At 58.8% G+C, this 57,671-nt stretch carries 53 protein-coding genes and 1 pseudogene (1 of these 54 running past the window's edge); 21 read left to right on the top strand and 33 right to left on the bottom strand.

Features of this window, described 5'->3' with window-relative positions; translation table 11 throughout:
• Positions 1-746 carry the 3' portion of a LacI family DNA-binding transcriptional regulator gene (locus AB4Z52_RS16905; protein WP_442219087.1) on the top strand. It extends 283 nt beyond the left edge of the window, so only the last 746 of its 1,029 coding nucleotides appear in the window; its start codon lies off the left edge, out of view; the stop codon is at positions 744-746.
• A 170-nt stretch (positions 747-916) separates the two neighbouring features.
• Complete coding sequence (locus tag AB4Z52_RS16900) at positions 917-1,729, top strand: TIM barrel protein (protein WP_442219086.1); 813 nt, start codon at positions 917-919, stop codon at positions 1,727-1,729.
• Between the two features lie 21 nt (positions 1,730-1,750).
• Here the strand turns inward: AB4Z52_RS16900 and AB4Z52_RS16895 are convergent, their stop codons facing one another.
• Positions 1,751-4,015, bottom strand: coding sequence for a heavy metal translocating P-type ATPase (locus AB4Z52_RS16895; protein WP_442219085.1), 2,265 nt, complete (start codon positions 4,013-4,015; stop codon positions 1,751-1,753).
• Positions 4,016-4,086: 71 nt separating this feature from the next.
• Between AB4Z52_RS16895 and AB4Z52_RS16890 the strand changes: the two genes are divergently transcribed.
• The gene (locus tag AB4Z52_RS16890; RefSeq protein ID WP_442219148.1) at positions 4,087-4,509 is read left to right on the top strand and encodes a MerR family transcriptional regulator; all 423 of its coding nucleotides are present in this window, start codon (positions 4,087-4,089) and stop codon (positions 4,507-4,509) included.
• Positions 4,510-4,678: 169 nt separating this feature from the next.
• Here the strand turns inward: AB4Z52_RS16890 and AB4Z52_RS16885 are convergent, their stop codons facing one another.
• The 6 genes from AB4Z52_RS16885 to AB4Z52_RS16860 form a co-directional block, all read right to left on the bottom strand.
• Entirely contained in the window at positions 4,679-5,524 is an 846-nt protein-coding gene (locus AB4Z52_RS16885; RefSeq protein WP_442219084.1) for a carbohydrate ABC transporter permease, read from the bottom strand.
• A gap of 6 nt (positions 5,525-5,530) precedes the next feature.
• Positions 5,531-6,469: a carbohydrate ABC transporter permease gene (locus AB4Z52_RS16880; protein WP_442219083.1), complete on the bottom strand. Its 939-nt coding sequence runs from the start codon at positions 6,467-6,469 to the stop codon at positions 5,531-5,533.
• Positions 6,470-6,568: 99 nt separating this feature from the next.
• Positions 6,569-7,822 carry an ABC transporter substrate-binding protein gene (locus AB4Z52_RS16875; protein WP_442219082.1) on the bottom strand — a complete coding sequence of 418 codons (1,254 nt, stop codon included), beginning with the start codon at positions 7,820-7,822 and terminating at the stop codon, positions 6,569-6,571.
• A 494-nt stretch (positions 7,823-8,316) separates the two neighbouring features.
• Positions 8,317-9,477: an ABC transporter ATP-binding protein gene (locus AB4Z52_RS16870; protein WP_442219081.1), complete on the bottom strand. Its 1,161-nt coding sequence runs from the start codon at positions 9,475-9,477 to the stop codon at positions 8,317-8,319.
• Positions 9,478-9,563: 86 nt separating this feature from the next.
• Entirely contained in the window at positions 9,564-10,502 is a 939-nt protein-coding gene (locus tag AB4Z52_RS16865; protein WP_442219080.1) for a PfkB family carbohydrate kinase, read from the bottom strand.
• A gap of 3 nt (positions 10,503-10,505) precedes the next feature.
• Complete coding sequence (locus AB4Z52_RS16860; RefSeq protein ID WP_442219079.1) at positions 10,506-11,306, bottom strand: aldolase; 801 nt, start codon at positions 11,304-11,306, stop codon at positions 10,506-10,508.
• Between the two features lie 237 nt (positions 11,307-11,543).
• Between AB4Z52_RS16860 and AB4Z52_RS16855 the strand changes: the two genes are divergently transcribed.
• Positions 11,544-12,305, top strand: coding sequence for a DeoR/GlpR family DNA-binding transcription regulator (locus tag AB4Z52_RS16855; RefSeq protein ID WP_442219078.1), 762 nt, complete (start codon positions 11,544-11,546; stop codon positions 12,303-12,305).
• 178 nt (positions 12,306-12,483) lie between these two features.
• Positions 12,484-13,518, top strand: a complete 1,035-nt coding sequence (locus AB4Z52_RS16850) for a LacI family DNA-binding transcriptional regulator (protein ID WP_442219077.1) — start codon at positions 12,484-12,486, stop codon at positions 13,516-13,518.
• Here the strand turns inward: AB4Z52_RS16850 and AB4Z52_RS16845 are convergent.
• Together AB4Z52_RS16845 and AB4Z52_RS16840 are read right to left on the bottom strand one after the other, a co-directional pair.
• Entirely contained in the window at positions 13,506-14,459 is a 954-nt protein-coding gene (locus tag AB4Z52_RS16845; RefSeq protein ID WP_442219076.1) for an alpha/beta hydrolase, read from the bottom strand. The two genes, AB4Z52_RS16850 and AB4Z52_RS16845, sit on opposite strands and share 13 nt — an antisense overlap.
• 9 nt (positions 14,460-14,468) lie before the next feature.
• Positions 14,469-15,605 (bottom strand): Gfo/Idh/MocA family protein, encoded by a 1,137-nt coding sequence (locus AB4Z52_RS16840; RefSeq protein WP_442219075.1) that lies wholly within the window; start codon positions 15,603-15,605, stop codon positions 14,469-14,471.
• Positions 15,606-15,843: 238 nt separating this feature from the next.
• Between AB4Z52_RS16840 and AB4Z52_RS16835 the strand changes: the two genes are divergently transcribed.
• The gene (locus tag AB4Z52_RS16835; protein ID WP_442219074.1) at positions 15,844-16,665 is read left to right on the top strand and encodes a sugar phosphate isomerase/epimerase family protein; all 822 of its coding nucleotides are present in this window, start codon (positions 15,844-15,846) and stop codon (positions 16,663-16,665) included.
• 497 nt (positions 16,666-17,162) lie between these two features.
• Here AB4Z52_RS16835 and AB4Z52_RS16830 read toward each other — a convergent pair whose 3' ends face one another.
• Complete coding sequence (locus AB4Z52_RS16830; protein WP_442219073.1) at positions 17,163-17,600, bottom strand: hypothetical protein; 438 nt, start codon at positions 17,598-17,600, stop codon at positions 17,163-17,165.
• A 112-nt stretch (positions 17,601-17,712) separates the two neighbouring features.
• Here AB4Z52_RS16830 and AB4Z52_RS16825 point away from each other — a divergent pair, with 112 nt between their 5' ends.
• From AB4Z52_RS16825 to AB4Z52_RS16815, 3 genes are all read left to right on the top strand, one after another.
• Positions 17,713-17,940, top strand: a complete 228-nt coding sequence (locus AB4Z52_RS16825) for a hypothetical protein (RefSeq protein WP_442219072.1) — start codon at positions 17,713-17,715, stop codon at positions 17,938-17,940.
• Positions 17,937-18,149, top strand: a complete 213-nt coding sequence (locus tag AB4Z52_RS16820) for a type II toxin-antitoxin system RelE/ParE family toxin (protein WP_442219071.1) — start codon at positions 17,937-17,939, stop codon at positions 18,147-18,149. Before AB4Z52_RS16825 ends, AB4Z52_RS16820 begins: the two co-directional genes overlap by 4 nt.
• Before the next feature lie 442 nt (positions 18,150-18,591).
• A complete protein-coding gene (locus tag AB4Z52_RS16815) occupies positions 18,592-18,912 on the top strand; it encodes a transposase (protein WP_442219070.1) in 321 nt (106 codons plus the stop codon).
• A gap of 37 nt (positions 18,913-18,949) precedes the next feature.
• Here AB4Z52_RS16815 and AB4Z52_RS16810 read toward each other — a convergent pair whose 3' ends face one another.
• The 4 genes from AB4Z52_RS16810 to AB4Z52_RS16795 form a co-directional block, all read right to left on the bottom strand.
• Positions 18,950-19,543: a hypothetical protein gene (locus tag AB4Z52_RS16810; RefSeq protein ID WP_442219069.1), complete on the bottom strand. Its 594-nt coding sequence runs from the start codon at positions 19,541-19,543 to the stop codon at positions 18,950-18,952.
• Positions 19,544-19,747: 204 nt separating this feature from the next.
• Positions 19,748-20,212 carry a hypothetical protein gene (locus AB4Z52_RS16805; RefSeq protein WP_442219068.1) on the bottom strand — a complete coding sequence of 155 codons (465 nt, stop codon included), beginning with the start codon at positions 20,210-20,212 and terminating at the stop codon, positions 19,748-19,750.
• A 19-nt stretch (positions 20,213-20,231) separates the two neighbouring features.
• Positions 20,232-21,959, bottom strand: coding sequence for a ShlB/FhaC/HecB family hemolysin secretion/activation protein (locus tag AB4Z52_RS16800; protein WP_442219067.1), 1,728 nt, complete (start codon positions 21,957-21,959; stop codon positions 20,232-20,234).
• 16 nt (positions 21,960-21,975) lie between these two features.
• Complete coding sequence (locus tag AB4Z52_RS16795) at positions 21,976-22,674, bottom strand: invasion associated locus B family protein (RefSeq protein WP_442219066.1); 699 nt, start codon at positions 22,672-22,674, stop codon at positions 21,976-21,978.
• Between the two features lie 795 nt (positions 22,675-23,469).
• Here AB4Z52_RS16795 and AB4Z52_RS16790 point away from each other — a divergent pair.
• From AB4Z52_RS16790 to AB4Z52_RS16755, 8 genes are all read left to right on the top strand, one after another.
• Positions 23,470-25,053, top strand: a complete 1,584-nt coding sequence (locus AB4Z52_RS16790) for a Na+/H+ antiporter (protein ID WP_442219065.1) — start codon at positions 23,470-23,472, stop codon at positions 25,051-25,053.
• A 487-nt stretch (positions 25,054-25,540) separates the two neighbouring features.
• Entirely contained in the window at positions 25,541-26,386 is an 846-nt protein-coding gene (locus tag AB4Z52_RS16785; RefSeq protein ID WP_442219064.1) for a transporter substrate-binding domain-containing protein, read from the top strand.
• Between the two features lie 63 nt (positions 26,387-26,449).
• Entirely contained in the window at positions 26,450-27,112 is a 663-nt protein-coding gene (locus AB4Z52_RS16780; RefSeq protein WP_442219063.1) for an amino acid ABC transporter permease, read from the top strand.
• 5 nt (positions 27,113-27,117) lie between these two features.
• Positions 27,118-27,780, top strand: a complete 663-nt coding sequence (locus tag AB4Z52_RS16775; RefSeq protein ID WP_442219062.1) for an amino acid ABC transporter permease — start codon at positions 27,118-27,120, stop codon at positions 27,778-27,780.
• Positions 27,781-27,791: 11 nt separating this feature from the next.
• Entirely contained in the window at positions 27,792-28,562 is a 771-nt protein-coding gene (locus AB4Z52_RS16770; protein WP_442219061.1) for an amino acid ABC transporter ATP-binding protein, read from the top strand.
• 17 nt (positions 28,563-28,579) lie between these two features.
• Positions 28,580-28,963 (top strand): RidA family protein, encoded by a 384-nt coding sequence (locus AB4Z52_RS16765; protein ID WP_442219060.1) that lies wholly within the window; start codon positions 28,580-28,582, stop codon positions 28,961-28,963.
• 42 nt (positions 28,964-29,005) lie between these two features.
• The gene (locus AB4Z52_RS16760) at positions 29,006-29,827 is read left to right on the top strand and encodes an IclR family transcriptional regulator (RefSeq protein WP_442219059.1); all 822 of its coding nucleotides are present in this window, start codon (positions 29,006-29,008) and stop codon (positions 29,825-29,827) included.
• Positions 29,828-30,311: 484 nt separating this feature from the next.
• Positions 30,312-31,121, top strand: a complete 810-nt coding sequence (locus tag AB4Z52_RS16755) for a sulfite exporter TauE/SafE family protein (RefSeq protein ID WP_442219058.1) — start codon at positions 30,312-30,314, stop codon at positions 31,119-31,121.
• Positions 31,122-31,136: 15 nt separating this feature from the next.
• Here the strand turns inward: AB4Z52_RS16755 and AB4Z52_RS16750 are convergent, their stop codons facing one another.
• From AB4Z52_RS16750 to AB4Z52_RS16740, 3 genes are all read right to left on the bottom strand, one after another.
• The gene (locus tag AB4Z52_RS16750; protein WP_442219057.1) at positions 31,137-31,325 is read right to left on the bottom strand and encodes a helix-turn-helix domain-containing protein; all 189 of its coding nucleotides are present in this window, start codon (positions 31,323-31,325) and stop codon (positions 31,137-31,139) included.
• Positions 31,326-31,465: 140 nt separating this feature from the next.
• Positions 31,466-33,802: a methyl-accepting chemotaxis protein gene (locus tag AB4Z52_RS16745; RefSeq protein WP_442219056.1), complete on the bottom strand. Its 2,337-nt coding sequence runs from the start codon at positions 33,800-33,802 to the stop codon at positions 31,466-31,468.
• Between the two features lie 272 nt (positions 33,803-34,074).
• Positions 34,075-35,796: a BTAD domain-containing putative transcriptional regulator gene (locus AB4Z52_RS16740; protein WP_442219055.1), complete on the bottom strand. Its 1,722-nt coding sequence runs from the start codon at positions 35,794-35,796 to the stop codon at positions 34,075-34,077.
• Positions 35,797-35,932: 136 nt separating this feature from the next.
• On the opposite strand from AB4Z52_RS16740, the gene AB4Z52_RS16735 reads away from it, so the two are divergent.
• Positions 35,933-36,598, top strand: coding sequence for a peroxiredoxin (locus AB4Z52_RS16735; RefSeq protein WP_442219054.1), 666 nt, complete (start codon positions 35,933-35,935; stop codon positions 36,596-36,598).
• Between the two features lie 115 nt (positions 36,599-36,713).
• Positions 36,714-37,763, top strand: a complete 1,050-nt coding sequence (locus tag AB4Z52_RS16730) for an MBL fold metallo-hydrolase (RefSeq protein ID WP_442219053.1) — start codon at positions 36,714-36,716, stop codon at positions 37,761-37,763.
• Here the strand turns inward: AB4Z52_RS16730 and AB4Z52_RS16725 are convergent.
• From AB4Z52_RS16725 to AB4Z52_RS16715, 3 genes are all read right to left on the bottom strand, one after another.
• Complete coding sequence (locus AB4Z52_RS16725) at positions 37,753-38,526, bottom strand: adenylate/guanylate cyclase domain-containing protein (RefSeq protein ID WP_442219052.1); 774 nt, start codon at positions 38,524-38,526, stop codon at positions 37,753-37,755. The two genes, AB4Z52_RS16730 and AB4Z52_RS16725, sit on opposite strands and share 11 nt — an antisense overlap.
• A 434-nt stretch (positions 38,527-38,960) precedes the next feature.
• Positions 38,961-40,742 (bottom strand): adenylate/guanylate cyclase domain-containing protein, encoded by a 1,782-nt coding sequence (locus AB4Z52_RS16720; RefSeq protein WP_442219051.1) that lies wholly within the window; start codon positions 40,740-40,742, stop codon positions 38,961-38,963.
• Between the two features lie 95 nt (positions 40,743-40,837).
• Entirely contained in the window at positions 40,838-41,107 is a 270-nt protein-coding gene (locus AB4Z52_RS16715; RefSeq protein ID WP_442219050.1) for a cyclase, read from the bottom strand.
• A gap of 926 nt (positions 41,108-42,033) precedes the next feature.
• Here AB4Z52_RS16715 and AB4Z52_RS16710 point away from each other — a divergent pair.
• The gene (locus AB4Z52_RS16710; protein WP_442219049.1) at positions 42,034-42,831 is read left to right on the top strand and encodes a metallophosphoesterase; all 798 of its coding nucleotides are present in this window, start codon (positions 42,034-42,036) and stop codon (positions 42,829-42,831) included.
• A 575-nt stretch (positions 42,832-43,406) separates the two neighbouring features.
• Here the strand turns inward: AB4Z52_RS16710 and AB4Z52_RS16705 are convergent.
• From AB4Z52_RS16705 to AB4Z52_RS16650, 12 genes are all read right to left on the bottom strand, one after another.
• Positions 43,407-44,438 carry a Gfo/Idh/MocA family protein gene (locus AB4Z52_RS16705; protein WP_442219048.1) on the bottom strand — a complete coding sequence of 344 codons (1,032 nt, stop codon included), beginning with the start codon at positions 44,436-44,438 and terminating at the stop codon, positions 43,407-43,409.
• 15 nt (positions 44,439-44,453) lie between these two features.
• Entirely contained in the window at positions 44,454-45,611 is a 1,158-nt protein-coding gene (locus AB4Z52_RS16700; RefSeq protein ID WP_442219047.1) for an adenosylhomocysteinase, read from the bottom strand.
• Between the two features lie 74 nt (positions 45,612-45,685).
• Positions 45,686-46,645, bottom strand: coding sequence for a LysR substrate-binding domain-containing protein (locus AB4Z52_RS16695; RefSeq protein WP_442219046.1), 960 nt, complete (start codon positions 46,643-46,645; stop codon positions 45,686-45,688).
• Between the two features lie 321 nt (positions 46,646-46,966).
• Positions 46,967-47,860, bottom strand: a complete 894-nt coding sequence (locus AB4Z52_RS16690) for an intradiol ring-cleavage dioxygenase (RefSeq protein WP_442219045.1) — start codon at positions 47,858-47,860, stop codon at positions 46,967-46,969.
• Positions 47,861-47,867: 7 nt separating this feature from the next.
• The gene (locus tag AB4Z52_RS16685) at positions 47,868-49,622 is read right to left on the bottom strand and encodes an FAD-dependent oxidoreductase (RefSeq protein WP_442219044.1); all 1,755 of its coding nucleotides are present in this window, start codon (positions 49,620-49,622) and stop codon (positions 47,868-47,870) included.
• The gene (locus AB4Z52_RS16680; protein ID WP_442219043.1) at positions 49,615-50,700 is read right to left on the bottom strand and encodes a branched-chain amino acid ABC transporter permease; all 1,086 of its coding nucleotides are present in this window, start codon (positions 50,698-50,700) and stop codon (positions 49,615-49,617) included. Before AB4Z52_RS16680 ends, AB4Z52_RS16685 begins: the two co-directional genes overlap by 8 nt.
• A 9-nt stretch (positions 50,701-50,709) precedes the next feature.
• The gene (locus AB4Z52_RS16675; RefSeq protein WP_442219042.1) at positions 50,710-51,573 is read right to left on the bottom strand and encodes a branched-chain amino acid ABC transporter permease; all 864 of its coding nucleotides are present in this window, start codon (positions 51,571-51,573) and stop codon (positions 50,710-50,712) included.
• The gene (locus tag AB4Z52_RS16670; protein WP_442219041.1) at positions 51,560-52,282 is read right to left on the bottom strand and encodes an ABC transporter ATP-binding protein; all 723 of its coding nucleotides are present in this window, start codon (positions 52,280-52,282) and stop codon (positions 51,560-51,562) included. Before AB4Z52_RS16670 ends, AB4Z52_RS16675 begins: the two co-directional genes overlap by 14 nt.
• The gene (locus AB4Z52_RS16665) at positions 52,279-52,998 is read right to left on the bottom strand and encodes an ABC transporter ATP-binding protein (RefSeq protein WP_442219040.1); all 720 of its coding nucleotides are present in this window, start codon (positions 52,996-52,998) and stop codon (positions 52,279-52,281) included. The genes AB4Z52_RS16670 and AB4Z52_RS16665 overlap by 4 nt, the downstream gene beginning before the upstream one ends.
• A gap of 48 nt (positions 52,999-53,046) precedes the next feature.
• The gene (locus AB4Z52_RS16660; protein ID WP_442219039.1) at positions 53,047-54,327 is read right to left on the bottom strand and encodes an ABC transporter substrate-binding protein; all 1,281 of its coding nucleotides are present in this window, start codon (positions 54,325-54,327) and stop codon (positions 53,047-53,049) included.
• A 40-nt stretch (positions 54,328-54,367) separates the two neighbouring features.
• On the bottom strand, positions 54,368-55,429 hold the full coding sequence (locus AB4Z52_RS16655) for a maleylacetate reductase (RefSeq protein WP_442219038.1): 1,062 nt from the start codon (positions 55,427-55,429) through the stop codon (positions 54,368-54,370).
• Positions 55,426-56,298, bottom strand: coding sequence for a dioxygenase family protein (locus AB4Z52_RS16650; RefSeq protein WP_442219037.1), 873 nt, complete (start codon positions 56,296-56,298; stop codon positions 55,426-55,428). Before AB4Z52_RS16650 ends, AB4Z52_RS16655 begins: the two co-directional genes overlap by 4 nt.
• Before the next feature lie 90 nt (positions 56,299-56,388).
• Between AB4Z52_RS16650 and AB4Z52_RS16645 the strand changes: the two genes are divergently transcribed.
• The gene (locus AB4Z52_RS16645; protein ID WP_442219036.1) at positions 56,389-57,339 is read left to right on the top strand and encodes a LysR family transcriptional regulator; all 951 of its coding nucleotides are present in this window, start codon (positions 56,389-56,391) and stop codon (positions 57,337-57,339) included.
• 82 nt (positions 57,340-57,421) lie between these two features.
• On the opposite strand, the pseudogene AB4Z52_RS16640 reads toward AB4Z52_RS16645, so the two are convergent.
• Positions 57,422-57,671 (bottom strand): annotated as a pseudogene (locus tag AB4Z52_RS16640) (3-oxoadipyl-CoA thiolase); the annotation flags it as partial.

The following is a 57,671-nucleotide window of genomic DNA, read 5'->3' as shown; positions in this document are numbered from 1 at the left end:
CGCGCATCCACATGCAGATCGAATTTTCGGCAGCATCGACACCGGCGGCGATCATCGAAAAACTAAAGGCGGTCTCATCCAGGTGCCGGGCAGTGGCGCTGGTGGGTCCCGACTATCCCGCCGTGAGCACTGTCGTAGAGGAGTTGAAGGAGCGCGGCATACCCGTGTTCTCGCTACTCTCCGATCTGGCGACCGGCGTCCGCAATGCCTATATTGGGCTCAACAACCGCAAGGCCGGGCGCACCGCCGCCTGGATGATTGCCAGATCGGCACGCAAACCGGGGAAAGTCGCCTGTTTTGTCGGGAGCCATCGCTTTCACGGGCATGAGCTGCGTGAGATTGGCTTGCGATCCTACTTCCGTGAGAATGCGCCCGACTTCGAGGTTCTCGACACACAGGTAAATCTCGAAACCGAGGAAATCACCCATGAGGCGACGCTGAACCTGGTGCAGAAGCACCCGGACCTGGTCGGCCTCTATATCTGCGGCGGTGGGATGGAGGGCGCGATCTCGGCAATTCGCGAGGAGGGCCTTGCCGGCAAACTCATTACCGTCGTCAGCGAGCTGACGCCCGATTCAAAGGCTGCACTTGCCGACGATGTCGTGACAATGGCGATCGGGACGCCACTGCCCACACTGTGCAAGGAACTCATGGCGCTGATGGTTGACGCGGTGGAGCGAGGCGATACCGCCGTGCCTGGCCAGTTCTTTCTGCCATTCGACATATTCATATCAGAGAATATCTGAGGGTACGCCCCGGAATATGAGAGAATTCCATCAACGAGACCCAATTTCTATCATCGATGAGGGATGGGACGGAGGTTCGTACATGGATTGCCGCTGATATATTCAGTAGGCATTGATAGAGAGCTACGGTTCCATCGATCGGAGCCGGCTCAAGGAGAGGAACGACAAATATGAATTCCATTCGTTTTGCGCTGAACCATATGTGCGCGCCATCGATGCCGATCGACGATTTCTTTGCTATGGCGAAATTGCTGGATGTGCATTCCGTGGAAATCCGCAACGACCTTGCCGGCAATGCAATTCTTAACGGAACCCCGGCAGCTGTGATCAAGGCTTCGGCTGCCGTCTGCGGGATGACGATCATCTCGATCAATGCCCTGCAACGGTTCAACGAGTGGAATGACACACGCGCAGAAGAAGCTCGGGCTTTGATCGACTATGCCAGCGATTGCGGCGCCAAGGCCCTCGTTCTGGTTCCGATCAACGACGGCAGCGGCAGGCAGGACGGCATCCGCCAGGCCAATCTCCTAACTGCGCTTCAGGCGTTGAAACCGATGCTGGATGCGGCGGGGATCATTGGCCTGGTCGAGCCGCTCGGCTTTGCGATCTGCTCGCTAAGCTCCAAGCGCGAAGCCGCCGCCGCAATCGACCATCTCGGCGCCCAGTCGACATTCAAGCTTGTGCACGACACATTTCATCATCATCTTGCCGGCGAGAATGCGATCTTTCCGGCGATGACCGGATTGGTGCACCTATCCGGGGTCAGCGATCCTGACGTAACGATCGCTGATATGCGCGATCCCCATCGCGTCCTCGTCGATGAGAACGATCGTCTGGACAATGTCGGACAGATAAAGGCCCTGAGGGAAGCCGGGTATATCGGCCCGTTCTCCTTCGAGCCCTTCGCGTCCGATGTCCATGCGCTGGAAAAGCCGGCTGTCGCCCTGAAGGCCAGCATGGAATATCTGGCCTCCGGCGTTTAGCAAGATCGGCACTACGCCCGATCAGTGGATCGGGCGCAACAGGCGCAACGCATTCATCGTGACCAGGACAGTCGCACCGGTGTCGGCAAGAATGGCGGGCCACAACCCGGTGATGCCGGCAATGGTCGTGACCAGGAACACCGCTTTCAATCCGAGCGCAATGGTGATGTTCTGGCGGATGTTGCCCATCGTGCGCTTCGATAGCCCGATCATCTTTGCGATGTCGCCGATCCTGCTGTGAAGGATGGCGGCATCGGCCGTTTCCAGGGCGACGTCCGTTCCACCGCCCATCGCTATGCCGACATCGGCGGCGGCAAGCGCCGGCGCGTCGTTAATGCCGTCCCCGACCTTGGCGACGACCAGGCCCTGGGCCTTCAGCTCGCCGACGATCCGCTGCTTGTCCTGCGGCATCAGCTCGGCGCGAACCTCGATGGCCAGCTGCTTGCCGATCGCCTGTGCGGTCCTGTCGTTGTCGCCGGTCAGCATGATGATCCTGACGCCGCTGTCTGCAAGAGCGTTCAACCCCGCTTCTGCATCAGGACGAGCCTCATCGCGCATGGCGATGGCGCCAGCAAGAATTCCGCCAACGACGAGGACGGAAACCGTCTTGCCGTCGTCGTTGAGCGCGCTCACCCGTTGCTTCTGTTCGATCGAAACAGGCGCGTAGTCTTCAACCGCCTGCGGCGAGCCGAAGAAGACGGCGACCCCGTCAACCGTCGCTGTTAGGCCCTTTCCGCCAATAGCCTTGGCGTCAGCTGCAGCTGGGATCTTCAGCTCGTCGGCGACAGCCTTGGCAACCACGGCTGCGGCAAGCGGATGACTGGACCCCCTCTCCAGCGCCGCCGCATATCTAAGAATATCGGCCTCGTCAGAACCGAACGAGATGACATCGGTCACCCTTGGTTTGCCCTCGGTCAGCGTTCCTGTCTTGTCGAATGCCACGACATTGATCTTGCCGAGAGCTTCGAGGACGGCCCCGCCTTTCAGCAGCAGACCGCGCCGCGCACCAGCCGAAAGAGAGGCGGCAATTGCCGCGGGCGTCGAGATGACCAGGGCGCAGGGGCAGCCGATCAGCAGAATTGCTAGACCCTTATAGATCCATTCGCTCCAGAGCCCGCCGAAGAGCATTGGCGGCACGATCGCGACTAGAGCGGCAACGGCAACGACGCCTGGCGTATAATAGCGCGAGAAGCGATCGATGAAGCGCTCCATCGGAGCCCTGGATTCCTGGGCTTCTTCAACCAGTCGCACGACGCGTGCGATCGTGTTGTCAAAAGCCGCTGCGGTTACAAGAACACGCAGCGCGGCCTCGCCGTTGACCGTGCCGGCAAAGACCTTTGCGTCGATACCTTTGCGAACGGGCGTGCTTTCGCCCGTGACTGGCGCCTCGTCGAGGCTGCTTTCGCCCGAGAGTATAACGCCGTCGGCCGGAACCCGATCGCCGGGGCGAACCAGGATGACGTTTCCAACTTCGAGGCCTTCTGCTGGGACCTCGTCTATCTCGCCGTGTTCCTCAAGAAATGCCGTCTTTGGCACGAGTGTCGTCAGGGATTGAATGCTTGCGCGCGCCTTCCCGGCAGCGACCCCCTCCAGCAGCTCGCCGACGAGAAACAGGAACACGACGGTTGCTGCCTCCTCGCCGGCATTGATAATGACCGCGCCGACGGCCGCGATCGTCATCAGCATCTCGATGGAGAACGGTGTACCGGCAAATGCCGCCATAAATGCGCGGCGGGCGATCGGCAGCAGACCGATCAGCATTGCGGCAATGAAGATATAGGGTTCTATCGCCGGAGCGAAGCGACTGCCGACGTAGGCGACAACGAGCGCCACGCCCGAGGCAATTGCCATGCGCGCCTTATTGCTCTGCCACCAGGGTCCGGTTGGTGGTGCATTGTCGTGAGCGTGAAGGACTTCGACTTTGGCTGCGGCTCGACCGTGTTTGCCGTGCGCTGAATGGTCATGGCCCGCGTGATCGTGGCCGGCATGATCGTGATCGGCCTGTCCACAACCGGGATGATCATCGATGTCGTATTCATGGGCATGCGTGGGCTTGGCACCCTTTGCGGCCAGGGGATGGACGGTGTAGCCAAGGCCGGTCACTTTTTTCTCGAGTGCATTGAGATCGCTGCCATTGCCATGGCGAACCGTCATCGTCCCAGCTGTCACCGAAATCGAGACATCCTCGACGCCTGGAATCCGCCGCACCGCCGTGTCGATCTTGGTGGCGCAGGAGGCGCAATCCATGCCACCCACTCTGTACCGCGTCTGCGTTGCCTCAGTCATGATCCGCTTCCTTGTCAAACAGAAGCAACCTTCCTACATCCTCTAGTCACTAGAGGTGCAAGAGCAAAATGATAAAAAAAATCACAATAGGCGAAGCGGCCCGCCAAAGCGGCGTGAAAGTGTCGACCATCCGCTACTATGAAGGTATCGACCTGCTTGTGCGTCCAGACCGGACAGAAGGCAATCAACGCTGCTTTGAGAGATCGGATATCCGCCGCCTCATTTTCATTCGTCACGCGCGCGAACTTGGTTTCGATATCGACGCCATTCGCACCCTTTTGACACTTCAGGACGACCCCCATCAATCCTGCGCATCGGCTGACGGTATTGCCAAGGCGCGGCTCATCGAGGTCGAACAACGAATTCGCAGCCTCGCCGCGCTGAAGGCGGAGCTCGAATTGATGATCGATGGATGCGGACATGGTCGCGTCGATCAATGCAGGGTTATCGAAGTCCTCGCCGACCATAGCCAATGCGCCCATGTTCATCACTGACAGACGTTGCCCCTGCCTAAGATCGACGGTATCGAAATGCCGGGGCTGCTTGGAAAGCCCGGATTTGCTGCTATAGCCTGCCACCTGGATGGCCGCCTTGACGGCGCCGAACCGGCGATCCCAGATGCTTGGCAAGGGCCCGCGATGTCGCCGCTTGCCTCGGATTGGTTCAGCTCTTTACCGACCCGGCCGCCATGCCAGCGAGGAAGTAGCGTTGGGCAATCAGATACAGGAGCAAAAGCGGGAGCGATCCCAGCACGCTCATCGCCATCATCTCGTTCCATTCGAACGCATGTTGGCCCATCAGCAACTCGATACCAATGGGAACTGTCCGCATGTCCATCGACTTCGTCAAAGTCAGGGCAAAGAGGAATTCGTTCCATGCCAACAGGAACGTATAGACGGCGGTTGCGACGATGCCAGGCACCGACAGCGGAATGATCACACGCCACAGCGCCGTCCAACTTGACCCGCCATCAACGAGCACTGCCTCATCAAGCTCCCTTGGCAGGGTGTTGAGATAGCCGGTCATCAGAAGGATCGCATAGGGCAGGGTGAAGACCATGTAAGTCAAAATCAGCGCAAAATAGGTGTTGAAAATGCCAAAGGCGACGACCATGCCAAAATAGGGGATCAAAAGCGTGATGGGCGGCACGGTCTGCGTGCTGATGATGAACACGTTCAGCGTATTCTTGAGCCGGAATGAATACCGACTAAAGCCATAGGCCGTCAGGATGGCGATCAGCAACGTTAGAAACGTTACTACTCCCGCGACGAGATAGCTGTTGAGAAAGAAGCGAACCTTCGTTGGGTCGTTGAAGATCGAAAGATAGGCCACGTTGGTGAAATGGTCGGGCAGCAGCCTTGGCGGCAGGGCAAAGATTTCGGTGTTTGACTTCAAGGATGTGAAAAACATCCACAGGATCGGAAAGCCCGCAAAGACCAGACCAACCGCAAGCCCGAGATATGTCAGGATGGTCGGCAGTACGGTGCGACTGAGAGAACGCTTTGCCATTGCTCGTCACCTGGCCTTTTGATGTTTGATGTAGAAATATGTGGCGCCCATCGAGATGATCAGAATGAAGATTGCGCTGGCCGAAGCGCGGGAAAATTCGTAGCTCGAAAAGGCAAGTTTGTAGGTGTAGGTGCTCAGCACCTCGGTCGAGTAGATCGGACCACCCCCCGTCGTCATCCACACCAGGGGGAAGACCTGCATGGTCCAGATGAAGTCCAGCAAGGCAATGCTGATGATGATCGGCATCAACTGCGGGATCGTGATGTAGCGGAATTTCTGGAACTCATTGGCGCCGTCAATGCCGGCAGCCTCGTAGAGATCCTTGGGGATGCCCTGAAGGCCAGCGAGAAGGCTGACCATATAGAGCGGGTACCCCGCCCAGATGTTCGCAAATGTCAAAGCATGCAGCGCGGTTTTCGTTGAAGAGAACCACTCGACTTTGAAGTTTACAATATGGAGCGTCATCAAGATGCTGTTGATCACGCCGTTCGGATCGAGAAGCAGCCGCCAGATGATGGCGATGATCACCGCTGTAAACAGCCACGGGAGAATATAGAGAACCCGCAGGATACTCCTGATCAGCGGATCTATCCGCTGGGAGTTCAACAAAAGGGCAAAGGCCAACCCAATCAGAAAGTGGAAAATGACACTCATCACCGTGAAGTAGAGTGTCTGTGCGACCGACTGCCAGAAGATCGGATCTTGGAAGATCGTCACATAGTTCAGCAATCCTATGAAATGCGCATCCTTTTTCATGATCGCGCCATCCATCAGCGAATAGCGCAGAACGGTTATCATCGGAAACAGCATCAGCAGACAAAACAGAAACGTGGCCGGGGCAACGTAGAAGTAGGGAACAAGCCTCTTTCTTGTCCTGTAGGAAAGCATGCCAGGCTTGCGCCTTTTCGCTTGCGTCCGGATCAGAGTTTCTGTGGCAAGGCTCATGAGATGTGATTCCGCTTGATCGTGAAACGTAGCCGTCCGTCCCGATGCAGCGGCAGCGCGATAGATCCAGTCGCGCTGCCTTAAATCTTTAAAGGTTGCCTACTTGGCGAATTCGGCCAACCACTGCTTTTGCGTATTGGCAGCCGCCTCCTTTGCCGTTTGCTGACCGTCGAACATCTTTTGCACTTCGACGTTCATCTGCCGCATCAGATCTTCGGCGACCGGCAGACCGACAAACTCATTGGCAAGACGGCCGCTCTGGAAGATCTTGAAGGCTTCTTCAAACAGCGGGTCCGACTTGGAAAAATCGGGCTTGGCATGCACATTGCCGGGGAAGGCATTGGCGACCGATACCAAGCGGCTGTTCACTTCCGGGCTCATTAGATATTCAACAAGCTTCCAGGCTTCCGCCTTGTGCTTGCTGCTGTCGCTGATACCGATGCCCCAGGAAGCATAGGGCAGCCCGCGCTTGCCGGTATAGCCGTCGACAGCTGGAAGGGCCGAGATGCCGAACTTCAGATCGGGGTTTCGCTTGCGGATGAGATTGATGTGCGCCAACGAGTCGATCATCATTCCGACGCGCCCGTTGACAAACTCTTCGACCTTGTCCTGTTCCTTCTTGGCAAAAATACCGGGCGAGATGACGCCGGCGTCCTGCAGCGACTTGATGTATTCAAGTGTGCCGACGACAGAGGCGTTTTCCAGATCAGGCTTGCCATCCTTCAGCATGGATGCTCCCGATGCCCAGACCCAGGACATCACGTCATTCTGGATGCCGCCGGGATTTTGCAACGAAAGCGGTAGCACCCAGCCGTACTGGTTCTTGTCCGCACTGGTCATCTTCTTGGCGGCGGCGGCGAATTCCGTGCGGTTTGTCGGCATCTTGTCGACACCGGCGGCCTTTGCGAGATCGAGGTTGACGAAGACCGGGTAGACGAACGAGGCAAGCGGAAACATGACGCTTTGTCCGTTGACCTTGATGATGTCCGCGATTTGGCTCTTATCATACTTGGCGTCAGCCATCAGGCTGTCCATCGAGGCGATTGCGCCCTGCTTTGCCAAGCCGTTGACCCACGCTCCGTCGAGACCGACGACATCGCTGAGCGTACCCGACGCGGCACCGACAACAATCTGATCATGGGTTGCAGAATAGGGGCCGCTGACGAGTGTGACCTTGATGCCGGGGTTTGCAGCCTCGAAACCGTCCATGATGCTTCGCAAAGCACCGGCGGGCATTTCGGGCTCCCACCATTGAATGAACTCAAGGTTGGTCTCAGCAAAGGCGCAGGTGGCACACAGTGCCCAGACAGCCACAGCGGACGTAGCCGCCGTGATATATCTTCTGACGTTCATGTTTCCCTCCCATAGGAACGATATTTTGCTCGATCCTCCCGATCGCCATCAAAGTAGGTTCCTTTCGAGGTCTGTCTGTCAACGAAGAACTGCAGCAGGGAAAAGAAACCAGGCTGAATGGCGCGATAAAATTGACGTAACCAATTGATTAATTAAGATTTTATCCAAGGATTTCGTGATCCTTTTTTCTATCCCGCACGTTGCTCGTGTCGCTTTTTTTCTTTACTTTCGTAAACAAATGAAAGCGATGCCACACAAAAGAAAACAAATGAAAGGCGGCTTGATCGGGGGAAAGTGGGGTTTGGCGGGTCGTGTGCGTGTCGACATCACAACTTGCAAGCTGCCAACCAACGGATGGCTTGGGGCTCAGCTTATTAGCGGCCTCCGACAGGACTCGACCTCCGGCTGCAAAGTCTCGGGGGTCCGAGACGACTGACGCCTCCCGCTCTCGATGGAAGCAAAAGTTGGGCGTCCGATCTTACCAACCAGATCCGCTATCGCGGACCATGGGAGATTGCCAGATGCGTTTGTGGGTCGAAGAAGTGTAACTTGGCCGTATCCAGGCCCAGATTAATTCTTGTGCCCGGCTGGACCACGCTTATGGCTTCGAACTTCGCGACCGCGTTTGCCGCCCCGCTCAAGTCCTCGACAGCATCGGGGTCACCGGAATCGATGCGCACTGCTTCGACATTCAAATGAACGATCAGTTCGGAGCCCAGTTCCTCGATCGATCTTACAGCGGCCGGTATGGTCGGGTAGCGTGATCCCGATTCCAGACTGCTGTCGTAAAGGTCTTCGGGGCGAATGCCGAAGATGACCGTCTGGCCCTCGAATGCTGCCAAACGGGGAGAGTGCTCGAATGCGGTCGTCGATAACGGTATGGAAAAGGTCGGCAGATTGATCCTGCCGTTTTGTAAACGACCTTCGAACAGGTTCATTGACGGCGAGCCGATGAAACCTGCGACGAAGGCATTGACTGGCCGACTATACAACGTCTTTGGCGTGTCGACCTGCTGAAGGACCCCGCCCTTCAAGACCGCGACCCGGTCGCCCATGGTCAAGGCTTCGGTCTGATCGTGTGTTACATAGATCGTCGTTACACCCAGCTGTCTTTGCAGGCTGACGATTTCCGCACGCATTTGCACCCGCAGCTTGGCATCGAGGTTTGACAGGGGCTCGTCCATGAGAAATGCCGCCGGTTCGCGCACCATTGCGCGCCCCATGGCGACCCGCTGCCGTTGGCCGCCCGATAGCGCCGCGGGTTTGCTGTCGAGCAGCGTATGCAACTGAAGGATTTTTGCTATTTCATTGACCCGCTTCGTGCGTTCGGCCTTACTCTTGCCTGCAAGCTTCATCGAAAAGGCAATGTTGTCGAACACTGTCATATGCGGATACAGGGCATAGCTTTGAAAGACCATCGCTATATCCCGATCCTTTGGCGAGAGATCCTCGACATTCTCTCCACCGATGCTCAGGGTTCCGCTGCTGATCTCCTCCAGCCCCGCAATCATGCGCAATGCCGTCGATTTTCCGCATCCCGAAGGGCCGACGAGAATGAGGAACTCGCCGTCATTTATCGTCAGGCTTAGATCCTTGATTGCGTGGAATTTCGTTCCAAAGGTCTTGCAAATCTTGTCCAATACAACAACAGCCACGGCACTTCCTCCCTACGATCATCGCCACCTGGTCCTCCGGACAACCCCTCCCCGGCACTGATCGAAGGCACCGACGTGATGAACTCTCAGTCTGGCGGCGCAATCGGTCTAGGCACGGACGCATTTTCCCCCGCCATCCATGCCAGACATGCGCTTTGATCTGGCAGAGCCATACGACCACCCGGGCCTGTCACCGAGATCGCCGCTGCCGCAGTTGCGTAAACGGCGCAGGCGACAGGCTGCTTTCCCTGTATAAGAGCAAAGGCATAGGCACCGTGAAAGCAATCACCGGCGCCGGTCGTATCGACCGCTTTGACCTTGTAGGCCGGAACATGCCACAAAACGACGTCCCCTGTCTGCCGGACGTAGGATCCGCGCTCTCCGTCGGTTAGAACGACGGCAGCACGGTCGTCCGACCAAAGCTTGCGAAGGATCAAGGTTGGATCTGTTTCGCAGCAATAGGCCTGCGCAAATTTCAATGGCAATACGAGATGGTTGGACAGGCTTATCAATCGTTCGGTTGCAGGCCCGATCGTCCATTCAATGTCTGCCACCACTGAAAGCCCCAGCCTGCGGGCGCGCTCAACGATCATATCGGTGTGAGTTGCATAGCCGTCGATCAACAGCACCTGGGCTTGCGCAAGCGTGCTATCGCTGAGCGCCTCGCAGGTTCCGTGCGGCACATCATCGTCATAGGCAATAAATCTGTCGCCTTCAGGTCCGACCGTGATAACCGAACGTATCGGCCTGGCATCGGGACGGCGCGGCGCAAAGGATATATCAACCCCGTGCCGTTCAAGCTCGCGGGCGCTGACATCGCCGAGAGGCTGATCACTTAGCCAGCCGATGAAGCCGGCCCGCCCCCCCAGCTTTGCGACCGCAACAAGGGCCGTTGCTACATTGCCGCCATGGTCCTGGGTGCGATTTGTCACTTTCCCCTTGCCGGCGCTCAAGGGTCGGTCGACATAAATGATATCGTCGATCGCCAAGGCCCCAAAGCCTAAAACCTGAAGGTCTTGTGTCACCTGTCAACCGCCCGCGGCAGCGAGCGCCTCTTGCGGTGCCATACCGTCATGAATGACAAGCTTGAAGGCACGTGCCGCCATCGTGGTGTCGCCATGCCCCCAAAGATTTCGTCCCACCACCGCACCCTTGGCCCCAGCGCGCAATGCATCGGCTGTCTGCGTCAGAGCACCGAGCAGATTGTCCGCCTTCGGACCGCCCGCGATGACGATAGGAACCGGGCAAGTGGCGACAGTTTCCTGGAATGAGTCGAAATCCCCGGTGTATCCGACCTTGATCACGTCAACGCCGGTTTCAAATCCGATCCGCACGGCATAGGCGATTTCGTCGGGAGTGAAAACGATCTTGCCACCGTTCGAATAGTCACGGGGATAGACATGCGCAATGATCGGCATTTCAAAGCGGGCAGCGGCGTTGACGGTATCGGTCAGCCAACGAATGTATTCGCCCTCCGTATTGCCGCGCACCGGAATGGCAACAGCCAGCGCATCAGCACCGTAGCGCACCGCATCCTCAGGCGTCGCGATCAACTGACGGATTCGGTCGTCCGGCGTAAAGCAGCCTGCCTGAATGACCAGTGCCGCCTTGCCGGCATAGGCGGACCACAAGTGACGCGCAGCCCCGGGCTGAATGCTGATATAATCCGGCTGCCCGGCCATCACCCGCTTCAGAGCGCCCGGCAGATCCGCCAGGCCACCCTCACGGACATTGCCGTAGCCAACGAAGTGGTCGACGGCACCGCCGAACAAATGCCCAGACGGATGTGAAAACAGCCGCGACAGGCGAATTTTGGTTCCAAGGCCCATATCGATGCTGCCCCCTCTACAAGGTTTGAATTTACACTGAGGGACCCTAACTCGAAAACAAACGAATATTCAATATTTCGATTTCTTTCGTTTTGATTTATGTTTACGATTGCGGCGGCCGGCGCATCTAGATGTCGCCTTTTTTACGCGTTTTTGACCACAGCGGTTGACCATGCATTTTCGTATTTCGAAAGCTCGGCAACCGCGACCTGTTCGAAGGGCAATTCGGGATCACACATGCTTGCGGAACAACGGCGACATCAGATTGTGCTGGAACTTCAGCGGACAGGCCAGGCGCGCACCAGCCAGCTGGCGGAAAACTTCGGCGTCTCTGAGGTGACCATCAGGTCCGACCTGGAAATCCTGGATGCCAAGAAGCAGCTGATCAAGACACATGGCGGCGCGATCGCTTTGCCGGCCAGTTCGCCCGCGGCAGCCTTCGAAGAGCGGATGAACCGCAACTTCGACGCCAAACGACGTATCGCACAGATGGCGGCACGCCAGATCATCGATAACCAGTCCGTGGTGTTTGACAGCGGCTCGACGTTGCTGCAGGTCGCCATGCAGATGCCGCCGGTCAACAATGTCGTGGTGGCCACAACGGCCATGAATATTGCCCAGCATCTGATGTATCGGCCGGGGCTGGACGTGCATATGATTGGCGGTCGCGTCTTTCCCAGCACCGTCAGCACAATCGTGTCGGATTCCGACAAGGCCGTGGGCGGTCTTGTGGCCCATCAGGCCTTCCTCAGCGCCCATGCAATCGACCACTCATTCGACGTCGTTGATGTCTCGGAAGACATTGCCCGCACCAAACGCAATCTGGTGCGAATGGCCAGGCGCGTGATCCTCGTGGCGGATTCCAGTAAATGGGATATCGGCGCCTCGTCGAAGGCATTCTCGCTGTCACGGGTCGATTTGATCATCACCGACACGGGCATGCCGCACGGCATTCGCAGTCGATTGGACAAACTGGGCGTCGAAGTGCGCTATGTGTAGGTGAGTTCCGCATTTGCGGCATTGGTTAGCCTGCAATTTGTGCTTTATGTCACAAGAAATTTTGCGCATGCGATATTGTCAGGCTACAAGCGTCGTTCAAAAGCCTTTTCACTACTGACCGCCTTTGCGACATCAGCTGATGCAGACTTGCCTTGGCGCAGTGCAACCAGAATTGCCAATGGATAAGATGACGATCAAAACCATGGACGACTTCGCACGGTCCTGCGGCGTTTCTCGTCCAACGCTTTCGAGATATTTCGATAGCCCGAGCAGCGTAAAGCCGGCAACGCGCAAACGCATCGAGGACGCGCTGTCGCAATCAGATTACCGCCCAAATCTCTATGCCCGTAACCTCAACCGCAAGAGGACGCGGAACATCGGCATTCTCGTGCCGGTGATCACAGATCCCTTCTACGCCGAAATGGTCAATCGCCTGGAGTTGCTCGTCCGCGGTGAGGGTTACTGGCCAATCGTCATTTCGTCCCACGGTTTGCCCGATCTTGAAGCCGAGGCGGTGAACACAATTTTGTCCTTGAAGGCTGCTGGCGCGATCATCGCGCCTTTAGGTCTTAGGTCCGAGCCTGGCATCTTCGAGAAGCTGCGAGACAGCATTCCCATGGTGTATTTCGATACGTTCATCGAAGGCAGTACACCCTTCATTGGCAACAACAACGCCCAAAGCGTTGCGACGATTGTCGACTATCTTTGTCGATCTGGCGAGCCGCCTGCATATTTCGACATTCCGCATGTCAACCACAATTCCGGCGAGCGGCTGGCAAGCTATATTGCCACAATGGAGACGCTCGGGTTTGAACCGGTCGTGGTTGGCGACAGCGAGAGTTACGGCTGGGATTTCGAACGTATGGGATATGAACAGATCGACGCAATGATCACCGCTGGTACGCTCCCAGGCAAGACAATTCTCTGCGCGAACGATCGCCTTGCCTTCGGCGCGATGGCAGCCGCCCATTCGCGTGGCCATCGCGTCGGCCGCACGAAAGACAGTGATCTTCGCATCGCCGCCCATGACGACCACCCCCTTAGCCGCTACACTTGTCCGCCATTGACGACAATGGCACAGGACTTCACGGCCATGGCGCGCGGCAGCGTTGACACCCTGCTTTCGATGTTGGACGAATCCGATGATTCCGCACAGGTCATCGCACGAAAAATCACACTCGACGGTACCTTGGTGATGCGTCAGTCGGCGTGATTTACAAAGCTGCGCCATCCGGCAACCGCCTCCTCTACCGCACGCCTCGCCGCCGGAATATGCCGCCCCATCGAAACGAAGCCATGGATCTGATCCGGCCAACACCGCAGGATTAGAGGGATACCCGCCTCGGCAAGCCGGCGAGCATAGGCCTCGCCTTCATCTGTGAGGATGTCATGGCCCGCGATCGCAACGAAGGCTGGTGGCACACCCTTGATATTCTCGACGACCAGGGGTGAGACGCGCCAATCACCAATATCAGCTGCATTGCGGACATAGTGATCTCGGAACCAACGCATGGTCGAGGCAGTCAAACCGTATCCTTGCGAAAACCTGACATAGCTGTCGGCCGTCTGTCCCGCATCGGTGTTGGGATAGAGCAGGAGTTGGGCCGAGATTTTCGCCGCAACGCCGTCTCGCGAAAGAAGTGATAAGACAGCGGCCAGATTGCCGCCGGCACTATCGCCGGCGACCGCGACCCGATCTGGATCAATGCCAAGCGCGCTTGCCTGCTCGACCACGTAGGCCAGAGCCGATACGCAGTCTTCCAATCCAGCCGGGAACTTGTGCTCGGGGGCCAGTCGATAGTCGGGGCAAAATACGATACAGGCACCGACATTGGCAAACCACCTGCAGATCTCGTCATGGGATTCAAGCGTGCCGACGACCCAGCCGCCGCCGTGGAGATAGAGAAGTGCGGGCGCATCCGCGTTCGGAGCGCCGACGCCGCGATAGATCCTGAGCGGGATCGGGCCACCCCTCCCGGCAATTGTTCTGTCCTCGATGGCCGCCACCGGCTCGCGATCACCCTGCAATGTCGGACAACCCTCATCATAGGCAGCGCGCGCCTCGCTCACTGTCCCGAGTTCAAAGGGCGCCTGGTTGGCGGCGCGACCGAGCGCCAGGACGTGGGCGGCGCCAGGATCCAATCGATGCTTCATCGCTTCACCTCAGCTAAGCAGACTGCGAGCTTCATCTTCGCCGAGCAACGGCGGTTGCGCGACGGTACCCGCAATCGTAGCCGCGCTCCGGCTCTCGCTGGATGCGAGTGTCGCTTCCATGATCTCGAGAACATGAAGCGCCAAATCGCCGGAGGCACGCGGCGCCCTGCCCTCGCCAAGAGCGCGGACGAGATCGGCAACGCCCAGCATGCGATAGTTGGCGCGATCCGGCGCGCTATAGGGCCAGTTCAGGGCGCCATACAGCTCGCTCTCGCTTGCGAAATTCTTCCATTCGGCACCGCGCTTTGACAACGAGACTGTTCCGCCGAACGTATCAGGATCTGGCAAGCGCAACGAACCCTCAGTGCCGTGCAACTCGATCGGATGATTGGAGTGTCGAAAGACATCCCACGATGCGCCGAAATTCACCGTCGCGCCCGACTGAAACTCCAAAAGCGAGAGCACATTGGTCGGCGTTCCGACCTTGAACCTGGTGTTCTTGAAGGGGCCGTCAGCCGTAATCAGTCGCTCTTCCTGGCCTTTGGTCGCCATCGCCACGACGCTTTTCACCGGGCCGAGCAGATTGACGAGCATCGTCAGATAATAGGGGCCCATGTCAAAGAGCGGGCCACCGCCAGGTTGATAATAGAATTGCGGATTGGGATGCCAATGCTCCATGCCGCGGCCGAACATGAATGCAGTGCCTGTGACCGGGCGGCCGATTGCACCTTGATCCATCAGGCTTCGTGCACGGCGGCCGGCAGCGCCAAGGAATGTATCGGGAGCGGAACCCAACAGAAGATTCCGACTTCTGGCTTCCGCCACAAGCTTACGGCCCTCGGCTGCCGACGTCGCGAGCGGCTTTTCGGTGAAGACGTGCTTGCCCGCGGAAAGCGCCGACATCGTCACGTCGAAATGCACGGCCGGGATCGTCAGGTTGAGAACAAGGTCGACTTCGGGGTCGGCCAGAAGCGCATCGACCTCCATTGCCCGGATGCCGTATTCCTTCGCCCTCAACGCCGACATGTCGGATGAGATGTCGGCACATGCCCGCAATTCGAGCCCGCGAAATAGGGCCGCGTTGCGCAGATAGGTCATCGAGATATTGCCGCATCCGATAATGCCGACGCCCAGTCTGGTTCCCATAAATGGCCTCCCGCCCAATTTCAGATATTTCGACCTCTACCAGCGGACATGGCTCCGCGACCATCGCCTTTAGTACATTTTATTTCTTGACGCGCGATAATTTTTTATAAAGCATGCGGAAATGGTGCTCTGGCGAGAGTTTCTCCCCACCTTACCATCATGCCAATAGCGTCGATCATCCCGGTCCAGCGGCATATCATCGAAGGCCTGGCGCAGGGCGACATTAAGGAAATAGGGCATGAGTATCAAAGACCTGAAAGTTGGCTGCCAGACATTCACCTGGGAAATGCTCGGGAAAAACTGGAACGGCGGTCCGGACGATCTGCTGAAGGCGATTGCGGAGGGTGGCTACGCGGGCATCGAGATCACCGACACGATGATCGGCCACTACGCAGATACTCCCAATGATTTCGCCGCGTCCCTGAAGAAACATGGCCTGACGCTCGTGTCTTTCGCGATGGGCTCGAAAAGCGGCTTCACAATCAAAGAGGAGATTGCAAACGACCTTGAGGTTGCGCGGCGCTGGATCGATTTCGCGGCAAACTTTTCCGGCGCCCTCGTTTCGATCGGCTCGGCGACGGTGGTTTCCGAAGGGCCGCGGGAGGCGAAATTCGAAATCGCTGCGGAATTCTACAATCTGGCCGGCGAACTGGGCAAAGCTTCGGGCGTGGATATCGCCGTGCACCCCAGCTCGCACCACAATACCTTGCTGTTCGACCGCGGCGATTATGACAGGATCTTCTCGCTTATCGACAGGAACCTCGTTGGCTGGGTGCCGGATACCGGCCATATCCTGCGCGGCCACGAAGATATTTTCGATACGCTGCGGACCTATCAGGACCGTATCCGCTATCTGCATCTCAAGGACGTCGATGCAAACGGCAAATGGGCCATGCTTGGCAAGGGGGTCTGCGATACGCCTGCCGTGATCGACATCGTCGCTGCCGCGCCGCGCTTCAATGGCTGGCTGGTCCTGGAAGAGGAGTCAAGCATCGCCGCTACCGACCCTGCAGCTGCCGTAAAGCTGAACCGCGAAACGATGCGCAGCCACGGCACCTGAAGAAAGAGTGACGATCCGAAAGGGAGGCCCGCGGCTGCGGCCCTGCTCGGCTCGGCAGATCGCTCAGTTCGCCTATCTCAAATCCTACGTGAAGGCCAGGAATGGCAACCTTTGCGCAATCCGTGTCGTTCGTCGACTGGCTCCTTCGACACTACACGCTTCCTGTTTCCGTGAACTTTTTCCGGCTTCTAGCGTATGGCCTTCGTCAAAACCAAGCTTCTGCGAAAGCTCCGCGACACCGATGTCGAGAAGTACGGACAATGCGGCCGCACTCTGCTGAGCGGCCTTCGGCTTGTCGATATCGAACGGATCGACCGTGTTGTTGGCCTTGGCGGCATCAGCATTGAGGCCCGAGAGATCCTGCTGCTGGTTCGCCAGGGTCCAGTTACCGGGCGTGATAGTTGCCAGCGTTTGACCATGATCGTCCTGCTTGGCTGGTTGCCCGATGACGGGGACCGGAATGCCGGGGCCAAGTCGGCCTTAATTCATTGTAAATTTCAGGTAACCGTCGCAAACCATATTTCGTTTGGGTCAGTTGCGACATCTGAAATTTCGCCCAATATTTTCTCGTCGGACCATCCGTTTGGAAACTCACTCTTCCCCAGATTTCCCGTCCCCGAGCGATGTCCGCCACCCTCTTCATCTCCATCCAACACATGTGTCTCAGCGTCAGGATCGAGGAGGCTGGGCTGCTCATTTGTAGTGTTGGTGCTACTGCTTTGCTGATTATACCCCACCTGCAGACCGCTGGCGCTGGCGAGCTGCTTGGCCATATCGTCGAGCGTCGCCGCCGACATAGAAGCGCCCGCGAAAGACCCGGAGACCAGCGCGTAACCATTGTCGTTGAGCGTCAGCACGAGCGAAACGGTCTGGCCGTTCGGCAGCGTGATCTCCGCCCGGCGGGTCAATTCATCACCGACGCCAGTCAGATACATGACCGTACCGTCGGCAAGTGTCTGGGTCTGATCGATCTGATCGCCCAGTGAGACCGTCGATTCGCTCAGCCCCCGCTGGCTTGTTCAACGAGGGGTGTGGTATACTCGCCCCATGACGAAATTACTTGAACATGCGGTTGATACCGTCCGCGCCCTGCCCCCTGCGATGAAGGACGATCTTGCACGGCTGTTGCTGCAACTCGCTGGCGAGGAGCAACCCGTCATTCAACTTACCGCGGAAGAAGCCGCTTCGTTCGCGGAATCTCGCGCCCAAGCTTCGCGTCGTGAATTTGCGACCGACGACCAGGTACGCGCTGTTTGGGCAAAGCACAGCCTTTGAATCTCCGCTACACCCCGAAGGCACTTGCCGAGCTGGACGCTATTCTTGGCTACATTGCCGAGCGATCACCACAAGGCGCGCGTAACGTTCAGGCGCGCATTCAGGCAATCACCACGCTTTTAGTGCAACATCCCTACTCCGGCCAGCTCACCAGCGAAAGCGGCTTGCGCCGGATCGTGACGCCGCCCTACCCCTATTTGATCTTCTAGGAAGTGACGGCCGAGGATGTTGTGATTATCGGCGTTCGCCATGCGGCACGGGAGCCAGAGCAGCCGAACGGCTGATGCGCAAAATTCAAGAATTATGACGAAACCGCTTGCTCCCGATTCCAGGCGCTTAACCCTCGCAACAGCTGAGCGGGTACTGCCTAGTTGATGCTACGACTTGATAGCCTTCGAACTCCCAAGCAAAGAAACTGCTTAGCGCCTTGTCGCGCTTTATGGATGAGCTAGTGGGGGTCATTTGAACATTACGACGCTCAATCACAAGCATCGAATGCCTTAAGCAAAGCGGGGCCGAGCGCTCGGCCGAAAACGTAAGCGCGTAGGCTACCTCACGTATCTTTCGGACTGCTGATCGGCGATTTTCTGCATGAGTCATGCGGAGAATCCTATGAGCGGCAGTGTGAATCACCCTTGAACCTTCGAGGTTTTGACGGCAGAACCCGTCCGGCGTCGCCGCAAGCCGCGGGACTGGTCAGTTGACGAAAAGGCGCGGATCGTTGCCGCGACGCTGCAGCCTGGGGCCAATGTCTCGGCGGTTGCACGGTCTGAAGGCTTGGATCCCTCGCAGCTTTATGGGTGGCGTCGCAAGGCACTGGCATCGGGAGTTGTTGCGCCCCTGACGGAGGAAACGGGCAAGCAGATCAAGTTCGCGCGCGTTGAAGCTTCTGGTCAGATTTTGCGGGTTCGAAGGAATACAAGGCCTACGAAGTCGACGCCAACATTGATCTGTTACTTCGAGTCTGAATGACGAGGCCGGCGGGCCCTCGCTCGCCGCCGGGCTTGCGCTACTTCTTGGTCAGCAGCCAGGCTTTCACCTGACGCGTGAAGGAGTTTGACAACCGTTGCGCCATGACATCGGGCGCCCCGGACGTCGTCGCCGCGTTGATAGCGACAGCGATGAACACGCCGTAGCCGTTGCCTCGCATGGAGAGGTCCTCACCATGAATGTTCTGCGCCTCGGCAATCAGCTGGCCTGTTTTTGCGTCTTCAAGCCGGACAGTTCCGTCGATGAGGCTGTCATGGCCGCCGATGATCCTGGCCTTCTTGGTGCTGACGTCGAAGACATGCAGGGTGACAACCAGCCGGCCGCGGGTGGGGCCGCCAGGCAAGCCGATCAGATCCTTCTCCATCGTGCTCTTCAGCGTGCGGATCGCATCCGCCTGCTGCTGGACTGCCAGCTTATCGTCGATGAAGCCCGCGGTCCGCACATCGGGCGCTGTTTCGACGCGGATCTCGCGCACTGAGGTCCGTTGAAGTGCCGCAACCAGCCGTGGATCGGTTGTGACACAGGAAGCCAGCGCGCCGGCCAAAACCAGTGCCAGACAGACGCGAATGCTCTGCCTCAGTCGTTTGAAGAGATCGCTCGTTGCAAAAATCATAACGTTACCCCTTGTATTACCGCCGCCCCGATGTGCTTTCGAAAAGTAGTCCGGCATCGTCCTAGTCGACCGTGTCGGCCAGCACGCCGGAATAGCCGATGTCGAGATTGAAATGGCCGCCGGCTTCCGCCGAGGAGCCGCTGATATCGACGTTGCCATCGGCGGCAATGGTGAGATTGCTGCCGACGGTGACGTCTACACAAATCAGCCCCGTGGCTTCTGTGTCGATGTGTCCGCCTTTCCATCCATGTGCTTGTAGAGCTCGATCAGCTGCGATTTCGGGGCTGAACATTTCTTTGATCTGGCGATCTCGGTCAGCACGTTATTGCGGTTGCGCAGCGCATCGATCTCGACCTTCTCAGGTGACTTCGGGTCCATGAAGAACAGAGCGGGGAAGAACAAGATCGCGCCCGTTGCCCCCAAGATGATGTTCTTGCCTTGCGCCTGGGATCGCTCCTTGACGGTTGCAAGGATCTGCCGTTCGTTCGCCTCGAACTCCCGCTGGACCGCTGCGCAGTCGAGCGAACTATCGGTAACGGTGGTCGCTGCGATCGGATGTGCCTCCCGCCCGCCGCAGCCGGAAAGTGCCACCGAACAGCAAAGAAGAGCTGCGAATGAAAAGGAACTCGCCGCCGTTCTTACGTCTCGTAGCTTGCCTGGAATAGTCATGCTGGTCTTACCCTTTGTGTTACCACCGCACCGATGTGCTTGCGAAAAGTAGTCCGGCATCGTGCTGGTCGACCGTGCCGGCCAGCACGTCGGAATAGCCGATGTCGAGATTGAAATGGCCGCCGGCGAGCTTGGTGCCGATCGTCCAGCCGAGCATGTCACCGCCATTGATGTTGAGTCGCGCCTGCGAGGCGACGCGGCCGTAGTCGAGCCCGACATAGGGCCGCAACTCGCCGAGCGCCTTGACCAGGGCTTCATTCCCGGCCCAGGGCGCGGTGCGCCAGATCAGGTCGTTGCGCGAGAAGAAACCGTTGTTGCCGTAGAGCATGGTCTCGCGCGTGCCGCGGACGTTGGAATAGCTGCCGACCGAGATCTGCTCGGCGCCGAGCAGATTGTCGGGCGTATATTGGCCGGTCAGGATCGAGCTCAGTTCGAGATGCTGACCGCCGACATCCAGCGGTCGTGTCACGGTGATCGTGCCGGTGAACTTCGAAAAACGCGGGTCGGCATTGCCGGCCCCGACATCACCGGCATCGACGGCGTCAAACAGGTTCAGGCCGCGGTCATAGGACAGGTCGAAGACCCAGACGCCGCCAAGCATATGCCGCGAATGCGATATGCCGAGATTGCCGACAGTATATCTGCGGCTGCCGACTTCGATTTTGTTGCCGAGAAGGAAATTGTTGGTCTTCTTGTAGGTTAGGCCGCTGTTCAGCGTGGTGATGGAATTCTTGTCGCGGAAGACGACACGATCGGCACCGAGGCCGAATTGGCTCGAATTGCCCGATGTCTCGAGTGTCCCGAAATTCCCCGGCACCTCGCTGTCATAGTCGTACCAGGAACCGTTGGCAGACAATGTCCAATAGCCATAGGGAACACTGACGCTGCCGGAATAGTTGTCGCTCTTGCCATTTCCGTCGCCCCTCCGGGGATAGTCCGGCCCGGAATGCCCGTAGGAAAAATTGAGCTGGTCGTTAAGACCGAACAGATCGTCGTAGCCGAATGTCAGCGAACTATTTGAATAACCGGTCTGCTGCTGGCCGAGATTGTTGTTGCCGGCGGAAACATGCCAGGGATGGTCCGGTTTGTTCTCGATGTTGAGGATCGACGTGCCTTCGATCTTGCCCGGCAGCATCGCCGTCTTTGCCTTGTTTACGGATAGCCGGTTGATCTGGTCGAGCCCCTGCTCGATGTCACGCAGATTGGCGATATGGTCCTTCATGCCGGGAAAGGCGGTTGCCAGCACACCGGAGGATGGCGCCGGCTGGCCGTTGATATAGATGTCGGCAAGCCTGCCCTCGATGGCGACGAGCTTGAGCACCTTGGTTGCGGCAATATCCTGGGCCGGCACGTAGACGCGCGAGGTGACGTAGCCCTTGTCGAGGTAGATATAGGTGAGATCGCGCATCAGCGTGTTGATCTCGGCGACGCCGACACATTTGTCGCGATAGGGCGCAAGCACCGTGTCGATGACTGCGGCCGTAAATTGCGTCACGCCGCTGACTTCGACATGGGTGATGCGAACGCACGCCCCGCCCGTCGGCGTCGGCATGGACGGTTTTTGATCGACCGTCGCTGGATTGGGCGTGATCGTCTTTAAGTCGTTTAGGCGCTGCTGCTCGCTTTGCTCGGCCTGCCGGCGCGCAAAATCGTCGGCCGGCGACTGGATGGCAAGCGCCGGGGTTTCCGGCGCCAGCGACAGAAGCAAGACGATCAAGGCAGACCTGTGCCAGTTGCAGAAAAGCATGACTGCTGGACCGACCCTATTTCGAGGCCGGCTTGTTCAGCGCCTCAAGCGCTGACGACAACCCTTTGAGCGAGAACTTGATATTGACCTTCTGGCCATTCATCAGTTGCACATGGCCGATGCCGTCGCTGTTTTTCTGCAGTGTCGCCACTGCCTTGGCATCGAGCTTTTGCTGGGCCCAGCATCCGGACTGGTTGCAGTTGCGATAGGCAAGCTGCACCACCGGCTTGTCGCCGGCGTCGATCCCAAGGCCTGCCGGCAAATACATGTTGAGCGGCACCAGCGCTGTCAGAAGAACATCGGACGCGGCAGATTTTCCGCTCTTTTGCGTTGCTGCCGACGCAGACGGTGGCGCCGCGACGAAGGCGAGCGTCAGCACGTTGACGTCCTGCTCGCCCTGCTTGACGGTGGCGATCTGCGCCACCTCGCAGCTCGAAACCGGCGCACCATCTGCCGCCTTGCCGTCGAAGCAACGGTAGTACCAGCTGTCGAACTTCGTTGCATGAACCTGGGGCTGTGCCGGCTGTCCGCCCTGCGGAGCTGACGTGGACGCATCCTGTCGCGCCGGGGCCGGATCTGCGGCCGGCTTGGCGGGCAGAACGGCCTGAGCAGTATCTTCGGCGAAACCGGGAGAGCCATGCACCACACACGACACGAGGATTGCAGCTGCGACACGTCTTGCCAAAACGGTGTCGATCAAGAACTTCGGCGTCATTCCGTACGTCTCCAATGACTTTGATCGGTTCATGATGTTGGATGAACCGACGAGTGCTCGTTGCAGACCGTCGTGGCCGAACCATCGAGTGAAAGTCATTGGGAGGTTGACATTCGCATCGGGTGCACGGCGACCAGTGTCTGCGTCATTGATGCGAGAATGCGTATGCCACGGGGAATTCTTCCAACCGTGAGCAAACGGCTTGCCATCATAAGATCGTGCGTTGGTTGCGCCGAAGAACAATGGATGCCAGCTCATCTGGCGTCAATCCGGGTCCAAAATTTCAGGCTCCGGCCGTCGCTATCCAGCTAAAGCACTCATTTCTGGGTGAATAACAGGATGTGCCTTACGATTATGCTGCTTTGCCAAGCGCGTCAATGCGCTCCCACTAATACAACTTATAGACAATTAATTATCGTCAACGGCTCTTTATTCAAGATTGAGTTGTTTATTGGGAATGCCTGCCTCTCGCGTGGCAACGCGACTGCCAGATATTCCTGGACGCAGCTCGAGGCGTTTCCTTCGCCTGCTGCCTGTCGACATCAGCAGCGATCCCCTACTAATCACTCAAAGGATTGAATCACGCGGGCCGGGCAGATGCAATAATGCGTTTTTCAACGGTGCCGCCCACTTGTGGATGACGGCTGCTCCGTATGGCAGCGGTGGCGGTCATCGCGTGATTGGGGCACGATGTCTTCCTTCAGCATGGAGCGACGGCCGCTTGCGCGATTGCATTCCGACAAGACAAACTTTTTAATAGGCTCGATCAAAAGACACGACATTCAGGGCTGGCGTATGGAATCAACGCATTTATTCGAGTTGGTGATCGTCATGTTTGTAGCGATCATCGCACTTCACTACGCCGCTCACAGGTTCGCAATGCCACCATCCGTGGCGCTGCTGGCCGGTGGCGGCGCGCTTGCCTTCTTGCCGGGCTTGCCGACTATCGAAATTGATCCAGCCTTGGTGCTGGTCATCTTCCTGCCGCCTCTGCTTTTCGACGGCGCCTGGTCCATCGCTTTTGGTCGCTTGCGCCGCCATATGATCGGGATCGCTTCGCTGGCCATCGGCGCGGTTTTCTTCACTTGCGCCATCGTGGCCGTGGTGACCCACCTGTTATTCCCGTCGCTTCCCTGGGCAGCTTGCGTGGCACTTGGAGCGATCGTTTCGCCACCTGACGCCGTTTCCGCTCGGGCGGTGCTCGAGCGCGTCAAGCTGCCCCGACGTCTTCAAATCCTGCTGGAGGGCGAAAGCCTGCTCAATGACGCAAGCGGTCTGGTGCTCTTCCGCTTCGCCATCGCCGCTGGAGTAACTGGCGCCTTCAGCACCGTGGATGCGGTGGAAAGCTTCTTCCTGCTGGCATTCGGCGGTGCCGTCGTCGGCATCGCCGTCGGTACAGCATGGGTCCTGTTCGTGCGTCGGCTAGGTGACGAATATCTGATCATCGCTGCCACCACTCTCCTGGCATGGATTTCCTATCTGCTCGGCGAACGGATCCATGTTTCGGGTGTCATCGCTGCCGTAACCACCGGTCTGATCATGAGCTGGCACCAGCATACCGTCCTGTCAGCTTCAATACGCATGCGCGGTTCGTCATTCTGGACCGTCATCGTATTTCTGATGGAAGCCACGGTTTTCATATTGATTGGCTTGTCCTTGCGAGGGGTCGTTGAACGCGGAGGCGGCATCGACGTTGTCCTCGCAACGATGGGATTGCCGATACTCATGATCCTGATCGCGCTCACTCTGGCGCGCTTTGCCTGGGCGTTCGGATCTGACTTCGTCATCAGGCTATGCAATCTCATCGGGCTTGATCGATACACGCCGCTTGGATTGCGCGGCGCAACCGTGCTGAGTTGGGCGGGTGTGCGCGGCGTGGTCACGCTTGCGTTGGCGCTAAGCGTGCCTGAAAGCTTCCCTGGCCGCGACTTCATCCTGGTGACTTCGTTTGCCATCATTCTTGGAACCGTGCTTTTGCAAGGTACCACGCTGGGCCGCTTGATTGGGTGGGCGCGGTTGACTGAGCCAGAAGCGGGCAAGGCGCGCTTCACCATGAGCCAGGCCGAAGCCGCCATGGCCCAGGCGCAATGGGCGACCATTCAAACGCTGGCCTACGACAGCGACGGTAATCTTGTTCACCCACAATTGCTGAACCGTTATCAGGTCAGAGCCGAGAAGATTGCCGATTATGCCGAGCGCACGGACCACTACACGCCGATGCTCCACGCCCATTTCGATGTTGTTTTGGAGGCGGTCGCGACTGGTCGCCGTGAACTCATACGGCTTCACCGCGCTGGCGATATTGACGACGAAACGCTGCACGAACTGGAACGAGACCTTGATCTCGAAGAGCTGAGCGCGATTTCTGCAAAATCCTGATGGCTTTCAAGCCGTCACCTGGCGGCAGAAACGCTTCTCGGGGTATGAGCTCGAATATTCGTTCTATTCGCAGCTCACCCCGTCCGATCGTCCGTCTGTTTCAACTGAAGGAACTCAAGTTGCCGTTTGGTGAGATCGCCAGGCAACTCGGTCGGCATCTCTAGACGATCTTTCGCAAACTGAAGCGCAACCAGATCTGAATGCCGCCGGAGGCGGTTTCAATCCGTCAATGTTGAGCCTGACGTGCCAGCTGTGTGGCGCACCTCCGGCAGGCGCCGCCGCCTTGGCCGCAAGCTCGCCCGATCGTTCAAGCAATTAAGAGGCGTCGCGCCAAATCACCCCGAATTTCCGCTGTTGGCGGCAGAAGCTGATGGCGCACCCTTGACAATTCGCGGCAACGGGATTTTGATATCAAAATCCGCTATTAAAGACACGTGTCCATTATAACGGATTAATCGGCAAAAATCCGAGCCATCAGGGGAACGTCATGACAATCAATCTCTTCAAGGCGGCGCTCGCCGCTTCCTTCGCCCTCTCTCTGTTCGCCTTGCCGGCGGCAGCCCAAACTCCAAGCAAACTTGACGAAGTGCTCGCTCGCGGCCATCTGGTTCTTGGCACCGGCAGCACCAATGCGCCCTGGCACTTCAAAAGTGCCGACGACAAGCTTCAGGGCTTCGATATCGACATGGGACACATCATTGCCAAGGCACTGTTCGGTGACCCCGACAAGATCGAATTCGTCAACCAGTCTTCCGATGCGCGCATTCCGAACATCACCACCAACAAGGTGGATATCACCTGCCAGTTCATGACCGTGACCGGCGAACGTGCGCAGCAGATTGCCTTCACGATCCCCTATTATCGCGAGGGCGTGGGATTGATGCTGAAGGCCGACGGCCAATATGCCGATTACGCAGCGCTCAAGGCTGCCGGCTCCGCCGTGACGATTTCGGTGCTGCAGAACGTCTATGCCGAAACCATGGTGCATGCCGCCCTGCCAGAGGCGAAGGTCGACCAGTATGATTCCGTCGACCTGATTTACCAGGCGCTCGAATCCGGCCGTTCCGCTGCTGCCGCCACAGACCAGTCGTCGCTTGCCTGGTACATGACGCAGAACCCCGGCCGCTACAAGGATGCCGGCTATGGCTGGAACCCCCAGACCTATGCATGCGGCGTCAAGCGCGGCGATCAGGACTGGCTGAATTTCGTCAACACGGCTCTTCACGAGGCCATGACCGGCGTCGAGTTCGACTTCTATGCCAAGTCCTACAAAACATGGTTCGGCAAGGATCTCGCACCACCGCAGATCGGCTTCCCGGTCGAATATAAGTAAGTCTCCGCACAATGGTCCGGGTTTGCCCCGGACCATTCGCGCCTCATCTGACGGACGGCTTATATGGGCTATGCATTGAACTTCTCTGCGGTCTGGCGCAGTTTCGACCTTCTTCTGGAAGGTCTGGCACTGAGCCTCGGACTTGCGCTTGCGGCGATCCTCGCCGGCTGTATCATTGGCCTTTTCGCGGCCTTCGCTTTGGTCTCGAAGGCTGCCTTGCTTCGCAGCCCGGCGCAGATTTATGTGACGATCATCCGGAACACGCCAATCCTGGTCCTGGTGCTCTTCACATTTTTCGCCATGCCGCAACTCGGTCTTCGCCTTGGCAAAATCGAAAGCTTCATCGTGACGCTCGCCGTCTATTCCGGCGCCTATCTGGCCGAAGTCTTTCGTGGCGGGCTTCTCTCCGTGGCGCCGGGCCTGCGCGAGGCGGGTCTCGCCATTGGGCTGACAGAGGCGCAGATACGCACCTCGATCACCATGCCGATCATGATCCGCAATGTGCTTCCGTCGCTGAGCTCGACCTTTATCTCGCTCTTCAAGGACACCTCGCTTGCCGCCGCCATCGCAGTACCGGAACTGACCTTCGAAGCGCGCAAGATCAATGTCGAAACCTTCCGCGTCATCGAGACCTGGATGGTCACGAGCGGCCTTTACGTTGTCACCTGTTCCCTGCTCGCCGCGCTGTTGCGTCTTGCCGAGCGGCGCCTATCGATACCGAGGTGAGCGCCATGGAAATCTCCCATTTTCTCGACCAGGCCTGGCTTGCACGTATCCCGCTATTGAAGGGCCTCGGCGCCACGATTTCCATCTCGTTTCTGTCGATCGTCATCGGCACGTTTTTGGGGGTATTCGTCGGATTGGCGCTGACCTATGGCGGGGCAGTCTTGCGATTGTTCGTCCGCGCCTACACGGATTTCATCCGCGGCACGCCGGTTCTGGTTCTGGTCCTTGCCAGTTACTATGTCCTGAGCACAATCGGCATCGACCTCGGCCCATTCCAGGCAGGCGTTCTTGCGCTGTCGGTCTTTTGCAGCTCGCATGTCGGCGAACTTGTGCGCGGAGCGCTTCAGGCGATACCCCAAGGGCAGACGGAAGCGGCCAAGGCAATCGGCCTTACCTTTCCGCAGACCTTTGCCTACGTGCTTGGCCCCCAGGCGCTTCGCCATGCCTTGCCCGCCTGGGTCAATACCGCGGCCGAGATGGTCAAGGCTTCAACGCTGCTGTCGATCATCGGCGTCGCGGAACTGCTGCTTAGAACACAGGAAGTCATATCTCGCAGCTTCCTCAGCCTCGAATTCTACTTCTTCGCGGGCTTCCTCTATTTTGTCATCAATTATGGCATCGAACGCTTCGGCCGCTACGTCGAGCGCAAGACCGCCATTTCATCGTGAGGCTCACAGCGATGCCCAACGCACTCCTTGAAATACGCGATCTCCACAAGAGCTTCGGCCCCGTCGAAGTCCTCAAAGGCGTCGATTGCAGCATGCGCCAGGGCGAGGTGATCAGCATCATCGGCTCGAGCGGTTCCGGCAAGACGACGATGCTGCGATGCATCAATATGCTGGAGGAATTCCAGGGCGGATCGATCAGCATCGACGGCGAACCGATCGGCTATGAGACCATCGGCGGGGTTCGCCGCCGCAAGAAGGAAAAGGATATCGCTCGCCAGCGGGCCATGACCGGCATGGCCTTCCAGCAGTTCAACCTCTTTCCGCACATGACGGCAGCCAACAACGTCATGCTCGGCCTGATGAAGGTCAAGAAGATGGAGCGCGCCGAGGCACGATCGGTCGCCGAGAAATGGCTGGACCGGGTCGGTCTTTCCGCCCGGATGGACCATTTCCCCGGCCAGCTGTCCGGCGGCCAGCAGCAGCGCGTGGCCATTGCCCGAGCGATCGCGATGAACCCGAAGTTGATGCTGTTCGACGAAGTCACGTCGGCCCTCGATCCGGAGCTCGTCAACGAGGTGCTCCAGGTGATCAAGAACCTTGCGCAGGATGGAATGAGCATGCTGCTCGTCACCCATGAGATGCGCTTTGCCTATGAGGTGTCCACCCGCGTCATCTTCATGAACCAGGGGCGCATTGGCGAACAGGGTGATCCGAAGGTCATGTTCGTCAAGCCCCAGACGGAGCGGCTTGCAGAATTTCTCAAGACCTCAACCTTCAACTAGAAATCGGGAGTGATACTTTGACAATCAAGCGCTACGGCACGGGAGAAACGGGCGCCGGCAGGCAAGCATTGCCGTTTGCACGCGCGGTCGAGGCCAATGGCTGGCTTTACGTTTCGGGCCAGATTGCCATGGAAACCGGCGAGGTCGTTGGTGGTGGCATCGTGGCCGAAAGCCGCAAGGCAATTGAAAATCTGATCGCGATCCTGCATGAGGCTGGTTACGGTCTCGAAGATGTCGTCCGCGTCGGGGTCTGGCTCGACGACCCGCGCGACTTCTGGAGTTTCAATGGTGTCTACGCCGAGTACTTCGGTGCAAATCCTCCGGCACGCGCTTGCGTGCAGTCGCGGATGATGGTCGATTGCAAGGTGGAAGTGGACTGTATCGCCTACAAGGAAAGGTGACGCCTCACGCATTGTTGCGTGATGCTCGAGAAATGGAAACGCATGGATGAAGCCCTCGACACGATAAGCCGGAGAGCGCGCGGTCTCGACCGAGCCTTTGAGATACTCGAATTTCTCCGGCATCGGCGTCAGCCCATGCGGCCGAACGAGATCGCCCAGCATATTGGCGCGCCGCGTTCTTCGGTCTATGAACTCGTCAACCTGCTGATCCGGCAAGGCGTGCTCGAATATCGCGGCGACGACGGCCGGGTCTTTCTCGGTCGCAAGCTCTATTTTCTCGGCGCGGCCTATGCCGAGCAATTCGATCTCATGCGGGAATGCGACCGGCTGCTTGCAAGGATTGCCGAGGAGACCCGCGAGACCGCGCAGATGTGCCTGCTTGAAGGCGACAAATATCTCGTCGCCTTGATGAAGGAGGGGATGCGTCCGTTCCGGATCTCGACAAATGTCGGTGAACCGGTGGCAATTCCGTGGACGGCGTCCGGTCGTCTGCTGGTGACGCATATGAGCGACCAGGAAATCATCGATTTGATACCGCCTGAGGACTTTGCGCTTCCGGACGGTTCGGTACTTGCACCTGCCGAATTCATCCGGCAGGTGCGACAGGCGGACAAGGATGGCTTCTTCACCTTCAACAGCATCGTCGACAGTTTCACCCATTGCCTGGCAGTACCGATCTTCGGGCCGGGTCCTGTGTGCATCGCCACCCTATGCCTGGTAACGCCGAAGGAAGACGGGATCAAAAATCGGGACGGTTATCTCAGCCGTTTGCTGGAAGCAGCGTCCGAGCTTTCAGAAAAGCTCGGATACACCGCTGGCTCGAATACCCCTGCGGTACGATTGATGCAGCGATCCGAAATGTAATGCCACGATTTCAAAGTCATAAGGGCGCCCGGCGCGGCATATCCGCCCTACGGCTCCTTCGTGGCTGTGTTATTTTAGTTCTGCAAGAAGCGCATCGGCTCGCTTGTCTATTGCGATCTTGGAGACCTTCAAGGCCGAGACCAGCCCGATGAACGGGTGGTGTCAGTAGTGCCTAATGATCTGCCACTGACCTTTCATCCGGCTGCGTTTGAGGCTTTTCGGTTTCGAACCGCCCCCAAACGTTGGTAGCGGCCGACGAGCGCGTCCTCAATGTTGTTTTTGGCGCGGCGGTAACGCCTCTCTCCCAGCTGCAGGCTTGGCAGGCTTCCTGACGGGCGATCTGATCGCCTGTGTTTGTTTGCCTTGACGATATTTTTCTGGTTCATATGAATCCTGACGAACGCAAATTATCTTGTTTAGGCAATGACGTGAGATCATTTTTTATCGGCCAATACCCGTCCGGTCGCAAGCGGAGACCGAGGCATTGAGTTCATTGGCCTCGTTCCAGCCACTCTATTCCCTGTCTGGATTGGTCGTCGGTATGCTGGTCGGAATTACCGGCGTCGGAGGCGGCTCGCTGATGACGCCGCTGCTGGTGCTGCTCTTCGGCGTCCATCCGGTGACGGCAGTTGGAACCGACCTGCTCTATGCGGCAATCACCAAGACGGCGGGCACGGCTGTCCACGGGAGGCACGGCCGCGTCAACTGGAAGATCGTCGCTACGCTCGCAGCCGGCAGCGTTCCTGCAGCGCTTCTAATGCTGTGGATCATGGCTGGCGTCGATCGCAGCAGCGTCTCGGTCGCCCACGCAATCACGCTGTCGCTCGGCTGTTTGCTGCTATTGACTGCGACGATGCTGGTTTTTCGCGGCCAGCTGCTGGTTGTGTTGGCCGCAGCGCGTCGGCGACGCGGCGACCGTGACGCAATGAGCCCGCGCACCGTCGGCGGCCTGACGCTGCTGCTCGGGCTCGTCCTTGGCGTCCTGGTCACCATGACCTCGGTCGGCGCTGGCGCGCTCGGCGTCACGGTGCTGCTGGTGCTCTATCCACGCCTCGACGTTCGCGAGATCGTCGGCTCCGATATCGCCCACGCCGTGCCGCTGACACTAATCGGCGGCATGGGTTATTGGGCAATCGGCAGCATCGACTGGATGATGCTCTTTGCCCTGCTTGTCGGCTCGATCCCCGGCATCGTCGTCGGCTGTCTCTTGGCGCCGCGACTGCACGAGCGCGTCATCCGGATGGTCCTTGCCGCCATCCTCGTCATCGTCGGCTGGAAGCTCATCTCCGGCTAATGGTGACCGCAAGCGCTATCTATTGTCCCAAGACATTCTTGGAATAGGAGGGCGCGACGGCCGAGTTGAGGCGCCCCTCCCCGTGAGCTTGCGAAGACCTAGCTCCTGAACAATCCGGCGTGCGGACTTGGGCGCGATCGACAGCGCCTTGGCGATCGTCTCGCCTAAGGGCAGCGTCTGCAGAGCAGCCCGCCGGTGGGTCATTGCTCGATTTCCGATGCGCCGTTGGTGGCAAATTCCGCATAGACGGATGATCGGGGTTTTTCCGCCCGCCATCCCAGCCGGGGCGCAGGCCTGTCTCGAATAAACAACTCAGTCTTGACTAGAGATCCGACAGGCGGCGCTCAGAACTCTTCCCAGCTTTCGGCAGCGGCGGAGGTTGCAGCTGAGCGCCGGGACATCGCGACCGGAGTTCGCACTTGCGAGTGCACGGGTGCAGCCGGCGCCCGCAGGCGGGTTGCCGTCTGACGCAGGCTCGAGGCCTGATGAGTTCCAAGTCGAAAGTTGCCGAGCAGGCTTTCGAGACTAACGCTCTCCTGCGCAAGACCGGCACCTGACGCGTTCATTTCTTCCACCATCGCCGCATTCTGCTGCGTCGCCTGGTCCATGTGATTAACGGCGGTATTGACCTCCGCAAGCCCGGCTGACTGCTCCTGGGCTGCGGTCGCAATCGCGTCCATATGCACGTTCACCGTCTGGACAAGGCCTTCGATTTCGCCAAGTCCCTCGCCGGTTTCGCTGACCAGTTTGACACCTTCGCCGACGGCTGCCGCAGAATTGCCGATCAGCGTTTTGATTTCCTTTGCCGCACTCGCAGACCGCTGAGCAAGTTCGCGTACCTCCTGAGCGACGACAGCAAAACCCTTGCCTGCTTCGCCCGCTCTTGCGGCTTCGACACCGGCATTGAGTGCGAGAAGATTGGTCTGGAACGCAATCTCGTCGATGGCTCCAATGATCTGGCCGATCTGGCGCGAAGACTGTTCGATGCGCTCCATGGCCGTCACCGCGTTGCGCACGACAGCGCCAGAGCGATCAGCGCGGACGCGCGCCTCACGCACAACGTCGCGCGCCTCGGCGGTGCGCTTGGACGTGGAAACGACATTGGCGGTGATCTCTTCCAGGGCAGCTGCGGTTTCTTCGAGCGAGGCTGCCTGTTGCTCCGTGCGGCGCGACAGATGGTCGGAAGCAGCAGAAATCTCGCGTGCACCACTGCTGACTGTCGACACCGATCCCTCGACGCTCTGCAGCGCCTCGCGCAACTGGCGTACGGATACATTGAAATCATGGCGCAGTGTCTCGAACTGCGGCGCAAGTGGCGCTTCGATCTCGCACAGCATATCTCCGGACGCCAAGCGCTTCAGGCCGGCCGCAAGCGAGGCAGTCGCCTGTGATAGCCGCGCGTCGGCCTCCGCTTCTGCCCGTCGCTGCGTGTCGATCCGCTCCCGCTCAGCGGCAACGCGGTTCTCCTGCGCATCTGTTTCCAGCTCTTTGTTGCGAATCGCCGCCTGACGGAAGACCTCAAGCGAAATAGCCATATCGCCCACTTCGTCGTTGCGTTCGACAAAGGGAATGACCAGATCACAATCGCCTTGCGCCAGCTTCTGCATGGAAAGCGTGAGGGATCCAATCGGACCGACGACGCGGCGAACCACTATAACCAACCCAGCCAACCCCATCACCAATGCTCCGATCAGGAGTGCGCTATAGGCAATAACTCCCTGCAAAGCGGCCGATGCCAGATCATTAGCCGTGTCGTTCAAAACCACCATTGCCAGCAATGCGACGTCGGCAATGCTCGCCTGACCCTTTGTACTTCCGACTTGCCAATCGTCCAGACTAACGCCGGCCACGCCGCCGCCCGACACGCTCTTGACGATCGCATCGCGCATGTCGGCAAACGCACCGGTGAAATAGGTCGCCTCGGCATTTGCAAACGCTGCCTTCAATGCGTCGGCAGTCTTTGGATGATTGACTAGGGTCTTGACCTGGGACCATGCAAATGCTGAGCGGCCCAAACTGGACGTCATCTCCAGGATCTCTGCTTGCGACAGCGGCTTACCAATGGCAGTCGCCTTGTTGATGACGAGGGCCGCAGCGCCGACCGAAGCCCGGGTCGCCCAAGCATTGGCACGGATTTGAACGAGGTCCATCAGGGAGTTGTCGAGCGAGCGAATGCCAGCCTCAGTGACATTCGAGGCCGCTTCAAGATCGCCAAGAAAGCCGCCGCCGAACGACATCAGCCTGTCGCTGACCGCCTTGTCGCGCGCCTCAAGTGGCAATCCCAACTGGCGGTCAACCTCCTGGCGCAGCGCCATATTGCTATCGTAAGTGCTTTTGATCTTATCCAGCAGCGGTGAAAGCTGCGAATCGTCAACGAATGCGGTCGCGGCAATGAGATCGGCGACGCCAACATCCACCTTGGTGCGATCCACTGGAACCATCTCAAGCGTGCTCTTTGCAGTGTCTGCCGCAGCAGTCAGGACCGTAACGCTGTGGCCCCGCTCCAATCGGTAGTTCAGGAGAATGGTAAACAGCGCCTTGTCCACGGCTGTGCGGTTCGACACTTCTTTGAACGTCCTGTAGCCGACGTAGGACTGGTAGAGGGATTTGCTAACAACGGCGCTGAGCGCCAAGCTGATCAGCACGAATACCGTGACGAGAACGTTACGAATTGAAAGCATCGATTTTTCACCAAAAGAGCCGATATTGGAATGCACCCTAAAAATACCGAACGTCGCATAATAACTGCTTAATGATATTGCTCTTGTCGCGCACGGGGAGAAAAAGCCTGCAAGACGACGATGTGAAAAGGTTGCCATTGCGTGACTAAAACGAGAATGACCCAGCGTCTCCTTTGTAAGCGGACAGTCGTTGCTCGCCAGGAAAAGTAAGTTTTTGCAAATCCGTGATTTCCCGGGGGCACGCAAATGGCCGCAACACGGGTACCACCCCACTATCGCGGCAAGTGCTCCGGCATCGCGTCGGCCATGCGGCTCACGCAGCGTGCCTGGTCCAAGGGTCTGCCCAGATCCTCATAGCGGGCAGCGGCCTCTGAGAAGGCTGCCAAAGCCCGAATACTGTTTGCCTGAGCCTGCCTCTGTACCCCGCGTGCCTCCCATAGAGCAGCGGCCCATGGTCCGCCCTGCCACATACCGGCAATGCGTTCGGCATCGTTGAGGCGTCGATCGACCTGCTCCAGATTTCCGGCCTGCGCCAGCGCGACTGCGGATGCAGTGCGAAGCGCCATCGAGCAGGGTTGGCAGGCTCCAGGTGTTAGCAGCCGATCGCCTGCCAGAATGGCCTCTGCGATCTTGTCCTTGGTCGTGGCCGCCCTCACGGCCAATGCCTGCAGCCTCGACAACAGGTGGCTTGATAGCCACGACCGGGTGGCATCGGCAAATGCTCTTTGAATCAGCCGGCCAGCGCGCCATTTCTGGCCCCGCGCCAATGCAATCTCCGCCAGCCGCTCCAGAACAAGAACGCGCCCCGACAACGCATTGACTTCGGTGTGCAGATGTTCTGCCTGCGTTAGCAACGTCTCCGCCTCATCGAGCTTTCCCGCACATCGGGCAATCTCACCAAGGATCAAGCACGCCAATCCTCTGCCGGCCACAGACTGCGCATCCTCAGCGACGACCAGCAATTCTTGTGCAGACAGGGCGATTGCGCCGTGGCCCTTGGCGTCACACAGACAAAACTCCGCAAGGCATAGATGCCCGTCGAAAACGGCCGGAACGAAACTGCCCCCACTGCGCGCCCACTCCGTAAATTCGCTGCGGAACAGCTCCGGCCAGCGGCCCTGCATGTGCGCAGTCAGTCCCAGGATGGCACCGGCCTCACCGACTTCACGTCCCAAACCAGCATCGAGCGCTTGCGAACGCGTCTCGCGGGCGAGCTCAGCGGCCTTGTCGAATTCGCCGCTTTGCAAATGCACCAATGCCCAGGCCAGGGAGGCGCGAATGCGCTCGGCCGGTGCTGCGGGCTCGACACCTGAGAGGGAAAGCGCGCGCTCGTAGAGTTCGATGGCGGCTTTGCTCGGCCCAACCCCGAGTTCGGCATGGAGTCGCTCGCGGAGTTGATCGAATTGCCGGATGGCTTCGGTTCGATTGCCTGCATCCAGCGCGGCCTGCATCAAAGCACATTGGGCCTCCTCATCCGTCGGGTCGAGTGCGATCAGATGCCGCCAAAGCTTGCCCGTTCGCAGCACGTCGGTAAACAAACGTTGAAGTCGGGATCGCGGCGCGTCAAGCCATTCCAGAAAACGGTCATCTGGCAATAGAGCGCCACCATATATCTCGGCGGCCTTTTCGCATTCAGCAAGATCTTTGCTTCGAAGTGCGAGCTTGGCCGCCGCTTCGAATTGTTGCACATCTGTCTCGAATTCGATGTGCGAAGAAAAGCCGACAATCTCCTTATCAACCATGATAATATCGTGCATATCCACCGCGCGTCGCGCAAAGTGGATTGCCTTGCGAAGATTTGCACCCGCCGGTTCTATCTCAAGATCCGGCCAAAAGGCTTCCATGGCTTTTTCGCGGTGAATCCTGTGCTCCGGCGATATTGCAAGAAATTTGACAATCGCTGCGGCACGATCCCGCTTCCATGCCGCCGCGGGAATTTCGCGACCATCGATTTGGACGGTAAAGTGTCCGAGAAGCTGAATGTGTATCTTCAAAACAAGCTCCTACCGAAACATCAAGTTCCCCCGGGCAACCGGCTCGCCACAACAAAAGACTTGTCGGGGAACGCTCGCGGAACGGTGAACTCGTATTGTGTCTCCATAGTTGCACTCAACAAGGAAGGGATCAATCATGTCACTGAGAATTAACGACGTCGCCCCCGATTTCATGGCCCAGACCACCGAAGGACCGGTTTCGTTCCACGAGTGGCTGGGCAAGTCCTGGGGCATTCTGTTCTCGCACCCCAAGGACTATACCCCTGTGTGCACCACGGAACTGGGCTATATGGCGCGCCTGAAGCCCGAATTCGATAAACGCGGTGTCAAGATTATCGGCCTGTCTGTTGATCCGGTCGACAAGCACGCAGGCTGGGCCAAGGACATTGCTGAAACCCAGGGCTTCGCGCCGAACTTCCCCATGATCGGCGATCCGACACTTGCCGTGTCTAAGCTCTACGACATGCTACCGGCCGCCACCGGTGATAGTTCCGAAGGTCGCACGGCCGCAGACAACCAGACCGTCCGCAACGTCTATGTCATTGGGCCGGACAAGAAGATCAAGCTCGTGATCTCCTATCCCATGACCACTGGTCGGAACTTCGACGAGGTGCTCAGGGTTATCGATTCTCTTCAACTGACCGCCAAGCATCGCCTTGCCACGCCGGTCAACTGGAAACCGGGCGATGACGTCATCATTGCCGGCTCCGTCTCGAACGACGAAGCCAAGCAGCTCTACCCCCAGGGTTGGAAGGAACCCAAGCCCTATATCCGTATCGTGCCACAGCCCATTTTGACCTGAAAGGCTAACCGGGTGGGGACAGACAGTCTGTCCCCACCCGATCTCCAGACGCGATGGCTGCTGTCGCTTTCGTGGGCGCTCGGCCGGAGCAAATTGGTAGACGAAGGAGCAAACGATGATCTTCCGACAGTTGTTCGATAGTGTCTCAGGCACCTACACCTATCTCCTCGCCAGCCGGACCGGCGGTGAGGCATTGATCATCGACCCGGTCCTCGAAAAGGTCGACCGCTACCTGCAGCTCATCCGCGAGTTGGACCTGAAACTGGTCAAGGCAGTCGACACCCATCTCCACGCCGATCATATCACTGGTCTTGGCGCGCTGCGTGACCACACACACTGCATAACAGTCATGGGCGAACAGACCAAGGCGGATGTCGTCGCCATGCGGGTCTCGGAGGGCGATCGCGTTACGATCGAGGGCCTAAGCCTTGATGTGCTTTACACGCCCGGCCACACCGACGATTCCTATTCATACCTGATGGGCGGTCGCATCTTCACCGGCGACACGCTGCTGATCCGCGGAACCGGGCGCACGGATTTCCAGAACGGCGATCCTCGAGCGCAATATGATTCAATATTCAACAAGCTGATGCGCCTGCCCGACGAGACGCTGCTCTACCCTGCGCATGACTACAAGGGCGACACCGTCTCCACCATCGGCGAAGAGAAGCGTTTCAACCCGCGTTTGCAGGTGAAGTCGATCGACGAATATGTCGACCTGATGAACAATCTGCACCTGCCCAACCCGAAAATGATGGACGTGGCTGTGCCAGCCAATGTGCACATCGGCCTTCACCAAGATGAAATCGCCGGCAAGGGGTGGGCGGTATCGGCAAGGCAGGCGCTCTTCCTGCAGGGGCGCACCGACGTGACGCTTGTCGACTTACGCGAGAAAAGCGAGCGCGAGCGGCACGGCATCATTCCAGGTTCGCTCCATGCACCCTATCCCGCCCTTCAGGAGAATCTTGACGCCGGCGGCATTCTGCACGCATTGGCCGTCGCTGCTGGCAAACAGATCATTTTCTATTGCGCTTTTGGCGAACGCTCGGCAATGGCGGTGCAAGCCGCGCAGGATGCCGGTTTGAAGACCTCCGGACACATCGAAGGTGGGATCGACGCCTGGAAGAAAGCCGGCGGTCCGGTGGAACAGCAGGTCAGCTCTTGATCAGCACCCTTGCCTGCACCTGTTGTTCTATGCCCTTGAGCATAAGCGGACGCAATTCGGTTCCGGCCGTAAGGCTTGGAGCCTGAGCGGCCGTCTCGGCCGATACGAGAATCTCGCCAGCCGCCGCCTGGGATTCGAGCCGCGCAGCCAGATTGACCACACCGCCGATTGCCGTGAAATCGCTGCGAAAGCTGGAAAACTCACCGATCTGGACATCGCCGGTATGGATGCCGACACCGACGCCGAGCATGCGGTCCGGCAATCCGTCGATATCGGCATTCAACCCGTTCAGCGCGGCGGTACAGGCCCGCTGTATGTCCAGCGCGGCCATGATCGCCGCACCGGCGTGATCCTTTCTAACGATCGGAAAATTGAAGATTGCCATCAGGCCATCGCCCATTTGTTTATTGACAATGCCGTCGTGAGCCCAGATCGCCTGTGCGCAGCTATCCTGGAACAGACTGACGATCCTACTCAATTTGACCGCCTCGATGCGCTCGGACAGGTCCGTGAAACCCCTGATGTCGGCAAACAGAATGGTTGCGACGGCGGTGACTTGACGCTGCTTTTTGACGTAGTGGAAGGCACGTTCGCAAATTGTGCAGATATCCGGATTCATCTTGCTGCGGGTGATGCCGAATACGCGAAACGGCAGGGCGAGCGGGCCACGGATCGGGATGGGCATGCGCATCTGATCCCAACAACCCCGACAGATCGTCGAACTGCTGTGATTGTCGGGCACAATGGGTGAGGCAGTTTTCATGTTCCGCAATCTGTATCGGCCGATCAGACCCTATCGCCGCATAGAAACGAGCTTCCGATATTCTTCTGCCTTTGGCAACTCGCGAAATATTCCATGCGCTGATGGCGAAGCGGCCTGTTCTATCACATCTCTACCGCCGCCTCGACCAGGCGACTTTGCAGTCGCGTTGCGGCGTCGCTGAAGCGCTTTGGGGTATTGGAGGCTGCGGCGTTGCGGGCAGCTAACCCAAGCGCCCTCGCCCCAGAGGAAGCAAGACACGCATTGGTGAGCATGTCCGCAATGAGCGAACCCGCGACCACGAGAGGCGGCCAAAATGCGCCAAACCTAGAGCGTCCGGTGCGAGGCGTCGAAGGCCAGGGTGCATCAGTTCCGCATATCGATTTGTCGCTTGTCGACAACGGTGGCCTGGCGTCCGAAATCGACGCCCCACCAAGCTATTCGGGCAATCCCAGCATGCGTGCGCCTTCTGAAAGCCTGTCGGCCACTGCTCGCGCCATACCAACTTCGAAGAATAAGCGGAGCCGAAATCCTGGTTCGAGTTCCAGTAGCTGTTGCGCAATCGACAGCGCCTCTTCCTGGCGTCCGGCAAGCGCCAGCGAAGCAGCCTGAAAGAAATAAAGTGTGCTGAAGCGGGGATTCGCCTGAACAGCCTTGGCAAAGTGCGATGCCGCCTCGTCATAGCGCATCTCCTGGACGGCGGCCGACCCAAGTGACGCATGGGCTACATAAGCCATTGGATCGAACGGGCTCAATCGCAGCGCACGATTGGCGTTGGAGACCGCTGCGGCGGGTTGGCCGGCGAAAGCGTAGATGATCGCGCCGAAATACAGCGCCGTGGCGCACGAGGCGTTAAGCGACAGGGCGCGCTCGACAGCGCCTAATGCTGCCTCGTGATCCTTGCTCAGCATGGTCATCGCAAACGCAGCGATTGCCAACGCCGTCGCGTCATCGGTGCCGCTTGCAATCACTGCACGCGCGTGCTCGACCCCGGCGACTTTGTCGGCTGCATTGCATCCCGCGCGCGTGAAGAAAATCTCATGGCACCAGGCAAGCCGCGCATGGGCCGCGGCGTAGTTCGGCTCAAGCCTCAGCGCATCCTCGAGAAGCTCGGCTGCGATCTTGGCGTCTGCCGGCATTACGGTTGCCATATGAGGAACCGCGCGCAGGTACAGGTCGTAGGCGTCGAGATTTTCCGGACGCTTTCGTCGCGAGCGCTCGATCTCCGACCGCTGCAAACTTGGCTCGACGATACCGACCACCTTGTCGGTAATTTGGTCCTGCAGATCGAAAACATCCTCCAACGCGCCATCATATCTGTCGGCCCACAGGTGCGCCCCTGTCTCTGCCTCGATGAGCTGGGCGGTGATGCGCAACCGATTGCCCGCCTTGCGCACGCCACCCTCCAAAACGTAGCGCACGCCGAGTTCCTGACCGACTTGGCGGATATCCACGGCCTTTCCCTTATAAACGAAGCTGGAATTGCGCGCGATCACGAACAGCCATTTGATCCGCGACAGCCCGGTGATGATGTCCTCGACGATGCCGTCGGCGAAATACTCCTGCTCAGCTTCGCCGCTCATATTCTGGAACGGCAAGACTGCTATCGAAGGCTTGTTGGGCAGCGCAAGCCGCATCGAAGGATTGTCCGGTGCACCAGGTTGCGCCGGTGCCGCCGGCTTCGCACGGGCGGGGACGCCGACCTGCAGCGAATAGACCCGGACCGGATCGGCGATGTTCTTGAGTTGCACTGCGCCGCGATCGTTGATCGCAAGATCGAGCCTTGCCTTGACCTGCCAGTAGGCCTGCTCTGAGAGACAGATACTGCCAGGTTCGCAAATCCCTTCGAGGCGTGCAGCGATATTGACGCCGTCGCCCATCAGGTCGCCGTCGGTCTCCTCGACCACGTCGCCAAGATGGATGCCGACGCGGAACTCGATGCGGCGTTCGGGCGGCAGGCCGGCATTGCGCTCGACCATGCCGTTCTGCACTTCGATGGCGCAGCGCACGGCATCCACGACACTGCGGAACTCGATGAGGCTTCCGTCTCCGGTGCGCTTGACCACGCGACCGTTGTGCACGGCAATGGTCGGATCGATCAGATCGCTGCGCAGCGTCCGCAGTCGCGCCAAGATGCGATCCTCGTCCGCGCCGGCGAGACGGCTGTAGCCAACCACATCCGCGACCAGGATCGCCGCAATTTTCCGCGTCTCGCTCATGCCGTCCTCCCTTGGTACAGCCCGAGGAGCGCCCCGCCTTGAACCGGTGCGGTCATATCGGGCCCTGAATGGACCTAACAGGCGCCGCCGCGACGTTACACTTTGTGTGTGAACCAGACCGTCGGTGTCCCGACCACTCCTCCGCTTTGCATCGCCTTGCCCAACTCTTCCAATCTGGTGAAGGCCTGAGCCGCCTCCAGCGTGGCGAATTCGTGGGTCACGGTGACGTCGTTGGGGTTATCGACGGCTTGATACACTGCCTCTGCCGTTACCCCGTTCGCCTTCTGGATCGCAGAAAACGAGTTGTAGACCTTACGCCAGCTGTTGTAGTCCGAGACAGCGTGTCTCACGAATAAAGTTGTCATCTCATCCTCCCTTGTAGCGTTTCCAATTGCCATGCTGACGTTTGGTGCGAGATGGATCAGGCTCTTGCCATCGACGGGCGGCAGCCGAAGCCTGGTAACAAGCCGGACCCAATTCGATGGCCACGCAGACCACCCTCTTCGACGCTCGCTCCTCGTCAGTATGGCAGGGCATGAAAGGGACTTCCGCTCAAACGCCAGTTGTTGAACTTGTCCGTTGACGGCTCCTCCAAGCCCATGGGGGACTATATCACGAAAGCCACTTGGCAACGTGGCGAATTACGTTGCGTAGATCATAGTTCATCAAGCTCGCGACGAACCACTTGGTTCGGCAACCGCGTAGACATGGGCCAGACCCAATGGCTTTGCGGCCACCACAGGTAGGACGACTATCACCTCGGCAAGCAGCGGCGGACTTGGCCGGAAATCGATGCTTCGAACTTGAACGCGGCGGATATCCCGGTCAGCGTCGTATCGGTTCGCCGACATGATTGCCTTGAGTGAGCTCGAAGCCGAGCAATTTTATTGGGCAAGGCGAAGAATCGGAACGGACGCTGAACATGAACTTCAGGTCTTGCGCGTTTCATAGATCTTCGGTTCGACGCGCGAGTTCCTTACCATTGCGATCGTCGCAAGCGACCACCATGACGCCTTGGAGGAATTCGATCTCATCGCGCCGTAACCTGGCCAGACGCAAGCGCCCGTCCCGAATGGGCAGGAACGTGCGGCTCCGGCACACGACGACATTCGCGAACAGCTCCCCCGGATCCTGACCAGTCCCGGGTTGGTTTTATGGCCAAATTCAGATCAGATCGTTAAAAGCTTATGCGCTTGCGTAAACGCTTGCAAACGCTGTTGCCAAGTCTTTGCTTTTGATCAAGACTCGATCATCTGCCAGTGAAAAAACGCTCTCCAACAGGAGAGCGTTCATGACCGGCGACACCCATGTCTTTGCCATCGGCGATGTCCACGGAAGAGAAGACTTGCTCGTTGCTTTGGTTGCCAATTGCATGGTCCGAAGCACCCACCAAGGTTTCGATGCAAGGTTTGTCTTTCTGGGGGACATCTTCGACAAAGGCCCCACGAGCCGCGGCGCGTTGGACTTCATCCTCAGCATGATGGCCAAGTATCGCAATACTGAACTCATCCTTGGCAACCACGACGAATTCATTTTGCGAATTCTGGATGAACCCGACGAAATAAATCAGATGCTGCTGCTAAACTCCTGGATGATGAGGGCTGGTGGCCTCGCGACGATAAGGTCCTACAAAATTCCGCTCGATGAGTACATTTTGACGTCCCTGCGCGACAAGATTGACAAAACTCACCTGACCGCGTTGCGAAACGCGAGGAAGTACGTGGAAGTCGGCCCCTACATTCTCGTTCACGCCGGACTTCGTCCAGGCGTCGCGCTCGAAGATCAAAATCCGCGCGATCTGACATGGATCAGAGATGAATTTCTCTATTCCGATTACGATTTCGGAAAGGTCGTCATCCACGGCCACTCCGTGACAGATTCGTACAAGCCGGAGGTATATCCCAACCGAATTGCCATCGACACCGGCGCATACGAATCCGGGCGCTTGACAGCAGCTCACATTCGCCCGAACGGTGACATTTCGTTCATTGCAACCGCTCAGGGCAAAAGAGGCATCGACGTGCAGGAAATCCTACCATTGCGCTTTGGTCCTTGGTCAGAGGCAGAAACACTTGGCCTTTTTAGATAGGCGCTGTCGGTGCCAATACACCAGTCCTGGCGCGCACCCAAAGTCACGACCTCAAGAAACAGCTTGTCGAGAGTGATCTGCAGCTCTCCTATGAGACTGCCGGTGGCCTTGTAGGCGTTTGCGATGACTGCTCCTACCCCTGCGATGCCGCCCCTGCGAGCCGCGACGACTTCGGCAAAAGCCACATGTCGGGGGTTAACTCTTTGTAAGGATTGACGGGCGCAACCACAAGATTTAGGTATTATGACGGTTCACCTTGCCCTAGCGGGCCATAGACCAGGTGCCGGCGTTCCCCCAAACGACAAATGCACCTGGTCTTTTTTCCCGCCGAGGATGAGCCTCGTTCGCCGCCAACCTCTTGCGGTGAGCCCTGCCATTAGGGGAGTTCGTGGACCGGATCCAACTCACGGCGAATGCATGCTTGAGCACGATGCACCAAACTGGCTCTTCTGATCCCGTCTCATCAACCGTTACGCCATGTTATCCTTTGTCCGTCTTACACCCACAGTGGAAATAGCCGCCCTCGAAAATGGCCGACAAGGCCAAGCGCCTTGACGAGGTCGTCTTTTGTCATCTCAATCTCCACTCGCTCGATCGGAGGCTTCCGAACCTGTGTCTATCGCCTCCCGACACTGCTTCTCCCATGTCGTGAGCAAGTCCATGATCTCCAGTGAATCCGAAAGGCGTGGCGAGGGCCTTGGCGCTTGCGTGAAGCCTTGTCTAAGGCATTCTTCGACGCGCATGACCTGGTGGCGAAAGGCATCATGAGGAGAAGTGACAACGATGGTCTGCCGCTCACGACCATATTGCTCAAGGTCGAGCAGGTTTTCACCAGCGACCGGAAGCCACGGATTGGTCGCCAAGCGCAACACACCGCGATCGCCGTAGACGGCAAAATCGAAGCTCATGCCGTAACTGTCTGTGGATTGCAAAGTGGCAAGGACGCCGTTGGAAAAGCGAACGGTGAGTGCGGCGTCGCAGATATTACCGTCATGGCTGGATAAATTGCCGATGCCGCTTGCAACGCGACGGGCAAAGGCGTCGGGACCGCACGCCGTTTGAACGACATATTGGAGGAGCGACACAGGATAACAGCCGAGATTGAAGATCGTGCCGTTGCCGAGCGGATTGGCCAGCTGCCAGATGTCGGCAGCATAAGAGCCGGTCACGGATTGGACCTTCCCAAGGCATCCGGAGCGCAGAATGTCGCCAACCTTGTCGATCAATGGGTGGCTGAGATACATCAGGCCTTCCAGGAAAAACACGCCAGCTGAACGAACAGCGTCAGCCAGCACCTCGGCGTCCTTCATCGTTGTGGTCAGCGATTTCTCCGACAGGATCGCCTTGCCCTTCGCAGCAGCCTTTACGACGGCCTCGCGATGGGCATTGTTGGGCAAGCCAATGTAGACGACGTCGATATCCGGATCGCTCAAGAGGCGATCGTAGTCGGTATAGCGTTTGGAAATGCGATGGCGGTCGACAAAATCGGAAAGCCGGCCGGAATCTCGCCCGAAAGCAGCTTCGATCCGCGAACCTTCGCTTGCAGCAATCGCCGTCGCCATCGTATCGGAAATGAACCCTGTCCCAATGATTGCCCAGCGCAGCATCGGGTTGCCTCCTCACTATCGATTGAGGTTGAGATAAGCAGAGGCCACCATGGCATCGATATCCCCAGGCACTGGGACCACACACATCGATGCGTCGAGTTTGCCTGACGCTACCCGTTCCAAGCATCGGGCCTGCAGGGTAAAGCCGAGGTCCATCGATTCCACAGAATTGCCAAGAGGCCGCGGACCGGCCAAATTGGCCATGTGCCCGCCGCCTAGAATGTGAATGCGACGCCCGTCGGACAGATGGACTGTGTCGATCCCGTCACCGGCGTAAGTGTCAATCTGGGCCGCCGCCGCACGCAGGGCCTCGACATCGATCTCACGTGGGAAATGCCCGCCATTGATGAGAATGACGCCGTCCTTGAGAAGCCCGAAATCCGGCGCGTTCAAGATGGCCGGGAAGCCCGTCACAGTGACAATGACATCGGCCGAGCGGATTGCTTCATCACGAAGGGGTGTCGAAAAACCGTCGAGATGGGCTTCGAGCGTCGCCACCGGGTCGATGTCGACGACGCTGACCGTGCTGTAGGCACTTCTAAAGCAGGCCGCCGTGCCCTTGCCGCAGGCACCATAGCCGAAAACAGTCACTCGCTTGCCGTTGGTCGAACGATTGGTGAAACGCATGTAGCTCTCAAATAGGCTTTGCCCGACCGCGTGGCGGTTCTCTGCAAATTGCTTGATCGGGCTGTCATTGATGACGAGGATCGGAAGTGCGATCCTGCCGCGCAATGGCGCCAGACGCGTGCGGCCCGATGTCGTCTCCTCGGTGCCGCCAAGCAGGCCGTTGTATGGCCGTTCTGCCACACGCGCAAAAAGATCGCCGCCATTGTCAAGAAGCAGATCGGGTTTCCGGTCCAGCAACGCGTCAATGAAATCGCCGTGCGTCGTCTCATCCGTGGTCTGTCCCCCGATGACCTCCATGTCGTGAAAGCGAAGATAGGCCACGGTCTCGAGCTGGGTGCTGTTGAGGTTGCCGGTCGCGACGAGCCGTGCCCCTCCTGCCTTCAATGCCATCAATAGTGCCGCAGTTTTCGGCTCAAGATGAATTGCCGTGCCGATAGTCAACCCCTCAAACGGGCGAGTTCTGGCAAAGTCACCGGCGGTCTCGCGCAACAGACTGCAGCTGTTTGAAACCCAGTCGATGCGGGAGTGCGAAGGCGAGATCGTCATGGCAAGCTGGTCCTGATTGCTTCGAGGTCTAACAAGCCATGCTAATCAGAAAGGTGCTTGCCGGCACAGGGACATTAAACTGACTGTACGGGTAGTTTTTCTTCCATATCAGCCGGCGTCTTGCCCTCGTCGATCAGCCAGTTGCGCAAGGCGACAATGGGCCGACGATCCTTGTCGGCGACCCGACAACAAAGCCGGTAGCCTGCCGGTCGCGTGACAAAGCCGAACGGTGCTATCAGCAAGCCGGATACCAGTTCTTCCTCTATGGATGCGCGCGGCGCGATGGTCACACCAAGCCCTGCCTTGGCGGCACTGATCGCCAGTGTCAGGTCTTCAACCTCGATGCGCTTGTTAAACCGTGCTGGAGCGTGTCCGCCCTCGCGAAACCAGTCGTCCCACAGATAGGGGACGTTGCGCGCAATCAGTGCATTCATGCTTTCAAGCATCGCTGGAGGCAAAGTCAGGTCGACACGACCCCACGTCTGAGGTGCCGCCACCGGACCGAACTCATCCTTCATGAACGTGATTGCAGCGATATCGGGCAACGGCTTGTACTCGCCACCGACGATGATCGCGTCAATGTCAGGCATATCTGACAGGGACTGCGTCACCGACACCGGTAGGACGTCGATTTCAAGCGTTGGTGATCGATGGTGCATCTGCGGCAATCGAGGGATGAACCAGGCGGTAGCCATGGGCATGGGAACACCCAGCCGAAGACGGACGACCTGGCTGTTTGACGAGATCTCCTCAGCGGCGCGCGAAACGATAGCAAATGCGATGCCCACAGCGTCGGCTAGTCGTTGTCCGGCCGGGTTGAGCGTGATGCGGCCGGCCTGCTTGCTCAAAAGCAGAAAACCGAAATAGTCTTCGAGGCTTGCGAGTTGCTGGCGCACGGCTCCCGGCACAACGCCGAGATCGCTTGCAGCTGCGCGCAAACTTCCACGCCGGGCAAACGCATCGAAGGCTCGCAGCGCGTTGAGCGGCGGCAGAGATTTGGCTTGGGCCGATTGAAGCTCGCCTTTTCTTAACAATGCTGTCGAATTCCCGAAATTGCAGCGAAAAGAGGTGATCGCATGAGACGCACGCCAGCCCCCCCCAAGACCAGCCTGCCTATTGAACCCGCCACCGTCAATATCGAGAAAGAAGCATACGCATTTCGACGCGTCCGGTAATCGGCTCGACAAATGAAGCCGCGTCAATGGGCTGGTGGTGGAGCAAAATCGAAAGCAACTTCAATGAAACTCTGACGCGACACCGCGACTGAAAGGCGGCGGCTGCCACCGCCGAGGCCACTGGCCTTACCTGCAGCATTCCATCATGTGTCAGGACCATGCTCGCATATCGGCAATGCCTCACGATGGAGCTTCGCCTTTCCTCGCCAGAACGAAATCGTGCTCCACGTCCCAGAAATCGCCTTCGAACCCGTAGTCCCTCGCCCGGACCGTATCATGGGTCCGCTTGAAATCGGCAAGCAGGCTTTCCTTGACGCCGAAGACCGCATCGGAGTTGATGTAGGGATCGTCAGGGTCGAATATATGTGTGACCAGTGCATCGAAGCCCTTGGCCTTGATGATGTAGTGCAGGTGCGCCGGCCTATAGGGATGGCGGCCAAGCTGGTTTAGCAGCTGTCCCACGGGACCATCATCGGGGATAGGGTAGTATTTCGGCTTCACAGCGCGGAACCAGTAGCGTCCATCCGGCCCGGTGCGAAAGACGCCGCGCAGATTGAAGTCCGGCTGGATTCCCTGTTGTTGGACATCATAAAACCCTTCGTCATTGGCCTGCCAGACGTCGATCACCGCCCCTTCGACGGGGGAGCCTGACGTGTCGAGAATCCGGCCGTGGATGAACATGTCCTCGCCCTTCTGGTCGAGGCAGATATTGGCGCCCATCGCCAGTTCTGGTGCTCCATCGACATGGAAGGGGCCGAGCACTGTGCTTTCCGAGGCGCCCGAGGGCTTGCGGTTGTTGATCGCATCGACCAGCATCGAAACTCCCAGGACGTCCGACAGCAGGATGAACTCCTGCCGCCATTCATTGCAGATCTGTCCCGTACGAGTGAGGAAGAGGATTGCCTCCAGCCATTCGTCCTGCGTCGGTTCGATCTCCTTTACCGCCTCATGCATCTTGCGGGTGACGACTGCCATCACCTGCTTTAGTCGATCGTTCTTCGCATTGCGGTTGCGGCCGGTCACGACCTCGACGGAATTCGCTTCTGTAAAGAAGCCTCTCTCATGCGCTTCCATGATTGCCTCATTTGTCCAATATCGATGCCATGACCCGGCGCAGTTCCCCGATCGGATCATGCGAGACGCTATCGCGCCGCCAGCTGACGTGATGGTCCGGACGCACAAGGATGATACCGCTGTCGCGGACTTCACGCGCGTTTGCCCAATCGCCGGTGAAATCCTGCCATGGTTGACGCGGGCCGATCATATGGGCTTCGATCTCGATGCCACGTTCCTTGCCGACGATGCGTGCAGCATCGATCCAGCCCTGACCTCCTATGCCGGTGAGCACGGTGAACTTGCCGTGGCCGGCAAGGTCGAGGGTCGAGACCTTTGCGCCGCTGTCGGAAAAGACCCATGTATGCGGCAACCGGGCGCCGGGCCATGTGGTTGGCTGGCAGTGAAGCTCGGCATCCCTTGCAAATGCCGGCTCGGGTTGGCCGTCGGTGATCACCGCGTCTGAGCGATAGCGCTGGTTCATTTCGACGCCGTGGCAGTCGAATTCATAGACCTTGTAGGCAATCGCCTTGCGGATCGCGGCGCGCTGTTCTTCCGCATCAGCCGTATCGTTGCATCGGGCATCCATATTCTGTTGCATCTTCACGGGGTCGATCGAGTCAAGCAGACCCAACGCCTTGAAAATCGGCCCGAACTCCTCGATCGACTTGTTGGCGCGGGTGACGATCTGCTTGGCGACAGGTGCCCGTTCGGCATCGTAGCTTTCCAGCAATCCTCGACCGGCCTTGTCTTTCAGCACCCATGCCAATTTCCACGCCAGATTGAAGGCGTCCTGGATGGAGGTGTTGGAGCCGAGCCCATTGGAGGGAGGGTGCCGATGGGTGGCATCGCCCATGCAGAACACCCGGCCATTCGACATGGTCGTGGCGTACATGTTGTTGACGGTCCAGGTGGACACCGACTTGATGGTCATCTCGAGGTCCGGCACGCCGACCAGGTCGCGGACGACCTTCTTTGCATGCGCCTCATCGACAGCCGGTGCGGGCTGGTTGATGTCGTATCCCCAGACGATCAGCCATTCGTGCCATGGGCGCACCATCCGCACGAGACCCATGCCGATGCCGCCGACGTCGGCGCCGGGTTGCAGCACCCAGTATAAAACCGACGGGCGATGCGCGACATATCGGGAGAGGTCCGCCTCGAAGAGGATGTTCATCGAGCCTGCAATACCCATCTTGCCTTCGAAGGTCAGGCCCGCGTGCTCGGCCACCTTCGAGTTGCCGCCGTCAGCGCCCACCAGGTATTTCGAGCGGATGGTGATATCCTTGTTCGTCAGCCGGTCGCGACAGATGGTCGTGACGCCGTCGGCATCTTGTTCGTGGCTCAAATATTCCGTCGACATGCGCGACTGTGTGCCGCGCGAGCAGGCGGTCTTGAAAAGCAGTGGCTCCATGAAAGTCTGCGGCAGGTCATTCATATGGCTTGGCGAGGACAGCAAATGCTCGGCTCGAGAATTGGGATGCGTGCCCCAGCTTTTCATCCGACCGATTTCCTCGCCGGCGATAGCGGTGCAGAATACGTTTTCCCCCATCAGGTCCTGACCGGTGGCGTGCATATAGCCTTCGTCCTCAACTTCCCGGCCAAGGTCGCGCAACACCTCCATCGTACGCTGGTTGGTGATATGGGCACGGGGGGTGCTCGCCAGCCAGCGGTAGCGGTTGACCACTAGGTTGTCGATGCCATAGGTCGAAAGCAGCGCGGCTGTTGCAGCGCCTGCAGGTCCCGTCCCGATGACGAGTACTTCGGTAGTCATGTCAGCCATTTGGCCCTCCCTTGTCTTTGAGATCGATTGATCCGCGTTTCAGGACACGGCGGACCGGAAAAAGCTGGATGCCAGTGCGGTCGGAGAAGAGACCCCAGAGACCGCGCGGGGCAAAAAGCATGACGACGATGCCGAGAAGACCGAGGATCAGAAGATACCAGGAGCCATAATCGGCCAGCAGATTTTGCAGCAGGAAGAAGGCGATGATTCCGACGACGGGGCCTTCGAGCGTCCCGATGCCGCCAATCACCACAATGAAAATCACATAGGCAGTCCAGTCGATCACTGAGAAGGCGGCATCCGGAGAAATCCGGGCCTTTTGCACATAGATCAGCGCACCGGCGATCCCGGTCAAGAGAGCCGCGGCGACATAGACCAGAGCCTTCGTTCGAAGAGCGTCGACGCCAACGGCACGCGCCGCCTGTTCGTTATCGCGGACGGCGGCGAGCCCAAGTCCCTGCTTGCTGCGCAGCAGGCCATAAATGAAGCCGATCGTCGCAAGGGCAAGCAACAGCGCCAACCAATATGTGATCGCATCGCCTGCTTCGGCTGCCTTCATGCCAAAGAGCTTATGCATCGCGCCGACGCCCCACATCTGGCGCGTCGCCTCCCGTGGCAGCGACGTGCCGGTGCCGCCGCCGAGTGCTTTCCATTGCGCAAAGAGCAGCCGACCGACTTCGGCGATTACCCAGGTGCCGATGGCAAAATAGGGACCGTAGAGCCGGAAGGTGAAGAAGGCGGTGGGGATCGCCAGAATTGCCGACAGCCCACCGGCGATAAAGATCGCAGCGATGGGATCGATGCCGAGAAGGATGACGCAGCCGAACATCGCATAGGCGCCGAAGCCGACGAAGACCTGCTGGCCGACTGAAATCAGACCGGCGTAGCCGGCGAGAAGATTCCAGGTTTGAGCCAGCACCAGCATGGTGAGGATGAAGAACATGTCCTGGACGACGCTGCGCGAGACCAAAAACGGTGCTCCGGCTGCGATGGCAAGAACGACGACAATGGCCACGGCAAACAGCCCCGATGCCTTGGTGCGCGTCTCGACTTGCCATGGTGTAGTTGCGATGCTCATCGATTGACCTCAGTCGACGGCGCGCGGGAAGAGCCCGCGCGGCTTGAACAGTAGGACCACGAGAAAGGCGATGTGCCCGGCGAGAAGTTGCCATTCGGGGTTGACCGCAGCGCCGACCGTCTGCGCGATACCAAGGATGATACCGCCTGCAAGCGTGCCCCACAGCGAACCGAGCCCACCGATGATGACCGCCTCAAACGCATAGATCAGCCGGGCCGGACCCGATGTCGGATCGAAATTGGCGCGCGTGCCGAGATAGAACGCGGCGATGGTAACGACGACCATGGCAAGGCCGGTTGCCATGGCGAAGATGCGTTGCGGCCGGATGCCCATCAACCCCGCCGTCACCGGATCATCGGACGTTGCCCGGAAGGCACGCCCCATGGATGTCCGATAGATCAGCTGGTTGAGGCAGACAATGACAAGGACCGCCGAGAGGAACGTCAGCAACGGCATGATACCGGCATTAACCGGCCCGAGGTTGAGGGAAGCCGTTTCCAGCGAACCGACGGAGACGCGGCGGCTATCGGCGGAAAAGCCTTCGAGCAGACCGTTCTGGATGACGATCGACAGGCCAAAGGTCACCAGCAGCGGCGGCAGGATGTCCTTGCCGAGCGTCCGATTGAGCAGGAAATATTGCAGCGCCCAGCCGGCCGCAAACATGATGGGTGCCGCGATCAGAGCCGCGACGAACGGATTGAGCCCTAGCGATGTGACAAGAACCAGAACGATGAAGGCTGCGAGCACGATCAGATCGCCATGGGCAAGATTGACCAGCCGCATGATGCCGAAGACGAGGCTGAGACCGGCTGCAAAGAGAGCGTAGAGCCCGCCAAGCAGAACACCTTGGAGGATCGTATCAAGCCAGTTCATGACCATCCGCTCCGAAATAGGCTGCGTGGATCGCCTCGCGGCTCATTTTGCCGGACAGTCCGGACAGGGTGATGCGCCCCTCCATCATGCAGTAGACCCGATCGGCGACCTTCAGCGCCTGGCCGATATCCTGCTCGACGATGACGACCGACGCCCCGGCCGCGCGAATTCTAGGAAAGGCGGCATAGATGTCCCTGACGACGATGGGTGCAAGACCGAGGCTGATCTCGTCGCAAAGCAGCACGCTAGGGTTCGACATCAGCGCCCGGCCGATCGCCACCATCTGCTGTTGGCCGCCGGAAAGCGCCGTTGACGGACTGTTGCGCCGCTCCTTCAAAATGGGGAATAGCCCATAGATGCTGTCGAGTGTCCATGGTCCGTCGATGTTGCGGCCATAGGCGCCGACCCGAAGATTTTCCTCGACGCTGAGCGATGGGAACAACCGCCGGCCCTCTGGCACCATTGCGATGCCGCGAGCGACGATATCGGGTGCCGACAAGGCACCGATCGGCTCGCCCTTGTAAAGAATGGCATTTGGCTGATTGGCGAGGACGCCGGCGATCGAGCGCAACAACGTCGTCTTGCCGGCACCGTTAGCACCGATGATGGCAATGGCCTCGCCCGCCCCGATGGCGATGTCGACGCCAAACAGCGCCTGGAAATCGCCGTAGAACGCCCTCAGCCCCATGGTCTCGAGCAGCGCCGTCATATCGCGATCCCCAGGTAGATTTCGCGCACTTGGCGCGACGCCATGATTTCCTCCGGTTTGCCGATACCGATCACTTTGCCGAAATGCAGTACCAGCAGGCGCTCCACCACCGAGTTCAGCGCATGCAGGACGTGCTCGATCCAGATGACGGCGATACCGCTTGCGTGGATTGCCCGGATGGTGGCCACCAGCGAGCGGCATTCGCCCTCGGTCAACCCGCCGGCAATCTCGTCCAGTAAAAGCAGTTTCGGCTCTGTCGCCAGTGCCCGGGCAAGCTCCAGCCGTTTGCGCTGCAGCAGAGACAGGCCCCCGGCGACAACATTGGCCTTGTCTATCAGCCCTGTAGCGACCAGGATTTCGGCACATCGATCCGAAACCTCCGCCTCGCGCTTGCGCGAGCCGAAAGCGCCTGCAACCAGCAGGTTTTCGAACACTGTCAGCTTTTCGAAGGGCTGCGGGATCTGGAATGTTCGCCCCATGCCTGAGAGGCAGCGCGCCATCGGTGGCGCACGCGTCACATCCTTGCCGAGAAATCTTATTCTGCCGCTGTCGGTGGCAATGTTGCCGGTCACCAGGTTGAACAATGTCGATTTCCCGGCGCCGTTCGGGCCGATGATGCCGAGGGCCTCCCCCTGGCCGAGCGAAAGGGAGATCTGCTCGGCAACCGTCAGCGCACCGAATTTCTTGGAAATGTCGTCAAGTTCAAGGATGGGCATGGCGATCCGCTCCGAAAAGGGGGACCGCGGATCGCGGCCCCGTCGCCATTAGGCGATCGCTTCCATCTTGCCGCCGACCGGTATGTTTGGTGCCAGCGAATTCTCGGTGATGACGAGGTTGTAGATGCCGCCATCCTTCAACCGCCATTGGCCACCGACAAGCGGGGTCTTGGCGACGTTCTTGCCGGCGAATGGCGGTAGCCCCTTGCCGTCCCATGCGATCGGGCCGACCAGGGTGTCGAGCTTTGTCGCCGCAATCGCTTCGGCCACGCTGTCGCCATCTGCCGGGTCCTTTGCGCGCTTCATCACGTCCACGGCAAGTTCAAAGAGTGCATGGGCAAAGCCGATCGGCTGGGTCCAGGGCCGGTTGGTGACCTTTGTAAAGGCGGCCGCGACTTGAGCAGACGTTTCGCCCGTGAGGGACGACTTGAACGGATGGTTGGGCGTCCACCAGACTTCGGAGGATAGATTGTGCCCGGCCTTGCCAAGAGCGCCGACGGTCTGGGGAAAGAGCAGCGCCTTTCCGATCGAGGCGATCTTCGGCGTGAAGCCCTGCTGCTTGGCCTGGTTCCAGAATGTGGTGAAGTCAGGCGGGATGACGACGCCGGTGATGATCTCGCAATTTGCCGACTTGAAGGCGTTGATCTGCGCCGAGAAATCGTCGGTCAGGTCCTGGAAGCGGCCCGAGTCCGTCAACCCATAGCCCTTGTCCTTGAGCACGGGAGGAAAACCGACCTTGCCGTCGCCCCAGGCATTGCCGTCGCCGTCGTTCGGAAACAGCCCACCGACCTTCTTGTTGGTTTCGAGCTGCGCCCACATGCCGGTATAGACGGCAATGACATCCTCAAGACCCCAGAAGAAATGATAGGCATAACTGAACGGCTTCCAGCTGGCCGGATCACCGGGATTGCCCTGCTGGCCGATGAACCAGGGCTGCCATGGCGCGACGGTAGAGATGCACGGCATCTGCTCGCCCTCGCAAATGGTGGCGACCGGGTTGGTCGTTTCCGGCGTCGAGGCGACGAGGACGAGATTGACCTTGTCGTCGACGATCAGCTGCTTGGCGACTTCGGCTGCCCGGTTCGGGTTCGACTGGCTGTCCTTGACGACCACCTGATAGTTCAAGCCCTTCGCCTTGGTCGTGGCGAGGAAATTGTCGATGACAAATTTGTCGGCCTCGCCGAATGCGGCAAGCGGCCCGGTTTGCGGACTGACATATCCGAGCTTGATTGGACTGTTCTGCGAAAGTGCCGGCATCGCCAGTCCAGATGTGACCGCAATAGCGCCGGTCGCGGCCGTCGTCTTCAAGAAATCGCGTCTCGTAAACATGTTTTCTCCTCCCATAGTCCCCTCCTCCCAGAGATTGTCGTCAGTGCGCCGGCCGTCTGCCCTCCCAGGCATTCTGCAGCAGGCCGCGGATGGATTTCCGATCGATCGGCCTCGGGTTCCAGTAGGGGTTTTCCGTGGCAAGATCAGCCGCGCGGTCGAGATCAACCTGCGTCAGACCGAGGTCGCGAAGGCTCAACGGCGCGCCGATTGCGGTGGCAAAATCATGAAGTCCGCCGCCGACGGGACCACCGAAGATCTCGGCGACCGGCGCCAGCAAGCCGGGAACCGCAACAGCGTTGTAGGCAGCTGTGTGCGGCAGCATGATCGCATGGGTTTCGGCATGCGGCGTGTCGAATGTGCCGCCCAGCGTGTGGCAGATCTTGTGGTGCAGCGCCATGCCGACCGTGCCGAGCACTGTGCCGCAGAGCCATGCGCCGTAGAGCGCTTCGCCCCGCACGGTGATATTTTCGGGCGTTTCGATAATTGCCGGCAGGCTCGTCTTAAAGGCCCGCAGGCCTTCGATCGCCATCAGCGTCGAAATCGGGTTCCTATCCTGCGCATAGAGTGCCTCGAGCGCATGCGCCATGGCATTGAGGCCGCTCGTCACGCTCATGCCGACGGGAAGACCGGTGGTCAGTGTGGCATCGTAGATGACGACCTCCGGCAGGATCCTGGCATCACGGACCGTCGTCTTGCGACCGTTCTCCGTCTGGCCGAGGATGGGGGTGACCTCCGACCCGGCATAGGTGGTCGCAATGACGATCTGTGGCAGATCGGTGCGATAGGCGATCGCCTTGCCAAGGCCCGTGGTCGAACCGCCGCCAAGCGACACGATGCAATCGGCCTTAGTTTGCCGCACCGTTTCCATCGCCCGATCGGTGACCTCGACCGGCGTGTGCATGACGGCTCCGGCAAAGACGCCGACGGACAGCTTTCCAAGCTCTGCCGACAAAGCCTGCGCGTCCGAGGCCTGCTGCGGCGTTGAAAGAACCAGCGCCCGCCCGCAGCCGAGCCTCTCAACCCATTCCGACACGGAGGCAGATTTGCCTGCGCCGAAGACGATATGCGCAGGACTTCCGTTGTAGACGAATGCGCGGCTCATGTGCGCCCCTCCTGCTTTGCCCGAACCATCACGAAAGTGAAATCGAGCTGCCATGCCGGTTCGTCGCCCGGTTTCGGCCTGAAGTCCGCCAGCAATTCCGGTTTAACGCCGAAGATCGCGTCCTCGGCCAGGTGCGGATCGTTGCGGTCATAGACATGCGTGGTGATGGTCTCGAAACCCGGCGCCTTGATCATGAAATGCAGATGCGAGGGCCGCAACATCGGGTAGCCGGCCTGTCGCAGCAGCCGTCCGACCGGACCGTCGTCGGGAACGCCATAGCCGCAGGGCCGGACGGTGCGGTAGTGAAACCTGCCGTCCGCATCGGTCTCGAAGACACCACGCAGATTGAACTCCGGTTGCAGGTCCGGCTGCTGGTTCTCATAATAGCCCTGCGAATTCGCCTGCCAGGTCATCACGATCGCGCGCGCCACCGGCAAGCCGTCGAGATCGAGGACATGGCCGCTGACGTCGAGCGGCTCGCCGATGCCATCGAGCGAGATGTCGGCGCCTGCCTTGCGGTTCGGCGCGTCGGCGCGAAAGAAGGGACCTCGCACCGTGTTTGGCGTGGCACTCTTCGGCCGGCGTGAATTGATCGCCTCGACAAGTGCCGAAGCACCGAGAAGATCGGACAGCAGCACCCATTCCTGACGTCGCTCGTCGGATGCATGGCCGACTTCGGTCAGAAATTCGATGACCTTGCGCCAATCGGCGGGCGAGGGGCCGGTCTCGCGGATAATCTGGTGCAGATGGGAGACGACGGCCGAAAGCACGCGCGACAGCGACTTGTCCTTCGAGTTCACAAGGCGCTCATCAAAAATCTCGGCTGAGTTTGTCTCGCTGAAGTTCAGCGCGATAGGGCTCGCTGCCATGCTCTCCTCCAAAATCACCGGCAAGGAGAAAATAGCATCGTTGACGCGTGCTCTTGATGATTTTATTGCGCGCTAATATAACCGATCGTTATGAAAATAGATGAACGACACCTGATTCAGCTTGCCGCGGTGATAAAGGCCGGCGGCGTGACGGAGGGGGCCGCACTACTTGGTTTGTCGCAGCCGGCGGTTTCCCGGACATTGTCCATGCTGGAAAGGCGGCTCGGCGAGCCGTTGTTCGTCAAGGGACGTCGTCCGCTTCAGCCCACACCGCTCGGCCGGGCATTGGCCGATCACGGCCAGACGATGCTGACCGCATCGCGCAAGGCATCGGACACGGTTGAAGGTTTTCGGGTTGGGCGAACGGGCGTCGTGCGGGTCGGTGGAACACCATTCTTCATGGATGCACTGATCGCCGGCATTATCGCCGAATTCCAAAATTCGCATCCAGACGTTCGCATTGACCAGACCTATGGCTATTTTTCCGACCTGCGCGCGGCCTTGAAGGCCGACCAGATCGATCTTGCCATTTGTCCGATCGATATTCTTGACGAGGGTTCTGGCCTGGAGTTCCAGGAGATCCTTCCAGGTCGCAACGTTGTCGCCTGCGGGGTGACGCATCCGCTCTTGATGAAGCGGCGGCCGCAGCCTGCCGACCTTCTGGATTTTCCGTGGGTTGCTCCACCACCAGGTAGCCCGCTGCTTGCGGATCTTCGCAGCATGCTCTTGTCCTTCGGCGCAACGGAGATCAAGATCCGCTATTCCGGCGGTTCATTGTTGAGCGTCATCAATTACATGAAGGCGGCCGACGCGCTGACAATCATGCCCCACACGGTCGTCTTTTCACTTCGAAACGAGAAGGCCATAACGGCACTGCCCATCAATATTTCGCATCCCGAGCGTGCCCTTGCGATATTGAAGCGCGTCGATGCCGCCCGCGCGCCAGCCGCCGATCAGTTTGCCAATCACGTCCGCGCTAGCTTCGAAAAATTGAGGCATCTGATCAAGCGCCATGAGCAATCGGTCGTCTGGGGCAACTGAGCGTCTGGAAAGCAGCCCGCTTCTTCCGCTCGCCGGTCGCCGTCAGCCACGATCTCGTGACCTCGCACTGGGAAAGGTTTGCTCACACCCGCTCAAGCGCGATGGCGATGCCCTGGCCGACGCCGATGCACATGGTCGACAGCGCGTAGCGGCCGCCGGTTCCCTTCAGTTCCAGCGCCGCCGTGCCGGTGATGCGAGCGCCCGACATGCCGAGCGGATGGYCGAGCGCGATGGCGCCGCCGTTGCGGTTGACCCTGATGTCATTGTCGGCGATGCCGAGTTCGCGCAGCACGGCAAGCCCCTGGCTGGCGAAGGCCTCGTTGAGTTGAGTT

Origin of the sequence: Rhizobium sp. 2YAF20, from assembly GCF_052114685.1 — a bacterium.
Lineage (GTDB): Bacteria > Pseudomonadota > Alphaproteobacteria > Rhizobiales > Rhizobiaceae > Rhizobium.
Note: the sequence above shows the minus strand (reverse complement) of the source record. Positions and strands in the feature narration are given on the sequence as shown.

Bases quoted from the DNA above. Each gene is read 5' to 3' on its own strand.
- AB4Z52_RS16770 (WP_442219061.1), top strand. From the start codon at position 27,792: ATGCCCAACGCACTCCTTGAAATACGCGATCTCCACAAGAGCTTCGGC.
- AB4Z52_RS16830 (WP_442219073.1), bottom strand. From the start codon at position 17,600: ATGTATCTGACTGGCGTCGGTGATGAATTGACCCGCCGGGCGGAGATC.
- AB4Z52_RS16725 (WP_442219052.1), bottom strand. From the start codon at position 38,526: ATGAAAACTGCCTCACCCATTGTGCCCGACAATCACAGCAGTTCGACG.
- AB4Z52_RS16670 (WP_442219041.1), bottom strand. From the start codon at position 52,282: ATGACGGCGCTGCTCGAGACCATGGGGCTGAGGGCGTTCTACGGCGAT.
- AB4Z52_RS16800 (WP_442219067.1), bottom strand. From the start codon at position 21,959: ATGCTTTTCTGCAACTGGCACAGGTCTGCCTTGATCGTCTTGCTTCTG.
- AB4Z52_RS16780 (WP_442219063.1), top strand. From the start codon at position 26,450: ATGGGCTATGCATTGAACTTCTCTGCGGTCTGGCGCAGTTTCGACCTT.
- AB4Z52_RS16745 (WP_442219056.1), bottom strand. From the start codon at position 33,802: ATGCTTTCAATTCGTAACGTTCTCGTCACGGTATTCGTGCTGATCAGC.
- AB4Z52_RS16690 (WP_442219045.1), bottom strand. From the start codon at position 47,860: ATGGAAGCGCATGAGAGAGGCTTCTTTACAGAAGCGAATTCCGTCGAG.
- AB4Z52_RS16665 (WP_442219040.1), bottom strand. From the start codon at position 52,998: ATGCCCATCCTTGAACTTGACGACATTTCCAAGAAATTCGGTGCGCTG.
- AB4Z52_RS16685 (WP_442219044.1), bottom strand. From the start codon at position 49,622: ATGGCTGACATGACTACCGAAGTACTCGTCATCGGGACGGGACCTGCA.
- AB4Z52_RS16720 (WP_442219051.1), bottom strand. From the start codon at position 40,742: ATGAGCGAGACGCGGAAAATTGCGGCGATCCTGGTCGCGGATGTGGTT.
- AB4Z52_RS16875 (WP_442219082.1), bottom strand. From the start codon at position 7,822: ATGAACGTCAGAAGATATATCACGGCGGCTACGTCCGCTGTGGCTGTC.
- AB4Z52_RS16660 (WP_442219039.1), bottom strand. From the start codon at position 54,327: ATGTTTACGAGACGCGATTTCTTGAAGACGACGGCCGCGACCGGCGCT.
- AB4Z52_RS16775 (WP_442219062.1), top strand. From the start codon at position 27,118: ATGGAAATCTCCCATTTTCTCGACCAGGCCTGGCTTGCACGTATCCCG.
- AB4Z52_RS16680 (WP_442219043.1), bottom strand. From the start codon at position 50,700: ATGAGCATCGCAACTACACCATGGCAAGTCGAGACGCGCACCAAGGCA.
- AB4Z52_RS16845 (WP_442219076.1), bottom strand. From the start codon at position 14,459: ATGAAGCATCGATTGGATCCTGGCGCCGCCCACGTCCTGGCGCTCGGT.
- AB4Z52_RS16850 (WP_442219077.1), top strand. From the start codon at position 12,484: ATGGATAAGATGACGATCAAAACCATGGACGACTTCGCACGGTCCTGC.
- AB4Z52_RS16645 (WP_442219036.1), top strand. From the start codon at position 56,389: ATGAAAATAGATGAACGACACCTGATTCAGCTTGCCGCGGTGATAAAG.
- AB4Z52_RS16785 (WP_442219064.1), top strand. From the start codon at position 25,541: ATGACAATCAATCTCTTCAAGGCGGCGCTCGCCGCTTCCTTCGCCCTC.
- AB4Z52_RS16735 (WP_442219054.1), top strand. From the start codon at position 35,933: ATGTCACTGAGAATTAACGACGTCGCCCCCGATTTCATGGCCCAGACC.
- AB4Z52_RS16715 (WP_442219050.1), bottom strand. From the start codon at position 41,107: ATGACAACTTTATTCGTGAGACACGCTGTCTCGGACTACAACAGCTGG.
- AB4Z52_RS16805 (WP_442219068.1), bottom strand. From the start codon at position 20,212: ATGACTATTCCAGGCAAGCTACGAGACGTAAGAACGGCGGCGAGTTCC.
- AB4Z52_RS16885 (WP_442219084.1), bottom strand. From the start codon at position 5,524: ATGGCAAAGCGTTCTCTCAGTCGCACCGTACTGCCGACCATCCTGACA.
- AB4Z52_RS16675 (WP_442219042.1), bottom strand. From the start codon at position 51,573: ATGAACTGGCTTGATACGATCCTCCAAGGTGTTCTGCTTGGCGGGCTC.
- AB4Z52_RS16895 (WP_442219085.1), bottom strand. From the start codon at position 4,015: ATGACTGAGGCAACGCAGACGCGGTACAGAGTGGGTGGCATGGATTGC.
- AB4Z52_RS16810 (WP_442219069.1), bottom strand. From the start codon at position 19,543: ATGATTTTTGCAACGAGCGATCTCTTCAAACGACTGAGGCAGAGCATT.
- AB4Z52_RS16730 (WP_442219053.1), top strand. From the start codon at position 36,714: ATGATCTTCCGACAGTTGTTCGATAGTGTCTCAGGCACCTACACCTAT.
- AB4Z52_RS16825 (WP_442219072.1), top strand. From the start codon at position 17,713: ATGACGAAATTACTTGAACATGCGGTTGATACCGTCCGCGCCCTGCCC.
- AB4Z52_RS16900 (WP_442219086.1), top strand. From the start codon at position 917: ATGAATTCCATTCGTTTTGCGCTGAACCATATGTGCGCGCCATCGATG.
- AB4Z52_RS16750 (WP_442219057.1), bottom strand. From the start codon at position 31,325: ATGACCCACCGGCGGGCTGCTCTGCAGACGCTGCCCTTAGGCGAGACG.
- AB4Z52_RS16795 (WP_442219066.1), bottom strand. From the start codon at position 22,674: ATGACGCCGAAGTTCTTGATCGACACCGTTTTGGCAAGACGTGTCGCA.
- AB4Z52_RS16855 (WP_442219078.1), top strand. From the start codon at position 11,544: ATGCTTGCGGAACAACGGCGACATCAGATTGTGCTGGAACTTCAGCGG.
- AB4Z52_RS16840 (WP_442219075.1), bottom strand. From the start codon at position 15,605: ATGGGAACCAGACTGGGCGTCGGCATTATCGGATGCGGCAATATCTCG.
- AB4Z52_RS16700 (WP_442219047.1), bottom strand. From the start codon at position 45,611: ATGACGATCTCGCCTTCGCACTCCCGCATCGACTGGGTTTCAAACAGC.
- AB4Z52_RS16860 (WP_442219079.1), bottom strand. From the start codon at position 11,306: ATGGGCCTTGGAACCAAAATTCGCCTGTCGCGGCTGTTTTCACATCCG.
- AB4Z52_RS16655 (WP_442219038.1), bottom strand. From the start codon at position 55,429: ATGAGCCGCGCATTCGTCTACAACGGAAGTCCTGCGCATATCGTCTTC.
- AB4Z52_RS16705 (WP_442219048.1), bottom strand. From the start codon at position 44,438: ATGCTGCGCTGGGCAATCATTGGGACAGGGTTCATTTCCGATACGATG.
- AB4Z52_RS16760 (WP_442219059.1), top strand. From the start codon at position 29,006: ATGGATGAAGCCCTCGACACGATAAGCCGGAGAGCGCGCGGTCTCGAC.
- AB4Z52_RS16710 (WP_442219049.1), top strand. From the start codon at position 42,034: ATGACCGGCGACACCCATGTCTTTGCCATCGGCGATGTCCACGGAAGA.
- AB4Z52_RS16880 (WP_442219083.1), bottom strand. From the start codon at position 6,469: ATGAGCCTTGCCACAGAAACTCTGATCCGGACGCAAGCGAAAAGGCGC.
- AB4Z52_RS16835 (WP_442219074.1), top strand. From the start codon at position 15,844: ATGAGTATCAAAGACCTGAAAGTTGGCTGCCAGACATTCACCTGGGAA.
- AB4Z52_RS16790 (WP_442219065.1), top strand. From the start codon at position 23,470: ATGGAATCAACGCATTTATTCGAGTTGGTGATCGTCATGTTTGTAGCG.
- AB4Z52_RS16650 (WP_442219037.1), bottom strand. From the start codon at position 56,298: ATGGCAGCGAGCCCTATCGCGCTGAACTTCAGCGAGACAAACTCAGCC.